This is a genomic window from Mesorhizobium sp. M7A.F.Ca.US.008.03.1.1 (assembly GCF_003997495.1).
Classification (GTDB): domain Bacteria; phylum Pseudomonadota; class Alphaproteobacteria; order Rhizobiales; family Rhizobiaceae; genus Mesorhizobium.
The window spans coordinates 57,672-110,984 of sequence record NZ_RZRU01000019.1 but is presented as its reverse complement, the minus strand read 5'-3'; the positions used below and the strand labels follow the sequence as shown (position 1 = coordinate 110,984).

Annotated in this window: 62 protein-coding genes (2 of these 62 running past the window's edge); 38 read left to right on the top strand and 24 right to left on the bottom strand. The window is 63.3% G+C overall.

Annotated elements, in window-relative coordinates; genetic code table 11:
- Nucleotides 1-324, top strand: partial view of an RNA polymerase sigma factor RpoH gene (gene rpoH, locus EOA16_RS23930; protein WP_127260441.1) — the end only. 588 nt of this gene lie to the left of the window's left edge; 324 of the gene's 912 nt are visible here — the last part of the coding sequence; its start codon lies off the left edge, out of view; the stop codon is at nucleotides 322-324.
- Between the two features lie 297 nt (nucleotides 325-621).
- Here the strand turns inward: rpoH and EOA16_RS23925 are convergent, their stop codons facing one another.
- The 4 genes from EOA16_RS23925 to EOA16_RS23910 form a co-directional block, all read right to left on the bottom strand.
- The gene (locus EOA16_RS23925; protein ID WP_127260440.1) at nucleotides 622-1,494 is read right to left on the bottom strand and encodes an MBL fold metallo-hydrolase; all 873 of its coding nucleotides are present in this window, start codon (nucleotides 1,492-1,494) and stop codon (nucleotides 622-624) included.
- A 148-nt stretch (nucleotides 1,495-1,642) separates the two neighbouring features.
- Entirely contained in the window at nucleotides 1,643-2,302 is a 660-nt protein-coding gene (locus tag EOA16_RS23920; RefSeq protein ID WP_127260439.1) for a peroxiredoxin, read from the bottom strand.
- Between the two features lie 222 nt (nucleotides 2,303-2,524).
- On the bottom strand, nucleotides 2,525-2,890 hold the full coding sequence (locus EOA16_RS23915; RefSeq protein ID WP_027037104.1) for a cell division protein ZapA: 366 nt from the start codon (nucleotides 2,888-2,890) through the stop codon (nucleotides 2,525-2,527).
- 11 nt (nucleotides 2,891-2,901) lie between these two features.
- Nucleotides 2,902-3,174, bottom strand: a complete 273-nt coding sequence (locus EOA16_RS23910; RefSeq protein ID WP_013529251.1) for a DUF4164 domain-containing protein — start codon at nucleotides 3,172-3,174, stop codon at nucleotides 2,902-2,904.
- A 263-nt stretch (nucleotides 3,175-3,437) separates the two neighbouring features.
- On the opposite strand from EOA16_RS23910, the gene tkt reads away from it, so the two are divergent.
- From tkt to EOA16_RS23875, 7 genes are all read left to right on the top strand, one after another.
- On the top strand, nucleotides 3,438-5,429 hold the full coding sequence (gene tkt, locus EOA16_RS23905) for a transketolase (RefSeq protein WP_127260438.1): 1,992 nt from the start codon (nucleotides 3,438-3,440) through the stop codon (nucleotides 5,427-5,429).
- Between the two features lie 212 nt (nucleotides 5,430-5,641).
- Nucleotides 5,642-6,652: a type I glyceraldehyde-3-phosphate dehydrogenase gene (gap, locus tag EOA16_RS23900; protein WP_127260437.1), complete on the top strand. Its 1,011-nt coding sequence runs from the start codon at nucleotides 5,642-5,644 to the stop codon at nucleotides 6,650-6,652.
- Between the two features lie 218 nt (nucleotides 6,653-6,870).
- The gene (locus EOA16_RS23895) at nucleotides 6,871-8,760 is read left to right on the top strand and encodes a potassium/proton antiporter (RefSeq protein WP_127260436.1); all 1,890 of its coding nucleotides are present in this window, start codon (nucleotides 6,871-6,873) and stop codon (nucleotides 8,758-8,760) included.
- 144 nt (nucleotides 8,761-8,904) lie between these two features.
- Nucleotides 8,905-10,101, top strand: coding sequence for a phosphoglycerate kinase (locus EOA16_RS23890; protein WP_127260435.1), 1,197 nt, complete (start codon nucleotides 8,905-8,907; stop codon nucleotides 10,099-10,101).
- Nucleotides 10,102-10,235: 134 nt separating this feature from the next.
- Complete coding sequence (locus tag EOA16_RS23885; RefSeq protein ID WP_127260434.1) at nucleotides 10,236-11,261, top strand: class I fructose-bisphosphate aldolase; 1,026 nt, start codon at nucleotides 10,236-10,238, stop codon at nucleotides 11,259-11,261.
- Nucleotides 11,262-11,427: 166 nt separating this feature from the next.
- On the top strand, nucleotides 11,428-12,168 hold the full coding sequence (locus EOA16_RS23880) for a thioredoxin family protein (protein WP_127260433.1): 741 nt from the start codon (nucleotides 11,428-11,430) through the stop codon (nucleotides 12,166-12,168).
- 62 nt (nucleotides 12,169-12,230) lie between these two features.
- Nucleotides 12,231-12,944: an SGNH/GDSL hydrolase family protein gene (locus EOA16_RS23875; protein WP_127260432.1), complete on the top strand. Its 714-nt coding sequence runs from the start codon at nucleotides 12,231-12,233 to the stop codon at nucleotides 12,942-12,944.
- Nucleotides 12,945-12,975: 31 nt separating this feature from the next.
- On the opposite strand, the gene EOA16_RS23870 is transcribed toward EOA16_RS23875, so the two are convergent.
- Both EOA16_RS23870 and EOA16_RS23865 read right to left on the bottom strand, forming a co-directional pair.
- Nucleotides 12,976-13,137, bottom strand: a complete 162-nt coding sequence (locus tag EOA16_RS23870; RefSeq protein ID WP_023810961.1) for a hypothetical protein — start codon at nucleotides 13,135-13,137, stop codon at nucleotides 12,976-12,978.
- A 116-nt stretch (nucleotides 13,138-13,253) separates the two neighbouring features.
- Nucleotides 13,254-14,201 (bottom strand): ring-cleaving dioxygenase, encoded by a 948-nt coding sequence (locus EOA16_RS23865; RefSeq protein WP_127260431.1) that lies wholly within the window; start codon nucleotides 14,199-14,201, stop codon nucleotides 13,254-13,256.
- Nucleotides 14,202-14,513: 312 nt separating this feature from the next.
- Here EOA16_RS23865 and EOA16_RS23860 point away from each other — a divergent pair, with 312 nt between their 5' ends.
- From EOA16_RS23860 to EOA16_RS23845, 4 genes are all read left to right on the top strand, one after another.
- Complete coding sequence (locus EOA16_RS23860) at nucleotides 14,514-14,681, top strand: hypothetical protein (protein WP_081738732.1); 168 nt, start codon at nucleotides 14,514-14,516, stop codon at nucleotides 14,679-14,681.
- Between the two features lie 81 nt (nucleotides 14,682-14,762).
- Nucleotides 14,763-15,353 (top strand): DJ-1/PfpI family protein, encoded by a 591-nt coding sequence (locus EOA16_RS23855; protein ID WP_127260430.1) that lies wholly within the window; start codon nucleotides 14,763-14,765, stop codon nucleotides 15,351-15,353.
- Nucleotides 15,354-15,428: 75 nt separating this feature from the next.
- The gene (locus EOA16_RS23850) at nucleotides 15,429-15,836 is read left to right on the top strand and encodes a hypothetical protein (RefSeq protein WP_127260429.1); all 408 of its coding nucleotides are present in this window, start codon (nucleotides 15,429-15,431) and stop codon (nucleotides 15,834-15,836) included.
- Between the two features lie 127 nt (nucleotides 15,837-15,963).
- Entirely contained in the window at nucleotides 15,964-16,683 is a 720-nt protein-coding gene (locus EOA16_RS23845) for a YafY family protein (RefSeq protein WP_013529238.1), read from the top strand.
- Between the two features lie 64 nt (nucleotides 16,684-16,747).
- Here EOA16_RS23845 and EOA16_RS23840 read toward each other — a convergent pair whose 3' ends face one another.
- From EOA16_RS23840 to EOA16_RS23830, 3 genes are all read right to left on the bottom strand, one after another.
- Nucleotides 16,748-17,443, bottom strand: coding sequence for a DUF1013 domain-containing protein (locus EOA16_RS23840; RefSeq protein ID WP_127260428.1), 696 nt, complete (start codon nucleotides 17,441-17,443; stop codon nucleotides 16,748-16,750).
- A gap of 525 nt (nucleotides 17,444-17,968) precedes the next feature.
- Entirely contained in the window at nucleotides 17,969-18,109 is a 141-nt protein-coding gene (locus EOA16_RS23835) for a DUF1127 domain-containing protein (protein WP_013529236.1), read from the bottom strand.
- A gap of 200 nt (nucleotides 18,110-18,309) precedes the next feature.
- Nucleotides 18,310-19,320 (bottom strand): NAD(P)H-quinone oxidoreductase, encoded by a 1,011-nt coding sequence (locus EOA16_RS23830; protein ID WP_127260427.1) that lies wholly within the window; start codon nucleotides 19,318-19,320, stop codon nucleotides 18,310-18,312.
- Between the two features lie 122 nt (nucleotides 19,321-19,442).
- Between EOA16_RS23830 and EOA16_RS23825 the strand changes: the two genes are divergently transcribed.
- The 3 genes from EOA16_RS23825 (at nucleotide 19,443) to EOA16_RS23815 (ending at nucleotide 21,271) form a co-directional block, all read left to right on the top strand.
- Entirely contained in the window at nucleotides 19,443-19,637 is a 195-nt protein-coding gene (locus EOA16_RS23825; RefSeq protein ID WP_023810953.1) for a DUF1192 domain-containing protein, read from the top strand.
- Nucleotides 19,638-19,727: 90 nt separating this feature from the next.
- Nucleotides 19,728-20,975 (top strand): MFS transporter, encoded by a 1,248-nt coding sequence (locus tag EOA16_RS23820; protein WP_127260426.1) that lies wholly within the window; start codon nucleotides 19,728-19,730, stop codon nucleotides 20,973-20,975.
- Between the two features lie 32 nt (nucleotides 20,976-21,007).
- Nucleotides 21,008-21,271 carry a metalloregulator ArsR/SmtB family transcription factor gene (locus EOA16_RS23815; protein WP_013529232.1) on the top strand — a complete coding sequence of 88 codons (264 nt, stop codon included), beginning with the start codon at nucleotides 21,008-21,010 and terminating at the stop codon, nucleotides 21,269-21,271.
- A 98-nt stretch (nucleotides 21,272-21,369) separates the two neighbouring features.
- Here the strand turns inward: EOA16_RS23815 and EOA16_RS23810 are convergent, their stop codons facing one another.
- Together EOA16_RS23810 and EOA16_RS23805 are read right to left on the bottom strand one after the other, a co-directional pair.
- Complete coding sequence (locus tag EOA16_RS23810) at nucleotides 21,370-22,026, bottom strand: glutathione S-transferase family protein (RefSeq protein WP_127260425.1); 657 nt, start codon at nucleotides 22,024-22,026, stop codon at nucleotides 21,370-21,372.
- Between the two features lie 100 nt (nucleotides 22,027-22,126).
- A complete protein-coding gene (locus EOA16_RS23805) occupies nucleotides 22,127-22,963 on the bottom strand; it encodes an alpha/beta hydrolase (protein WP_127260424.1) in 837 nt (278 codons plus the stop codon).
- 97 nt (nucleotides 22,964-23,060) lie between these two features.
- Here EOA16_RS23805 and EOA16_RS23800 point away from each other — a divergent pair, with 97 nt between their 5' ends.
- The 3 genes from EOA16_RS23800 to EOA16_RS23790 all read left to right on the top strand — a co-directional run bounded on the left by EOA16_RS23800 (nucleotide 23,061) and on the right by EOA16_RS23790 (nucleotide 24,481).
- Nucleotides 23,061-23,582, top strand: coding sequence for a helix-turn-helix domain-containing protein (locus tag EOA16_RS23800; RefSeq protein ID WP_127260423.1), 522 nt, complete (start codon nucleotides 23,061-23,063; stop codon nucleotides 23,580-23,582).
- 77 nt (nucleotides 23,583-23,659) lie between these two features.
- Nucleotides 23,660-23,893, top strand: a complete 234-nt coding sequence (locus EOA16_RS23795; protein WP_127260422.1) for a hypothetical protein — start codon at nucleotides 23,660-23,662, stop codon at nucleotides 23,891-23,893.
- A 156-nt stretch (nucleotides 23,894-24,049) separates the two neighbouring features.
- A complete protein-coding gene (locus EOA16_RS23790; RefSeq protein ID WP_127260421.1) occupies nucleotides 24,050-24,481 on the top strand; it encodes a heme-binding protein in 432 nt (143 codons plus the stop codon).
- Between the two features lie 19 nt (nucleotides 24,482-24,500).
- Here the strand turns inward: EOA16_RS23790 and EOA16_RS23785 are convergent, their stop codons facing one another.
- The 3 genes from EOA16_RS23785 to EOA16_RS23775 form a co-directional block, all read right to left on the bottom strand.
- On the bottom strand, nucleotides 24,501-24,902 hold the full coding sequence (locus EOA16_RS23785) for a hypothetical protein (protein ID WP_023810946.1): 402 nt from the start codon (nucleotides 24,900-24,902) through the stop codon (nucleotides 24,501-24,503).
- A gap of 233 nt (nucleotides 24,903-25,135) precedes the next feature.
- Complete coding sequence (gene rpmF, locus EOA16_RS23780; protein WP_008834724.1) at nucleotides 25,136-25,318, bottom strand: 50S ribosomal protein L32; 183 nt, start codon at nucleotides 25,316-25,318, stop codon at nucleotides 25,136-25,138.
- A 140-nt stretch (nucleotides 25,319-25,458) separates the two neighbouring features.
- On the bottom strand, nucleotides 25,459-26,169 hold the full coding sequence (locus tag EOA16_RS23775; protein WP_245456007.1) for a transglycosylase domain-containing protein: 711 nt from the start codon (nucleotides 26,167-26,169) through the stop codon (nucleotides 25,459-25,461).
- 272 nt (nucleotides 26,170-26,441) lie between these two features.
- On the opposite strand from EOA16_RS23775, the gene EOA16_RS23770 reads away from it, so the two are divergent.
- The 3 genes from EOA16_RS23770 to EOA16_RS23760 all read left to right on the top strand — a co-directional run bounded on the left by EOA16_RS23770 (nucleotide 26,442) and on the right by EOA16_RS23760 (nucleotide 30,779).
- Nucleotides 26,442-27,359, top strand: a complete 918-nt coding sequence (locus EOA16_RS23770) for a polyprenyl synthetase family protein (RefSeq protein ID WP_127260419.1) — start codon at nucleotides 26,442-26,444, stop codon at nucleotides 27,357-27,359.
- 160 nt (nucleotides 27,360-27,519) lie between these two features.
- The gene (locus EOA16_RS23765) at nucleotides 27,520-28,326 is read left to right on the top strand and encodes a class I SAM-dependent methyltransferase (RefSeq protein ID WP_127260418.1); all 807 of its coding nucleotides are present in this window, start codon (nucleotides 27,520-27,522) and stop codon (nucleotides 28,324-28,326) included.
- 113 nt (nucleotides 28,327-28,439) lie between these two features.
- A complete protein-coding gene (locus EOA16_RS23760; RefSeq protein WP_127260417.1) occupies nucleotides 28,440-30,779 on the top strand; it encodes a response regulator in 2,340 nt (779 codons plus the stop codon).
- Between the two features lie 16 nt (nucleotides 30,780-30,795).
- On the opposite strand, the gene EOA16_RS23755 is transcribed toward EOA16_RS23760, so the two are convergent.
- The 4 genes from EOA16_RS23755 to EOA16_RS23740 all read right to left on the bottom strand — a co-directional run bounded on the left by EOA16_RS23755 (nucleotide 30,796) and on the right by EOA16_RS23740 (nucleotide 34,321).
- Nucleotides 30,796-31,548, bottom strand: coding sequence for a Stf0 family sulfotransferase (locus EOA16_RS23755; RefSeq protein ID WP_164754364.1), 753 nt, complete (start codon nucleotides 31,546-31,548; stop codon nucleotides 30,796-30,798).
- A 147-nt stretch (nucleotides 31,549-31,695) separates the two neighbouring features.
- Complete coding sequence (locus EOA16_RS23750) at nucleotides 31,696-32,550, bottom strand: lytic transglycosylase domain-containing protein (protein ID WP_127260416.1); 855 nt, start codon at nucleotides 32,548-32,550, stop codon at nucleotides 31,696-31,698.
- Nucleotides 32,551-32,555: 5 nt separating this feature from the next.
- Nucleotides 32,556-33,809: a flavodoxin-dependent (E)-4-hydroxy-3-methylbut-2-enyl-diphosphate synthase gene (gene ispG, locus EOA16_RS23745; protein ID WP_164754368.1), complete on the bottom strand. Its 1,254-nt coding sequence runs from the start codon at nucleotides 33,807-33,809 to the stop codon at nucleotides 32,556-32,558.
- 332 nt (nucleotides 33,810-34,141) lie between these two features.
- A complete protein-coding gene (locus tag EOA16_RS23740; protein WP_013529217.1) occupies nucleotides 34,142-34,321 on the bottom strand; it encodes a YdcH family protein in 180 nt (59 codons plus the stop codon).
- Between the two features lie 238 nt (nucleotides 34,322-34,559).
- On the opposite strand from EOA16_RS23740, the gene EOA16_RS23735 reads away from it, so the two are divergent.
- From EOA16_RS23735 to EOA16_RS23695, 9 genes are all read left to right on the top strand, one after another.
- A complete protein-coding gene (locus EOA16_RS23735) occupies nucleotides 34,560-34,763 on the top strand; it encodes a DUF465 domain-containing protein (RefSeq protein ID WP_013529216.1) in 204 nt (67 codons plus the stop codon).
- Between the two features lie 396 nt (nucleotides 34,764-35,159).
- On the top strand, nucleotides 35,160-36,149 hold the full coding sequence (locus tag EOA16_RS23730; protein WP_127260414.1) for a TIM barrel protein: 990 nt from the start codon (nucleotides 35,160-35,162) through the stop codon (nucleotides 36,147-36,149).
- Nucleotides 36,150-36,208: 59 nt separating this feature from the next.
- Nucleotides 36,209-37,261: a substrate-binding domain-containing protein gene (locus tag EOA16_RS23725; RefSeq protein ID WP_127260413.1), complete on the top strand. Its 1,053-nt coding sequence runs from the start codon at nucleotides 36,209-36,211 to the stop codon at nucleotides 37,259-37,261.
- An 83-nt stretch (nucleotides 37,262-37,344) separates the two neighbouring features.
- Complete coding sequence (locus tag EOA16_RS23720; RefSeq protein ID WP_127260412.1) at nucleotides 37,345-38,859, top strand: sugar ABC transporter ATP-binding protein; 1,515 nt, start codon at nucleotides 37,345-37,347, stop codon at nucleotides 38,857-38,859.
- 9 nt (nucleotides 38,860-38,868) lie between these two features.
- Nucleotides 38,869-39,837: an ABC transporter permease gene (locus EOA16_RS23715; protein ID WP_127260411.1), complete on the top strand. Its 969-nt coding sequence runs from the start codon at nucleotides 38,869-38,871 to the stop codon at nucleotides 39,835-39,837.
- Nucleotides 39,834-40,709 carry a MurR/RpiR family transcriptional regulator gene (locus tag EOA16_RS23710; protein ID WP_127260410.1) on the top strand — a complete coding sequence of 292 codons (876 nt, stop codon included), beginning with the start codon at nucleotides 39,834-39,836 and terminating at the stop codon, nucleotides 40,707-40,709. Before EOA16_RS23715 ends, EOA16_RS23710 begins: the two co-directional genes overlap by 4 nt.
- Nucleotides 40,706-41,599 carry a ribokinase gene (locus tag EOA16_RS23705; protein WP_127260409.1) on the top strand — a complete coding sequence of 298 codons (894 nt, stop codon included), beginning with the start codon at nucleotides 40,706-40,708 and terminating at the stop codon, nucleotides 41,597-41,599. The genes EOA16_RS23710 and EOA16_RS23705 overlap by 4 nt, the downstream gene beginning before the upstream one ends.
- Nucleotides 41,600-41,700: 101 nt before the next feature.
- On the top strand, nucleotides 41,701-42,198 hold the full coding sequence (purE, locus tag EOA16_RS23700; protein ID WP_127260408.1) for a 5-(carboxyamino)imidazole ribonucleotide mutase: 498 nt from the start codon (nucleotides 41,701-41,703) through the stop codon (nucleotides 42,196-42,198).
- Nucleotides 42,195-43,280: a 5-(carboxyamino)imidazole ribonucleotide synthase gene (locus tag EOA16_RS23695; RefSeq protein ID WP_127260407.1), complete on the top strand. Its 1,086-nt coding sequence runs from the start codon at nucleotides 42,195-42,197 to the stop codon at nucleotides 43,278-43,280. Before purE ends, EOA16_RS23695 begins: the two co-directional genes overlap by 4 nt.
- Before the next feature lie 91 nt (nucleotides 43,281-43,371).
- On the opposite strand, the gene EOA16_RS23690 is transcribed toward EOA16_RS23695, so the two are convergent.
- Entirely contained in the window at nucleotides 43,372-43,794 is a 423-nt protein-coding gene (locus EOA16_RS23690; RefSeq protein ID WP_127260406.1) for a lysozyme inhibitor LprI family protein, read from the bottom strand.
- Nucleotides 43,795-44,034: 240 nt separating this feature from the next.
- Here EOA16_RS23690 and ykgO point away from each other — a divergent pair, with 240 nt between their 5' ends.
- The 3 genes from ykgO to EOA16_RS23675 all read left to right on the top strand — a co-directional run bounded on the left by ykgO (nucleotide 44,035) and on the right by EOA16_RS23675 (nucleotide 46,039).
- On the top strand, nucleotides 44,035-44,160 hold the full coding sequence (gene ykgO / locus EOA16_RS23685) for a type B 50S ribosomal protein L36 (RefSeq protein WP_006327841.1): 126 nt from the start codon (nucleotides 44,035-44,037) through the stop codon (nucleotides 44,158-44,160).
- A gap of 112 nt (nucleotides 44,161-44,272) precedes the next feature.
- On the top strand, nucleotides 44,273-44,878 hold the full coding sequence (locus tag EOA16_RS23680) for a hypothetical protein (protein ID WP_127260405.1): 606 nt from the start codon (nucleotides 44,273-44,275) through the stop codon (nucleotides 44,876-44,878).
- A 96-nt stretch (nucleotides 44,879-44,974) separates the two neighbouring features.
- Nucleotides 44,975-46,039: an alpha/beta hydrolase gene (locus EOA16_RS23675; RefSeq protein ID WP_127260404.1), complete on the top strand. Its 1,065-nt coding sequence runs from the start codon at nucleotides 44,975-44,977 to the stop codon at nucleotides 46,037-46,039.
- Between the two features lie 144 nt (nucleotides 46,040-46,183).
- Here EOA16_RS23675 and pyk read toward each other — a convergent pair whose 3' ends face one another.
- Nucleotides 46,184-47,620 (bottom strand): pyruvate kinase, encoded by a 1,437-nt coding sequence (gene pyk, locus EOA16_RS23670; RefSeq protein ID WP_127260403.1) that lies wholly within the window; start codon nucleotides 47,618-47,620, stop codon nucleotides 46,184-46,186.
- Nucleotides 47,617-48,105, bottom strand: a complete 489-nt coding sequence (locus EOA16_RS23665) for a DUF1036 domain-containing protein (protein ID WP_127260459.1) — start codon at nucleotides 48,103-48,105, stop codon at nucleotides 47,617-47,619. The genes pyk and EOA16_RS23665 overlap by 4 nt, the downstream gene beginning before the upstream one ends.
- Before the next feature lie 245 nt (nucleotides 48,106-48,350).
- Between EOA16_RS23665 and EOA16_RS23660 the strand changes: the two genes are divergently transcribed.
- The 3 genes from EOA16_RS23660 to EOA16_RS23650 all read left to right on the top strand — a co-directional run bounded on the left by EOA16_RS23660 (nucleotide 48,351) and on the right by EOA16_RS23650 (nucleotide 50,761).
- On the top strand, nucleotides 48,351-49,148 hold the full coding sequence (locus EOA16_RS23660) for an N-formylglutamate amidohydrolase (RefSeq protein ID WP_127260402.1): 798 nt from the start codon (nucleotides 48,351-48,353) through the stop codon (nucleotides 49,146-49,148).
- 11 nt (nucleotides 49,149-49,159) lie between these two features.
- Nucleotides 49,160-49,468: a DUF1244 domain-containing protein gene (locus EOA16_RS23655; RefSeq protein ID WP_127260401.1), complete on the top strand. Its 309-nt coding sequence runs from the start codon at nucleotides 49,160-49,162 to the stop codon at nucleotides 49,466-49,468.
- Nucleotides 49,469-49,585: 117 nt separating this feature from the next.
- The gene (locus tag EOA16_RS23650; protein WP_127260400.1) at nucleotides 49,586-50,761 is read left to right on the top strand and encodes an MFS transporter; all 1,176 of its coding nucleotides are present in this window, start codon (nucleotides 49,586-49,588) and stop codon (nucleotides 50,759-50,761) included.
- Here EOA16_RS23650 and EOA16_RS23645 read toward each other — a convergent pair.
- Nucleotides 50,725-51,633, bottom strand: a complete 909-nt coding sequence (locus tag EOA16_RS23645) for a LysR family transcriptional regulator (RefSeq protein WP_127260399.1) — start codon at nucleotides 51,631-51,633, stop codon at nucleotides 50,725-50,727. The two genes, EOA16_RS23650 and EOA16_RS23645, sit on opposite strands and share 37 nt — an antisense overlap.
- A 114-nt stretch (nucleotides 51,634-51,747) precedes the next feature.
- On the opposite strand from EOA16_RS23645, the gene EOA16_RS23640 reads away from it, so the two are divergent.
- Both EOA16_RS23640 and EOA16_RS23635 read left to right on the top strand, forming a co-directional pair.
- The gene (locus EOA16_RS23640) at nucleotides 51,748-51,957 is read left to right on the top strand and encodes a DUF680 domain-containing protein (RefSeq protein ID WP_127260398.1); all 210 of its coding nucleotides are present in this window, start codon (nucleotides 51,748-51,750) and stop codon (nucleotides 51,955-51,957) included.
- Between the two features lie 54 nt (nucleotides 51,958-52,011).
- A complete protein-coding gene (locus EOA16_RS23635) occupies nucleotides 52,012-52,971 on the top strand; it encodes an SDR family oxidoreductase (RefSeq protein WP_127260397.1) in 960 nt (319 codons plus the stop codon).
- A gap of 60 nt (nucleotides 52,972-53,031) precedes the next feature.
- Here the strand turns inward: EOA16_RS23635 and EOA16_RS23630 are convergent, their stop codons facing one another.
- Nucleotides 53,032-53,190: a DUF3309 family protein gene (locus EOA16_RS23630; RefSeq protein ID WP_127260396.1), complete on the bottom strand. Its 159-nt coding sequence runs from the start codon at nucleotides 53,188-53,190 to the stop codon at nucleotides 53,032-53,034.
- Nucleotides 53,191-53,282: 92 nt separating this feature from the next.
- On the bottom strand, nucleotides 53,283-53,313 hold the final stretch of the coding sequence (locus EOA16_RS23625) for an efflux RND transporter permease subunit (protein WP_127260395.1). Its footprint extends 3,149 nt past the window's final position; 31 of the gene's 3,180 nt are visible here — the last part of the coding sequence; the start codon falls outside the window, past its right edge; its stop codon occupies nucleotides 53,283-53,285.

Below are 53,313 nucleotides of genomic sequence, written 5' to 3'. Positions count from 1 at the left end.
GGCGAGTGGCAGGACTGGCTGGTCGACGACCACGAAAGCCAGGAAGACATGCTGATCGAGCAGGACGAGCTGGAAAACCGGCGCGGCATGCTGTCGGGCGCTCTTGCCGTGCTCAACGAGCGCGAGCGGCGCATCTTCGAGGCCCGTCGCCTCGCCGAGGAGCCGCTGACGCTGGAAGAGCTGTCGTCCGAGTTCGACATCAGCCGCGAGCGCGTGCGCCAGATCGAGGTGCGCGCCTTCGAGAAGGTGCAGGATGCGGTCAAGGCCGCCGCCAAGCGCCAGACCCAGGCGCTGCGTACGATTGAGGCGCAACCCGCGGCTTAAAGGCAGGGTTCGGCGATAAGATACAAGGCGGCGTCAGGAAACTGGCGCCGCCTTTTTTTTGTGACGCCGGAAACTGGCGAAACCGAAGAGACAGCCTCTTTCTCCCCGTCACTCTACGGGGAGAAATGTCCGGCAGGACAATGAGGGGCAGCGCCGAGATTGCGAGTTTGCCGGCGCAGCAATTAGCGGCGTGATCATGACAAAACGTCGCCGCCGCCCCTCATCCGGCTGCCGCCACCTTCTCCCCGTATAGTGGCGGGGAGAAAGAGACTTGAGCGCAACGCCGCGCACCTTACCTCACAGCCCGTCCAGTGGAAATTTCAGGTACCGCCGGCCATTCGCTTCGGGTTCGGGCAGCCTCCCGCCATTCATGTTGACCTGCAGCGCATGCAGGATCAGCCTCGGCATCGGCAGCGTTCTGTCGCGCGCCTCGCGCAGGGCGACGAACTCGGCCTCGCTGCGGGCGGCGGCAAGATGGGCGTTGGTCGCCTTCTGTATGGCGACCGTGCTTTCCCACAAAGGTTCACGGCCGCCGGCCTGATAGTCATGGCCGACGAACACCCGCGTCTCGTCCGGCAACGCCAGTATGTCCTGGATCGAGCGCCAGAGCCGCGCGGCACTGCCGCCGGGAAAGTCCGTCCTCGCTGTGCCGCTGTCGGGCATGAACAGCGTGTCGTGGATGAAGGCGGCATCGCCGATCACATAGGTGATCGAGGCCAGTGTGTGCCCGGGCGAGAACAGCACCTTGACCGGAAGCGTGCCGACCTTGAAGGTTTCGCCTTCACCAAACAGCCTATCCCACTGCGAACCGTCGGCGGGAAAATCCGGCCAGTTGTAGATCGCCTTCCACAAATTCTGGACGTCGACGACCCTGTCGCCGATCGCTGTCGGCGCTCCGGTCTTCTCTCTCAAATAATGCGCCGCCGAGAAATGATCGGCGTGCGGATGGGTGTCGAGGATCCATTCGACGCTCAGCCCCTGCTCGCTGACGAAGTCGAGCAGGACATCGGCATTCGTCGTTGCCGTAGCACCGGATTTCTCATCGAAATCGAGGATCGGATCGATGATGGCGCAGCGTTTCGTCGTCTGGTCGGCGACGACATACTGGATGGCCCCGGTCGGCTTGTCGTAGAAGCCGCTGACCTGCGGCCTGGCCAAAGTTACGTCCAATTCCGGCTTCCCCACCACCTTAGCCGGCAGGAATGATTTTCTCTGACGGCATCCGAAAGGAGCATGTTTCTCCACTCGGACGCCTCCGTCAAGCATCACTTGGCCCGCAAGGGCGAGAACGCCAAAAATCGTTCCGAAGCGCCTGGGATCAGGCGGATGGCTGCTTGGTCTTCCGCAGATAGGGCAAAATGGTCTCGTAGGCGCCGAAGCGCTTGATCGCGTCCTCGTTGGAGACGGCGGCGGTGATGATGACGTCCTCGCCCTGCTTCCAGTTTGCCGGCGTCGCCACCTGATGTTTGGCGGTCAGCTGCATGGAATCAACCGCACGCAGGATCTCATCGAAGTTGCGGCCCGTGGTCATCGGGTAGGTCAGCACCAGCTTGATCTTCTTGTCCGGTCCGATGACGTAGACCGAGCGCACTGTGGCATTGTCGGCCGGCGTGCGGCCTTCCGACGTTTCGCCGGCACCGCCCGGCAGCATGTCGTAGAGCTTGGCGACCTTGAGGTCCTTGTCGCCGATCAGCGGGTAGTTCACCGAGTGACCGGTCGCCGTCTTGATGTCGTCCTGCCACTTGCCGTGGCTTTCGACCGGATCGACCGAAATGCCGATGATCTTGACGTTGCGCTTCTTGAACTCGCCTTCGAGCCCGGCCATCGTGCCAAGTTCGGTCGTGCAAACCGGCGTGAAATTCTTCGGGTGGCTGAACAGGATCGCCCATCCGTCACCGATCCAGTCGTGGAATTTGATCGTCCCTTGCGTGGTCTCGGCGGTAAAATCCGGCGCAATGTCGTTGATACGAAGGCTCATGGTACATCTCCCCTGTAAACGGAACCCGTCGGCAGCGAGGAACGGCAAGCGGCAACCGATGCCGCCATCAAGCTCCTGCCCCGGCATCGTTGCATCTTAGCGCAAAAATCGTGACTGCAAGATAGTATGAAACTCTTGTCGGCGGCAGGCGAGCATTTTTATGCTGCCGAATGCGCGGCGCGCGGATGAGAGGCTGTTGGGCTGGACAGGAGAGATTCTGCCTCAGGTCTTGTTGACTGCCATTGTCACAGTCAGGTCTTCCATGCGCTGTGCCAGCGCGCCGAGCGCGTTGGTGAGCACGCTATCGCTCTTGTCGGCCTTGGTCAGAGCCTCGTCGCGGGTCTTGCGCAAGGTCAGCACTTCGCTTTCCATGCCCTTGACGCGTTTCTGCAATTCCGAGAGCTCATCCATCACCATGATGCCGGCCATCACGGTCAGCCGCTGATCGCCGATCTCGCCGAACGAGTCCTTCAGGTGCGAAACATAGCGGTCGAAGCGCTCGGCAAGGTCGATCAGATGCTCTTCCTGGCCCTCGTCGCAGGCCATGCGGTACTGCTTGCCGTCGATTGAAACCGTGACCTGTGCCATCGGGCCAGCTCCTATCTGTCCAACACGGCGCGGATGGTTTCCATGGCGGTCACCAAACGTCGCGAGACTTCCTTGTTGGCATCTTCCAGCCGTTCGGCACGCGCTTCGGAATTGTCGAGTTCCTGCGCCAGCCGCGAGCGATCGGCGTTCATCCGCTGCACCTCGGCCTCGGCTTCGGAGTAGTCGCGTTCATGCTCGAGCTTGGCCGCGACGGCGTTTTCCAGCCCCTCGATGGCTTTGCCCAGCCTCGCGATGACTTCCTTGAGTGTGGCTTCCCCGGTCATGGCCTTCGTCCTGTGCCCTGCCCATCACCGAATCATTCACGTTCAGAACGCGTTATCCCTGAAACATTAGGCACCGGGTGAAGGCAACGTCAACAAAGCTCTCGCGACTGTCCCCCGCTAACGCTAATGTAGGTCCGCCGCCGGCATCACAAGACCGGCAAATGTGCACCCGATTTGTTGACTAAAAGCCCGCGCCTGCTATGTGTCGCGCACCCTTTTCAAGGGCTCTCCCAAGCCCCCAAACCCCCATTTCTGGAGGAACCATGACGTCGCGTGAACAACATGACCGGATGGCCAATGCGATCCGCTTTCTCTCCATGGACGCCGTCGAGAAGGCAAATTCCGGCCATCCCGGCCTGCCCATGGGCTGCGCCGACATTGCCACGGTGCTGTTCACGCGCTTCCTGAAATATGATCCCAAGGCCCCGCACTGGGCCGACCGAGACCGTTTCATCCTGTCGGCCGGCCATGGCTCGATGCTGCTCTATTCGCTGCTGCATCTGACCGGCTACGAGGACATGACCCTCGACCAGATCAAGCACTTCCGTCAGTTGGGCTCGAAGACCGCCGGCCATCCCGAATACGGCCATGCCACAGGCATAGAGACGACGACCGGTCCGCTCGGCCAGGGTCTCGCCAATTCGGTCGGCTTCGCGCTCGGCGAGCGCATCATGAACGCCGCCTTCGGCAACGACCTCGTCGACCATTACACCTACGTACTGGCCGGCGACGGCTGCCTGATGGAAGGTGTTTCCCAGGAAGCCATCGCGCTTGCCGGCCACCTCAAGCTCAACAAGCTGATCGTCTTCTGGGACAACAACAACATCTCGATCGACGGCCCGGTCTCGCTGTCCGACAACACCGATCAGGTCGCCCGCTTCCAGGCCTCCGGCTGGAACGCCAGCCATATCGACGGCACCGATCCGGAAGCCATCGCCTATGCCATCGAAGCTGCCCGCCATTCCGACAAGCCGACCATGATCGCCTGCAAGACGACCATCGGCTTCGGCGCGCCGACCAAGGCCGGCACCAACAAGGCGCACGGTTCGCCGCTCGGGGCCGACGAGATCGCCGGCGCGCGCAAGTTCTTCAACTGGGATTCGCCGCCCTTCGAGATTCCGGCCGACATCCTGGACGCCTGGCGCACCGCCGGCAAGGCCGGCGCCAAGCCGCGTACCGACTGGGAAGGCCGCCTGGCCAAGGCCGACGCCAAGTTGAAAGCCGAGTTCGAACGCCGCCTCAGTGGCAAGCTGCCGTCCAATTTCGACGCCGTCATTGCCGACTACAAGAAGAAGCTTGTCGCCGACAAGCCGAAGGTCGCCACCCGCAAATCGTCCGAGATGGCGCTGGAGGTCATCAACGGCGCGGTGCCAGAGACCATCGGCGGTTCCGCCGACCTGACCGGCTCCAACAACACCAAGACCAGCCAGACCAAGAACATCACGCCAGACGACTACGGCCAGCGCTATGTCCACTACGGCATCCGCGAGCACGGCATGGCCGCCGCGCTTAACGGCCTGACGCTGCATGGCGGCCTCATCGCCTATGGCGGCACCTTCATGTGCTTTTCCGACTACGCCCGTCCGTCGATGCGGCTTGCATCGCTGATGGGCATCCGCTCGATTTTCGTCATGACCCATGATTCCATCGGTCTGGGCGAAGACGGCCCGACCCACCAGCCGGTCGAGCATCTGGCCGCATTGCGCGCGATCCCCAACCACAATGTCTTCCGCCCGGCCGACGCGGTCGAAACCGCGGAATGCTGGCAGATCGCCCTCGAGTCGGAAAAGACGCCGTCGACCTTGGCGCTGACCCGCCAGAACCTGCCGACGGTGCGCACCGAGTTCTCGGCCAAGAACCTCAGCAGCCAGGGCGCCTATGAGCTGGCCGCCGCCAGCGGCGAGGCGGCGGTAACGATTTTCGCCACCGGCTCCGAGGTCGAGATCGCGCTTGGCGCGCGCGAGCTGTTGGAAAAGCACGGCCATCCGACCCGCGTCGTCTCGGTTCCCTGCTTCGAACTGTTCGACCAGCAGAGCGACGACTACCGCAAAAAGACGATCGGCAATGCGCCGATCAAAATGGCGATCGAAGCCGGCATCCGCCAGGGCTGGGATCATCTGATCGGTTCCGACGGCATCTTCGTCGGCATGACCGGCTTCGGCGCCTCGGGCACGATCGAGCAACTCTATCCGCATTTCGGCATTACCGCCGAGGCCGCGGCCACGGCGGCGGAAGCCCGCCTGCATACCAAGTAGGGCCTGTGCATGCCGCCCAAAATTGCGTCGCGGTTTTGGGACAACGGCATGCACAAACCAAAATCAGTCCGGCGGAACCGCGCATGCGGCTTCGCCGGTCTGGCCTAACTTAATCGATTTAAATCCATGCCACTGCGGCTGGATTCTTTTTGCTTCCGCCGCTATGAAACTGCGGACCCCTCGTCCGCCCTCCAACTCCCAGGGAGAGAATTATGACCGTCAGAGTTGCCATCAACGGATTTGGCCGCATCGGCCGCAACATCCTGCGCGCTATCCATGAATCCGGCCGCAGGGACATCGACGTCGTCGCCGTCAACGACCTCGGCCCAGTCGAGACCAATGCGCACCTCTTGCGCTATGACAGCGTGCACGGCCGCTTCCCGCATGAAGTCTCGGTATCCGGCGACCAGATCACCGTCGGCAAGGAGACGTTCAAGGTCACCGCGATCAAGGATCCGACGCAGTTGCCGTGGAAGGAACTCGGCATCGACATCGCGCTCGAATGCACCGGCATCTTCACCGCTCGCGACAAGGCAGCGGCACACCTGACCGCCGGCGCCAAGCGCGTCATCGTTTCGGCCCCTGCCGAAGGCGCCGACCTCACCGTGGTCTACGGCATCAACCACGACCAGTTGACCAAGGATCATATCGTCATCTCGAATGCCTCGTGCACCACCAACTGCCTGGCGCCGCTGGCAGCCGTGCTGCACGAAACGGTCGGCATCGAAAAAGGCATGATGACGACGATCCACTCCTACACCGGCGACCAGCCGACGCTGGACACTATGCACAAGGATCTCTACCGCGCCCGCGCCGCCGCGCTGTCGCAGATCCCGACCTCGACCGGTGCCGCCAAGGCGATCGGGCTGGTGCTGCCCGACCTCAAGGGCAAGCTCGACGGCATCTCGATCCGCGTGCCGACCCCGAACGTCTCGGTCGTCGATTTCAAATTCATCGCCAAGCGGTCGACCACGGTGCAGGAGATCAACGAAGCGGTGATCGCCGCCTCCAACGGCAAGCTCAAGGGCATTCTCGGCGTCACCCATCACCCGAACGTGTCGATCGACTTCAACCACGATCCGCGCTCCTCGATCATGGCGCTCGACCAGACCAAGGTGATGGACGGCAACTTCGTATCGGTGCTGTCCTGGTACGACAATGAATGGGGTTTCTCCAACCGCATGGGCGACACATCGGTCGCCTTCGGCAAGACCATCGCCTGATCACAAAGCTCTCTTTTCGAGACTTGGAACGCCCGGCTTTGCCCGGGCGTTTTTCATGAGCGCAGCTTGCGCCTTCCCAAAGTGTGTCCCGGGCGCCAAAACATCCAAAAATCAGCGGCATAGGCCAAAAAGCCACCCTGCCGCCTTGCACTGGTCACGTCTTCGCCCCACTCTCTCGCAAAGCAGGAGACAGACGAATTTGAGGGGCTGATTTCAGGATGGAGCATGCGATCTATCTCGTCACGCTGGTCGGCACAGCGCTTGTCGTCGCCGCCGCGTTTTCGAGCCTGATCGCCTTCCGCTTCGGCGCCCCTCTTCTGCTCCTGTTTCTCTGCATTGGCCTCGCCACCGGCACCGACGGTCTCGGCATCCAGTTCGACAACGCCCGCATCGCCTATTTTGCCGGCTCACTGGCGTTGGCCGTCATCCTGTTCGATTCCGGTTTCGGCACGCCGCTCAACGCCTTGCGGCAGGCAGCCGGCCCGGCGTTGTCGCTGGCGACCTTCGGCGTAATTCTGACCACCGGCCTGTTCGGCGCCGCCGCCCACTATCTGCTCGACCTCACCTGGCTGGAATCCTTCCTGCTCGGCGCTGCCGTCGCCTCCACCGATGCGGCCGCCGTGTTCTTCCTGCTGCGCGCCGGCGAGATCAATCTGCGCGAACGCGTGCGCTCGACGCTCGAGGTGGAATCCGGCACCAATGACCCGATCGCCATCTTCCTGACCATCACGCTGGTCGAGATCATCGCCGCGCATGCCAATCCCGAGACCAACGTCCTGGTCACCAGCCTGTTCCTCGGCTTCCTCCTCAACATGGGCCTCGGCGCGGTTGTCGGCGTGCTCGGCGGCCTTGGCATCGTGCGCCTCGTCGATCGGCTCAATCTCGACCATGGCCTGCTGCCGATCTTCGTGCTGACCTTGTCGCTGATGGTGTTTGCCGCCGCCGGCGCCATTGGCGGCTCGGGCTTCCTGGCGGTCTATATCGCCGGCCTCATATCAGGCAATTCCGACATCCGCGCCGTCACCATCCTCAAGCGCTTCCAGGACGGCATGTCGTGGCTGGCCCAGATCATCATGTTCCTCATTCTCGGCCTGTTCGCGACGCCGTCGCAGTTCCCGGCGATCATGGTGCCGGCGGTGCTGCTCGGCCTGTTCCTGATGTTCGTGGCGCGGCCGGTCGCCGTCTGGCTCTGCCTGATCCCGTTCCGCATGCCGCGCCCCGAAGTCGCCTTCGTCTCCTGGGTCGGCCTGCGCGGCGCGGTGTCGATCCTGCTCGCCATCACCCCGCTGCTCGGCGGCCTGGAAAATGGCCGTGTCATCTTCAACACCGCCTTCATCATCGTTCTGGTATCGCTGGTCATCCAGGGCTGGACGGTCGGACCGCTGGCGCGCCGCCTCGGTTTGATCGTGCCGGCGCGGCTCGGACCGCTGGACAAGGTCGAGCTTGAATTGCCGGGCTCCGCCCATCACGAGCTTCTTGCCTATCGCGTCGCACCCGGCAGCCCGGTGGCGCGCGGCGAGCGCATCCCACGCTGGGCGCGGCCCTCGCTGGTGCTGCGCGACGGCCGCTCGATGCGCTTCCAGGACATGGGCCGGCTCGCCGCCGGCGACCAGGTCTACATTTTCGTCCCGGACCGCTATCCGCGCCTGCTCGACAAGCTGTTCGCCAGCCGTGCCGTGGTCGATCCCGAGGATGCCGATTTCTTCGGCGCCTTCGCCGTCGATCCCGCGCGCTCCGCCGCCGAACTGGAAGCGGCCTATACGCCGGGCCTGACCGAAGCTGAGCAAAAGCTCACCGTTGGAGCGCTGGTCACGGCGCGGCTCGGCGGCCACGCCGAATATGCCGACCGCGTCCTGCTCGGCCCGATAGAACTGATCGTCCGCGACGTCGACGACAAGGGCAAGATTATAGGCCTCGGCTTGTCGTTCGAGCCGACCGCGCCGGTGGCGCGGGTGCCGGTCTTCCTCAGCGCCGGCGAAATCGGCGACCGCGTCTCCGCCTTCATCCGCAACTGGCGCAAGCCGACCGAGACGCAGGAGGCCGAGGCGCGGGCGGACGGGAAACCGGCCCCGGAGCCAGCCGCGGAAAAGGCAGCAACCGAGAGCTAACAGACCTGCATTGAGCGCTGCCATCCATCCGCCCGCCGGCGCAAGACCGTGCCCCCTTCGAAATTTCGGTTCGAGCACGCCCTAAGCCTTGCATCGTCACCGATGCGGGGTATGGTCCCCCGGTTTTTCGCGAAAGGAACCCGCATGGCCGCCTTCAAGACACTCGACGATATCGGCAACATCAGCGGCAAGCGTGTGCTGGTGCGCGTCGACCTCAACGTGCCTGTCACTGAGGGCAAAGTCACCGACACTACCCGCATCGAACGCATCGCGCCGACCATCGCCGAACTGTCCGGTAAGGGTGCCAAGGTCATCCTGCTCGCCCATTTCGGACGGCCCAAGGATGGCCCCTCGCCCGAATTCTCGCTGGAACCCATCGCCAGGGCGACAGCCGACGTGCTCGGCCGCCCCGTCGGTTTCGCCTCGGATTGCGTCGGCGACACGGCCGGAAGCGCTGTCGCCGCCATGGACAAGGGCGACGTGCTGCTGCTCGAAAACACCCGCTTTTACAAGGCCGAGGAGAAGAATGATCCGGCCTTCACGGAAAAACTCGCCGCCAATGGCGATATCTTCGTCAACGACGCCTTCTCGGCCGCGCACCGCGCGCATTCTTCGACGGAAGGCCTGGCGCATCTGTTGCCAGCCTTTGCTGGCCGCACCATGCAGGCTGAGCTTGAGGCACTCGAGAAGGGCCTGGGAAAACCGGTCCGTCCGGTCGTGGCCATCGTCGGTGGCGCCAAGGTCTCGACCAAGATCGACCTGTTGATGAACCTGGTGAAGAAGGTCGATGCCCTCGTCATCGGTGGCGGGATGGCCAACACCTTTCTTGCCGCGCGTGGCACCAATGTCGGCAAATCGCTGTGCGAGCATGATCTCGCCGCGACCGCCAAGCAGATCATGATCGAAGCGGCCGAGGCCGGCTGCGCCATCATCCTGCCGGTCGACGGCGTCGTCGCCACGGAGTTCAAGGCGGGCGCAACCTGCGAGACCGTCGCCATCTCCGATGTGCCGGCCGACGGCATGATCCTCGATGTCGGTGCCAAAACCGTGACGACCATCGGCGAATGGATCGACCGTGCCGCGACACTGGTCTGGAACGGCCCGCTCGGCGCCTTCGAGATCGCGCCCTTCGACCATGCGACGGTGGCGGCGGCCAAGCATGCGGCGGCGCGCACCAAGGAAGGCAAGCTGGTCTCGGTTGCCGGCGGCGGCGATACGGTGGCGGCGCTCAACCATGCCGGCGTCGCCGACGACTTCACCTATGTCTCGACCGCCGGCGGCGCTTTCCTGGAATGGATGGAAGGCAAGCCGCTGCCCGGCGTCGATGTGTTGAAGCGCTGAGGCTCCGAGGCGATCAACACTCGGAGAGCGAACAAGGCGCCCGAGGCTTTCAAATCGATTCGAGCTTTCCGATGCCATTCCTTTGGCGGTAGACTTCCGTTAAGCGCGGAACAACCGTTTCAGGAGAAGCAACAATGAGCGAACGTCTCGAAGACATTGCCGCTGCGATCGTCGCCGATGGCAAGGGCCTGCTGGCCGCCGACGAAAGTTCCGGCACCATCAAGAAGCGCTTCGACGTCATCGGCGTCGAATCGACCGCCGACAGCCGCCGCGACTACCGCGAGATGATGTTCCGCACCAGGGAGGCGATGACCCGCTACATCTCCGGCGTCATCCTCTATGACGAGACGATCCGCCAGAAGGCCGCCGACGGCACGCCGCTGGTCGACATCATCAAGGCGGCCGGCGCCATCCCCGGTATCAAAGTCGACGCCGGCGCCAAGCCGCTGGCCGGTTTTCCCGGCGACACTATCACCGAGGGGCTCGATGGCCTGCGCGAGCGCCTTGCCGACTATTACAAGCTCGGCGCCCGCTTCGCCAAATGGCGCGCGGTGATCGACATCGATATCGCCAAAGGCGTGCCTTCTGCGACCTCGATCGGCTCCAACGCCCATGCGCTCGCTCGCTATGCCGCCCTTTGCCAGGAAGCCGGCATCGTGCCGATCGTCGAACCGGAAGTCCTGATGGATGGCGCCCACGACATCGACACATGCTACGAGATCAGCAAGGTGATTTTGCTCAAGCTCTATAGCGAACTCTACGCGGCGCGCGTCGTGCTGGAAGGCACCATCCTGAAACCGAACATGGTGCTGGCCGGCAGGAAATCGGGCAAGGTGAGCCGCCCTGAAGAAGTCGCGGAAAAGACTATAAAGCTGTTCCGCGAGACAGTGCCGGCAGCGGTGCCGGGTATCGCCTTCCTGTCCGGCGGCCAGGAGGACGAAGAGGCGACCGCCAACCTCAACGCCATCAACGCCATCGGCCCGCACCCGTGGAAGCTGACCTTCTCCTACGGCCGCGCGCTGCAGGCGGCGCCGCAGAAAGCCTGGAGCGGCAAGGCCTCGAACGTCGCCGCCGGCCAGGCCGCCTTCACCCATCGCGCCCACATGAACCATCTGGCAGCGCTCGGAAAATGGAAGGCGAGCCTGGAACAGGCCGCCTGATCACGTTCTTTCTTCCTCCTTCGAACCCGGGCCGATGCGCCCGGGTTTTTTTTGTTTGTGACTTGCCGGGCTTGGGGCGGAGCCTCTCCGTCCTTATTTCCTCTCGGGCGATGTCGGGTTGTGCTCATCCCGAACGTCCTTGGAATGACACTTCAGGGAGAGGTTCATGCATCGCAACAAGGTCGTTTCGCGCGAAGACTGGTTCCAGGCGCACAAGACGCATCTGGCCCGCGAGAAGGAACTGACGCGGCTTCGCGAGCGGATCGCGGCTGAGCGACGTGAACTGCCCTGGCTGAAGATCCGGAAGGACTATGTCTTCGAGACCGGGCAAGGGCCGAAGAGACTGGCCGACCTGTTTGCCGGTAACAGCCAGCTGATCGTCTATCACTTCATGTTCGGGCCGGGCTGCACCCATCATTGCGAGGGCTGCTCGTTCCTTGCCGACCATATCGACGGCGCCAATCAACATCTGCGGCATCACGACGTGTCGCTGGTCGTCGTTTCGCGCGCTCCACTGGCGGAACTTCTGCCTTACAAGCAGCGCATGGGCTGGAAGTTCGACTGGGTGTCGTCCTATGCCTCGGATTTCAACTTCGACATGCAGGTCTCCTTCACCGGCAAGCAGATCGCCGCCGGTGACACCACCTACAATTTCGAGACCCGTCCACGGACATCGAAGGAGCTTCCCGGCACCAGCGTTTTCTACCGGGACGAGAACAGCGACATCTTCCTCACCTTCATGTCGCGCGCCCGCGGCGGCGAGGCGCAGATCGGCGCCTACGACTATCTCGACATGACCCCGAAGGGCCGCAACGAGAACGGCCCCTATCACGGACTGATGGATTGGGTGCGGCTGCACGATGAATATCAGGACAAGCAAGCGAGGCAGGCGAGTTGCTGCGATTGAAGATCGTTCCCGTCGGCCAAAACATGGGCTAAGGCTGCAGCTGATCGTTTAACGGTGTTCCCATGCGCTTCCCGGCCCTGCTCACCTGGCTCGCCTTCCCGGTCTATATCTGGCAAGGCCTCGGCGTGCGACGCCGCACCACGCGCATGCTGCCGGCGCAAGGACCGGTCATGCACGAGATATCAGGCAAGACGCCTGATATCTCGCTTCTGGTGCTGGGCGATTCTTCCGCCGCTTCGGTCGGCATCGGCAATTCGGAAGATGGGCTCGCCGCGCAGCTCGCTGTGCTGATTTCACAAAATACCGGCCGCGCCGTGCGCTGGCGGGCGGCCGGCTTCAATTCGGCAACGTCGGGCCAGATACGCGACCATGTCCTGCCCAATCTGTCGGCCGATCCGTGGACGCATATCGTGCTGGCCATCGGCACCAACGACACCAAGAATTTTCACTCCGTGCCGCGCTTCAAGAAGGAGTTTGGTGGCCTGCTCTACGGCCTGCGCGCCAAATGGCCGGAAGCGCGCGTGGTGTGGTCGCCGGTGCTGGAATTCACGCGGGCGCCCGCCATGCCGCCGCTGCTCGGAAAAATCCTTGAGATCCGCGCCACCGACATGAACCGGATGGGCGAACGCCTTTGCCTGGAGCGCGGCGCGGTGCCGGCGCCGCGCCTGCCGATCACCAATCCGGAAGCCGGCTTTGCCTCGGACGGCTTTCACGCATCGGAAGCAGGCTACCGGGCCTGGGCCGAGCATCTGGTTGGCCCGGTGCTGGGCAATTGAGCACCAAGGGCAGGTGCCGTTCTGCCAGATTCTACGTCAAATGCCCGAGCACGGCCGCCAGTGAAATCGCGGCCATGGCGAGCAGTGCCAGCTTCCAGAAATCACCGCGTCGCTTGAGGCCTGGCCAGCCAAGCGGCTTGATCAGTTGAATGACCATGAAACCGACGATGACAAGGGCGAGGAATTTCGTCATGCCGCCTTTGACCAGCAACGCGCCCGGCTGTCAAAGCACGTCGCTCATTGCCTGAGAAAGAACGACGCCGCGATCCTAGGTCGGAACGCGGCGCCCGCCTGCGACTGGGAAACGATCTACTTCAGCGGCTTGAGGCCAGCCTCGATCGAGGCCCGCTTCGGCTCGAGGAATGGCGGCAGGGCCAGGCTTTCCCCCAGCGTTTCCATCGGCTCGTCGGCGGTGAACCCCGGCCCGTCGGTTGCGATCTCGAACAGGATGCCGTTCGGCTCGCGGAAGTAGAGCGAGCGGAAATAATAGCGCTCGACCTCGCCGCTCGACGGCAACCGGAACTCCGCCAGCCGCGCCGTCCATTGATGCAGCGTCTCCTGGTCCGGCGCCCTGAAGGCGACATGGTGAACCGCACCCGCGCCTTGCCTCGCCGGCGCCAGTCCCGGTTGCACCAGGACATGCAACTCCGCCGCCGGCCCGCCCTCTCCCATTTCGAAGACGTGAACCTGCCCCTCCGGCGAGACATAGTCGCGTGCCTTGCGCATGTTCATCACCTTGGTCACCACCGCCTCGGTGTTGGTGATGTCGGGAACGCTGATGACGATCGGCCCGAGCCCGCGAATCTGGTGCTCGACCGGTACCGGGCTTTGCGCCCAGGGATGGCTGCCGACCTTGCCGCCATCGCTGACCAGGCGCAGACGCTGGCCCTCGGGATCTTCGAAGTCCAACGACGCATAACCGCCGATATCGGCGATCTCTCCTGTTGCCAGGCCTTCGTCGGTCAAGTGTTGCTTCCACCAGGCAAGGCTCTCCCGGCTGCCGACCCTGAGGCTGGTCCGCACGATGCTGTGGGTGCCGCGCCGCTCGCGGCCGACCGGCCAGTCGAAGAAGGTAAGGTCGGTGCCCGGTGTCGCTTCGCCGTCGGCATAAAAGAGGTGGTAGGCCGAGGTGTCGTCCTGGTTTACGGTCTTCTTGACCAGCCGCAGACCCAGCACCTTGGTGTAGAAATGAAGATTGCCCGGCGCATTGGCGGTGATGGCGGTCAGATGGTGGATACCTGTCAGTTGCAAGCTCATCGTCGTCTCCCTGCTGTTGGGGAAGAATTTTCTCCCTTCATATCAGACCTGCGGTCACCTCGCTGAAGGCCGCGTATTCCGACAGTCCGTCGCCGGAAGCTGAACAGCGGCGCCGAAAACAACGTCGTCGCCATGAACAATCGGAAGTCGCAAACCTGCCTTGAGGCACCGTTCGATGCGGCGAAAGCGATGCCTTGCCTGCGGCGCGCGCACCGGCCGCAACTATTGTCTGACGCCCTGACATCCTCCTGACAGACTGCTGTCAGGAGGGGTATGCGATAGTGCCCCTACACAGAGAGAGGAGACCTAGCCATGAACGGTTACACCATTCTGCGCGGCATGCAGCACTATGTCGGCAAGATCCGCACGATACGCAATGAGATCCGCACCCAGCGGTTCATGAACTCGCTGCCGGCGGACATTCGCAAGGATATCGGCTGGCCGGACATGTATGCGGACCGTGGCCCTCGCGGCAATTGAAGCCAATTTTTCGACCCGGTTGGATGTGGGCGCGTCAACGCCCAGATAACAGGTCCGGTGCGTGAGGATGGGAGCGAGCTTATGCCCGAACAGAAGACGATCGGTTTCCTTTTCATCGAAGGTTTTGCCGACTGGGAGTATGGGCTGCTAGCGGCCTCGGCGGTCGAATGGTTCGGCGCCCGTGCCGTGTCGCTGACGCCTGATGGCAACCCAGTGACCGGGATCAGCGGCTTTCGGCTGACGCCCGATCGGTCGACAGGCGCCGGCGAGAATGCCGACCTCGATGCCATTGCCGTCATTGGCTCCGACCAGTGGACCGGCAAGGCACCGCCTGATGTCGGCAACCTTCTTGCCGCCATTGCATCGCGCGGCGGCGTGGTCGGCGGTATCTGCGCCGGCACGCTGGCGCTAGCCCGCGCCGGCCTGTTCGAGAAGGCCAAGCATACCAGCAATGGTCGCGACTGGATCAATGGTCATGAGGCCGGCTATGCCGGCGACAGCCTTTATCAGGATGTGCCGCATGCCTTGGCCGACGGCAAAATTGTTTCCGCGCCAAGCTCGGCGCCGGGCACCTTCGCGCTCGCCTTTCTGAAGACGCTCTACCCCGAAAGAGGCAGCGATCTCGCGCAGATGCGAACGCTGTTCGCCAAGGAGTATGCTGAAGCCTCCTGACAGTATGCTGTCAGGAGGGGCATGCAATGGTGCGAACTTCAGACACCCGTGCATCGGCAGTCGAAAGGACGATCGATGGAGAGCTGGAACGACAGACTGAGCACACCAGGCATCAATGGCGTGAAGCCGACGCCGCGCACGATGGCCGATGTCGTCGAAGGCCAGTCTATGCTGGTGCCGACAGCGCGCCAGGTCGATGATTTCATCCGCTCGATTCCCGAAGGCGTCGAGATGGATGTGCGTGCGCTGCGTACAGCACTTGCCGTCGAGCATGGCGCCGAAGTGACATGCCCGGTCACCATAGGCTATCATCTGCGCACTGTTGCCGAAGCCGCCAACGAGGACCTCCAGCGCGGCATGACGCTGAGTGACGTGGCACCGTTCTGGCGCGTGCTCGATGCGAAAACGCCGACGACGAAGAAACTGTCCTTCGGCGCGGAGTTCGTCGCCGCGCAGCGCAAGCGCGAAGGGCTGAAACCATGAGGCATGCCGCCCAAAGGTATTCTGCGGTCTTGGGATAACGGCATGCGCGAAAACACGATGCATGTTGCCCAAAGGTGGACGCCAGTTTTGGGCGACATGCATAGAGACAACGCCGAGGGACCATACGATGCGCCGCGCCGACAGGCTCTTTCAGATCGTGCAGCATCTGCGCGGTGGCCGACTGGTCACCGCCCAGAAGCTCGGCACGTGGCTCGAGGTTTCCGAGCGAACCATCTATCGCGACATTGCCGATTTGCAGTCGACCGGGGTGCCGATCGACGGCGAGGCCGGCGTTGGCTACATGATGAGGGAGGGTTTCGATCTTCCGCCGCTGATGTTCACGCGTGACGAGATCGTCGCGCTGGTTGCCGGCGCCCGTATGGTGCGCGCCTTTGGCGGTGCTGCCATGGCGCGTGCTGCCGACGAGGCGCTGGTCAAGATCGGCGCCGTCCTGCCCGATGCCGAAAAGGACCGCATCGCGCGCACCGAGATCCACACGCCGATGTGGGTGGTCAGCGACGCCGCCCGCGAGGCGATCGACCTGATCGAGCGCGCGGTCGAAAAGCGCCAGGTGCTGACCATCGACTATTCCGACGAGGCCGGCCGCGGCACCGCCCGCGATATCCGTCCGCTTGGCCTGTGGTTCTGGGGCAAGGTGTGGACGCTGGTCGCCTGGTGCGAGATGCGCGACGATTTCCGCGCCTTCCGCATCGATCGCATCGCCTCTGTGGTCATCGCCGGCCGCATCTTCAAGCCGGAGCGCGGCAAGCAGCTGGCCGACTTCTACCGCGCGGTGGAGCGCAGCGAGGACTATGGCATGGCGCCGGATCGCGCGGCGCGCAGCTGAGACCTGACGCAGCCACAAAAAAGCCCGCTCGAAGCGGGCTTTTTTCGCGGAATGTCAGACAACCTCAATCGTCATCGTCATTGTCGGTGTTCTTCGACTTCAGGGCCGAGAGCTTGGCGAACACAGCGTTGGCGTCGAGTTCGGCGTCCTCGTCCTTCGGCTTTTCGGGAGCCGGCACCAGCCGCTCGGTCAGGGCCGCAGGCAGCAGCGTGTCGCCGACCGGCTGCGCCTGTTCGCGGCCGCGCGAGGCGCGGTTGACTTCCATGTCGAGGTCGATCTGCGAGGCAAGGCCCAGCGTCACCGGGTCCATCGGCTGCAGATTGGCTGAGTTCCAGTGCTTACGCTCGCGGATCTGTTCGATCGTCGACTTGGTGGTGCCGACGAGGCGCGAGATCTGCGCGTCCTTGAGCTCGGGATGGTTGCGCACCAGCCAGAGAATGGCATTCGGCCGGTCCTGGCGCTTCGACAGCGGCGTGTAGCGCGGACCCTTGCGCTTGGATTCGGGCACCCGCACCTTGGGGTCCGAAAGCTTCAGGCGCTGGTTCGGGTCCTTCTCGGCGCGCGCGATCTCGTCGCGGGTGAGCTGTCCGGTCATGATCGGGTCCATGCCCTTGATGCCTTGCGCCGCTTCGCCGTCGGCGATTGCCTTGACCTCGAGCGGATGCAGCCCGCAGAACTGCGCGATCTGCTCGAAGGAAAGTGCGGTATTGTCGACCAGCCAGACGGCGGTCGCCTTGGGCATCAGCAGCGTATTGGCCATTTTACAAATCCTTCTCGTTCGCCCGCGTTCCCGCGCGGGCGGTGGTTTAGAGCCACCAAAATGGGAAATTCGCGGTCTGTATAACCGCTCTCGGGTCGTTTCGCAACGTTTTTGGAAGCGGCGATCGGATAGCGCTCGCGCCGTTGAGCGTAGCGGATTCAAACTGACATGGTGATCGCCGAAAAGGTTGCGCACACCCGGCGACCATCAGATCGCCAAGAGCGCGTCGAACTTTGTTGAGGTGGCTAGTGGCGATCAGAACTTGATGCCGAGATCGACCTTGGCACCCTTGGTCGGCGGCACTGCCTCCGCCGAACTGCCGGAATCGGACACACCGAGCGTGGCGTTGGGAGCGAGATGTCGGTCAACCTCAGATTGTTGTCGAGCCGCACGGGGTTGCCGCCCCAAAAGACAAAACCCGCCGGACGGGGTCCAGCGGGCTTGGAACCGCGACGGAAATCCGTCTGATGCGGCTCTGGCTTCTATGGCATGGTCCGGCATTTTTGGGCCGGACCATGCTCGAATTCAGATAGCCCTGCGGGCGATCTTCTCGATGTCGGCGCGGTTGATGCCGAGATCGCTGAGCTGACGTGCGTTGAGACGGTTCAGTTCGCGGACGGTCTCGGTGTACATACGCCAGTTACGGAAAGCGCGGATCGGGTTCATGGTAGTCCTCCAGAACGATGTTCGTTTCGATGCTGCTCAAATAGGCGTCATCGAGGAGGACTTGAATGGCTGATTTTGCATAGCAATGATGCAAATGCTGCATTGCAGCATTAAGCTTCTGTTCATCTTGTAGGCAGTGAGGCGGACGCCCGGGGCGTATCGAGACTGGTCAGGCGGGCTCACCTGAATATCGATACGTCCTAGCCGACGTCGAGCACGATCTTGCCGATATGTTCGCCGTCTTCCATCCGCTCATGCGCCCGCCAGGCCTCGCCGAGCGGGAAGATCATGTCCATCACAGGAGCAACCTTGCGCGTGCCGAGCAACGGCCACACCTGGGCTTCCAGAGCCGCCGCGATCGCCGCCTTGAACTCGACGGTGCGCGGCCTCAGCGTCGACCCGGTGTGGGTAAGCCGCTTGACCATGATCTTCGAAAAGTCCGCGCTTGCGACAGCACCGGCCTGCACGGCGATCTGGACGATTCGCCCCTCGACCGCCGCGGCTTCGTAGTTGCGCCCCACATAGTCGCCGCCGACCATGTCGAGGATGACATTGGCGCCCTTGCCGCCCGTTGCCTCCTTGACCGCGGCGACGAAATCCGCCTCGCGATAATTGATCGCGCGGTCTGCGCCGAGTTTCAGGCAGGCGTCGCATTTCTCCTTGCTGCCGGCGGTGGTGATGACATAGGCGCCGAATGCGGAGGCAAGCTGGATCGCCGTCGTGCCGATGCCGGACGAGCCGCCATGGACGAGCAGCGTCTCGCCTTTCTTGAGGCCGCCACGCTCGAACACATTGTGCCAGACGGTGAAGTAGTTTTCCGGCACCGCCGCGGCTTCGGTATGGGTGAAGCCCGCCGGCAACGGCAGCACGCTACCGGCATGGACCTTGACATATTCGGCATAGCCGCCGCCGGGCGTCAGCGCGCAGACGCGGTCGCCGATGCGCCAGCGTGATATGTCGTCGCCAAGGGCGGCCACTTCACCCGAGGCTTCCAGGCCCGGCAGGTCCGACGCGCCGGACGGCGGCGGATAAGCGCCCATGCGCTGCTGGACGTCGGGCCGGTTGACGCCGGCGGCATGCACCTTGATCAGGATCTCGCCGGGACCGGGCTGCGGCACGTCGCGCGTTTCGGGTTTCAAAACCCGGGGCCCACCCGGCTCCGAGATCGCGATGGCCGTCATTCTTGCCGGAATTTTCTGTCCGCTCGCCATGAGATTTCCCGTCTTTCCTTGCCGTTGCCCGATCGGCTGTTTGCATCGACGCCCCTGCCCTATGTATGCTGATTGCCAAATCAGGCAAATGGCCAATCTGGTCTTGGCGGAGGAGGAGCGACATGGCGATCTTCGACGACGAACCCAAGAAGAAGGCGCGCCCGCACGAGATCGGGCAGGACCTGTCATTGCTTTCCGTCAGTGACTTGACCGAACGGATCGGCATCCTGCGCGACGAGATTGCCAGGCTGGAGGCAGAGCTCAAGGCCAAGGACACCACTAAATCGGCGGCCGAAGCACTGTTCCGCCGCGGATAGACGCTCGGCCCTAGAGCCCGCCGCCGAAAAGCCCGAATGCGACTGTCTTCAGACCCAGCGTCCCCGCCAAACCTTGAGCCGGATCAACCAATGTTCGCAACCTACCGACCGATCCTCTCGCTGCTTCGCGGCACCGCTTTCCTGCTCGCGGCGTCTGGATTGCATGGGCTGCTCTTGCCCCTGCGCGGTCAACTCGAAGGCTTCTCGACCGCATCGCTCGGCTTGATGGGCACGGCCTGGGCCGGCGGCTTCGTCACCGGCTGCTTCTTCGCACCGCGCATCGTGCGCCGCGCCGGCCACGTGCGCGCCTTTGGCGCCTTTGCCGCATCCGGCGCCATCGTGGCGCTGCTGACCGGGCTGATCATCGACGAATATGTCTGGATCCTGCTGCGCGCCTTCACCGGCTTCACCATGGCCGGCGCCTTCATGGTCATCGAAAGCTGGCTGAACGAGAAGGCCACCAACGAGAACCGCGGCACCGTCTTCGGCCTCTACATGATGGTGACTTATGCCTCGATCATGGGCGGGCAGATGATCGTCGCCGGCGGCGACGTGAAGTCCGCGTCGCTGTTCATGATCACCGGCATCCTGTTTTGCCTGTCACTCATTCCGACGGCGGTCTCAAGCGCTTCGCACCCCAAACCGTTGCAGGACGTCTCGCTCGACGTCAAAGGCCTTTATGCCAATTCGCCGGTATCGGCGGTCGCTTGCGTGTTGATCGGCATCGCCAACGGCGCCTGGGGCACGCTTGGCGCCGTCTATGGCGCCCGCATCGGCATTTCCACGGCCGAGATCGCCCTGATGATGAGCCTTGTGGTCGTTGCCGGTGCCGCCATGCAGCTTCCGGCCGGACGTCTGTCCGACAAGACCGACCGGCGTTTCGTGCTGGCCGGGGCGGCTTTCGGCGGGGCTTTGTTCGCGCTCTTGATCTTCCTGTTCGAGCCACGCTCCGGCGTCTTCGTCATCGTCTTCACCGCAGCCTATGGCGCCTTCGCCTACACGCTCTATTCGATCGCCGTGGCGCATGCCAACGACCACGCGCGCTCGGAGGATTTCGTCAAGGTATCTGGCGGGCTGTTGCTGCTCTACGGCTTCGGCACGATGATCGGACCTTTGCTTGCCGCTGCCCTGATGGGCTGGATGCGCCCGGAAGGTCTGTTCCTGGCGACCGCCTTCGCGCATCTCTGCCTGGCGAGCTACACGCTGCTGCGCATCAGCCGCCGCGCGCCGGTGCCGATCGGCGATCGTGACGCCTTCAAGACGCAGCCGGCCGATCGGTCGGTGACCCCTGAAGCATTGCGGCTTGATCCCAGAAGAAAAGCAGAAGCAGACGGTTGAGATTCGAAAGGCTTTGCCTCACTAATACAGGCATGATGTTTTCCGACGCCTTCATGGCGATTGCCGATCCCAACCGGCGCCATCTTCTGGAAGAACTTCGCCGCGGCCCGAAAACCGTCACCGAACTGGCCGCCGGTTTGCCGGTGTCGCGCCCAGCTGTGTCGCAACATCTGAAAGTGCTGCTCGATGCCGGCCTGGTCCACGCCAAGCCGGAAGGCACAAGGCGCGTCTATACGGTGAGCGGCACCGGCTTCCTCAAACTCAACATCTGGCTCGATCAATTCTGGGAAGCCTGAGCTTCTCAGTGTCATTGCCAGCGGTTCGGCGCCAGCGGTTCGGCCAGTTGACCGACCGAATCGACCAGCGCCTGGGGCAGGGTCGTGCATCATCCCGATCAGCCATCATTGTAGGGAAAGAACTTGAAGTAGGGCTGCGCTTCCTCGACAACCCGGGCGAAGGAAGGCCGCTGCAGCAGGCGGTCGTGATAGCGCTTCACAGCCGGATACTTGTCGCCGAACGGCTCGACCTTGTTGGCATAGAACAGCGCGGGGGACGCTGCGCAATCGGCCATGGTGAAAGCGTCGCCCATCGCCCAGATCTTCGACTGCATGTCTTGTTCGATGATGGCGTAGGAATTGCGCAACTGGTCGCGAGCCTGCTCGACGCCGAACGGGTCGGTCTTGTCGTCGGGGCGCAACCGGTCGCCGACGATCTTCTGCATCGGCTCCTGCACGTAGAAGTCATAGAAGCGGTCGCCCTGGCGAACTGCCAGCGCCAGGTCGATGTCGGCGGGCACAAGGTCGAGCGGCCCTGGATAATGCGCGGCCAGATATTCGACGACGATGGTCGATTCCAGCACCGTGCGGTCGCGCACGTCGTCGCGCAGCGCCGGCATCTTGCCGGCCGGCGAAATCTTCAGGAAGGCCCCGCGCGATTCAGCATCGCCAAGATCGACGATGACAGACGTGAACGGCGTCGCGTTCTCATACAGCGCGATCAACGGCTTCCAGCAGAAAGAGGCCAACGGATGGAAATGAAGCGTCAGGGACATTTTTTGCTCATCTGTTTCGTGGTTCATCAAGGGCCGGTGCCGTGCTGCTCATCAAGGTCAATGCGGCAAGCATAGCCCGTCAAAGCCCGCTTTTGCCGCTTCAAACGGCGTGGGCGTGAGCGACGATGCCTGCGACAATCACATCCCAGTCTTCCGGGTGCAGCTCGTGGCCGCCGCCTTCGATCCGGATGATTTTCGCGCCGGTGACCGCCTCGGCCAGCGCCTCGCCATGTTCGACCGGAAAGATCGGATCAGCCGTGCCATGGATGACCAGCAACGGCGCCGCGATCTCGTGCAGGCGGCCCTTCCAGGCGTCGCCGCCGTTGAGCACGAAATGGTTGGTCGCGCTCAGCAAGCCGCCGGAGCGGTCGTAATCCTGCTCGACAAAGGCCCGCATCCGGGCCTCGTCGAATGGATGCGCGGTGCTGGCGATCGCCCGCGCATCCCTGACCATGAAATCGACCACCTGGCCACGGTCCGACCAATCGACTTTGGCGCCCTCGGCCGATTGTTCCATGTAGGCTTCGGTCGTCCCGGGAAGGTCGGATGTGTCGATTCCCACCGGCGAACTGCTGATCACAGTCAAAGAAATGACACGCGAGGGATGTTTCAACGCCACAAGCTGCGCGATCATGCCGCCCATCGACATGCCGACGACATGCGCCTTGCTGATGCCGTGGTCGTCGAGAACATGCATTGCATCGTCGGCCATATCATCGAACGTGTAGGGCGGTGCTCCCGGCGGATATTTGGTCGAACGGCCGGTATCGCGGTTGTCGTAGCGGATCACGAACAGGCCGGCACCGGCCAGTTTCCGGCAAAACGCCTCCGGCCACCACAGCATCGAGGCCATCGCTCCCATGATCAGCAACAGCGGCGGGTTCGCCGGATCGCCAACGGCTTCGGATATGATCTTGGGGCGTTCGGTGGTCGTCATGGCACTGTCTCCCATCACATAACTGATTGCATTTTGCAATCGGTTGCACGATAATAAAACCGATACGATAATGCAACTGGTTTTGGAGAAGAATCTTATGAGCATGGATCGCCGGTCCGGGTGCCCGATCAACCTGTCGCTGGAAGTGTTCGGCGATCGCTGGAGCCTGATCATCCTTCGCGACATGATCTTCGGCGGCAGGCGTCATTTTCGCGAGCTGCTCAACGGATCGATGGAAGGCATCGCCTCCAACATCCTCGCCGACCGGCTGAAGCGGCTGATGGAACTGGGCATGCTGACCAAGGCCGACGACCCCTCACACAAGCAGAAGGCGATCTACAGCCTGACCGAGATGGCGATCACGCTGGTGCCGATCCTGGCACATCTCGGCGCCTGGGGCCGCGTCTGGCTACCGGTCAGCGACGAATTGTCGATCCGGGCCGAACTTCTGGAAAAGGGCGGACAGCCGATGTGGGACAAATTCATGGACGAGTTGCGCCATGAACATCTCGGCATGCCGCTCGATACAATGTCTGGCCCTTCGGTCCGCGCGACCTTGCAGGCCGCCTATGAGACGTTGGTTGCCAGCAAAGCTCTCGCCGCCGACTCTGCCGCTTGACCAACTTATTTTCCCGTTTTGGGGCCGGCTCTGCTAGAAGAGGCGGAAAATCACAATTCACGGGATTGGATAAGGTCTTGGTTGAGAACTCTCGGGATGCTGCCCGCGCACGCGCCGACCTGCGCTTCAAGAAGCAGGAAGAGGCGGCATCCGTCCGCCAGAAGGCGATGGCCGAATACGTCGCCGAGAGCGATGCCCGCCAGGCCAAGACCAACAAGCTGCGGGCGCTGCGTCTCGCCAAGGAAGCCGAAGACCTCGCCAACGCGCCGGCGGAACCTGCCAAGAAGCCGGCCCGCGCCAAGAAAAAATGACCTGAAGCCGCACAGGCACCAAACCCTATCCGGATGGTGGCTGTGAAGGTCGCTTTCCATCCCACTTCTTCACGCGAAGCAATTTCAACCGAAACCGGGATGTTATCTCGCCCGCCGACGGTCGATGATCGACGCGTTTTCAGACAGGAGACTGCCATGACCGCACTGCCGCTCGAAAAAGCCAGGCAAATCATCGATGCCGCCTTTGCCAGGGGCGTCGATCTCAAGCTCAAGCCGCTCGGCGTCTCGGTGCTCGACGCCGGCGGGCATCTGGTCGCCTTCCAGCGCCAGGACGGCGCCTCGTTCCTGCGCCCGCAAATGTCGGCCGGCAAGGCCTATGGTGCGCTCGCCATCGGCATGGGCTCACGCAAGGTCGAGGCCTTCGCCAAGGAGCGCCCGCACCTCGTCGCCGGCATTTCGGACGTCTCCGGCGGACGCGTGCTGCCGGTCGTCGGCGGCGTGCTGATCCGCGACAAGGCCGGGGCCATCATCGGCGCCGTCGGAATTTCAGGCGACACGTCGGACAATGACGAAGCCGCGGCAATCGCCGGCATCGAGGCCGCCGGCTTCACCGCCGATCCGGGCTGAGCGTCGGCGCCGGCTCTAACTAATTCAAATTGATGTCCCGGCTGGCTGACCGCATCGACACAGCGAATCCGGCCAGCACGTCGAACAGGGCGATGACCATCAGCGTGAAGAAGACGGAATGGGCGGCGCCCTTCACCAGCAGGAACTCGACCAGGAAGGCCACGAACACCAGCGTCGACAGAAGATGGTCCATGATCGAGGCATTGGTCGTGCGCACCGACTTCGCCATTTCGAGGAACAGGAAGACCAGCCCGATCAGTATCATCAGGTCGCCCAGCGTCATCGAGAACACCCCGCCCGACATCATGCTGAAGGAGAAGACCTCGCTCGCCCACGGATCGTCGCCGCTGCCGAATATTCCAAGCAGTCCGAGGTTGTAGAGCACGAAAGGCACGATCAGCAGCGGAATGGCACCGAACATCTGGCGTCTCCATGTGGGGCAATCCTTTGTAGAATGCGCCACAGGCACCCAGTCAAGATTTTTCGGCGGCAGCGCTGAACACGGTCGAAGACCGTACGCAACAACCATGTCAGCCGGCTGCCTGCAACGGTTGTCGCCCATGCTTCGAGCATGCGCGCGACCCGGCCCTCAAACGCAAAAGGACCGGCCACCGGCCGGTCCTTTTGGAATTCAAACCTTTGGAAAGGCTGGTCTCAGCTTTCCTTGGGCGTCAACACCTGGCGACCGCGATACATGCCGGTCTTCAGGTCGATATGGTGCGGACGGCGCATTTCGCCGGAATTCTTGTCCTCGACATAAGTCGGGGCCTTGAGGGCGTCGGCCGAGCGGCGCATGCCGCGCTTGGACGGAGAGGTTTTGCGTTTCGGAACGGCCATGGATATGCTCCATTACATGGTCAAAAGCCCCGCCCGCCCTCGTGAAAGGGCCATGTCGGGGCCTAAATCTGAGAAAGTCGGGTGCCTATACACGCCCTGTGCCGTTTTGGCCAGCACTGGCGCGAATTTTTTTGGATCGGCTAGCGGAGACAGGCGACATAGGCACCTGAGCGGCCGGCTCGCCGCTCGATCAGATTGGCAAGCCGCCTCAGGCCAGGTCCGGGCTTGGCCGGATTGCGGGCGATCGGATTTGGCAAAGAGACCGCAAGCAGGGCGGCCTGCCGTCGCGACAGCTGTTTTGCCGAAACGCCGAAATGGTGCTGTGCCGCGGCCTCGATGCCATAGATGCCCGGCCCCCACTCGGCGATGTTGAGATAGATTTCCATAATGCGCCGTTTCGACATCACCGCATCGAAATAGACGGCCAGCGGCAGTTCGACCACCTTGCGCACCGAGCCCAGCGGCCGCGACCAGAGAAACAGGTTCTTGACCGTCTGCATGGTAATGGTCGAGGCGCCGCGCGTCGCTTCGCCGGCCAACGCGTCGTCGACGACGCCTCTCAGCTCGCCGAGATCGACACCACGATGAAAGCAGAACTGCCCGTCCTCCGACATGATGACGGAATTGGCCAGCACCGGCGACACGTCGTCGATCGACACCCAGCGGCGGTCGTAACCGGAGAACGTCGCCAGGTCCTTCAGCATCAGCGTCGAGACAGGATGCACGAAGAACGGCAGGTACAGAAACGTCAGCACGACCGGAATCAAAGCCAGCACCGCGGCCACGACGATGCCGCGCCGGACCCAGCGCTTGAGACCACGGCGGTTTACGCCCCGCGATCTCGTCGCCATGTCCAGCTTTTCGGTTTCATGATCGACGATCGGTTCCGCCAAGCCGCCCAACCCGTGCCAGAGAGCTCGTTTTGAAACGCGCTCCTGTGAGTCATGTGACGGTGTTTTCGAGAACCGGAGCGGAGCATACATTGGAGTACGCAAGCACCGGAGCGCAGAAAACGCCCTCAGATGACCGCAGGAGGTGAGTTTCCAAACGGGCTCTTACTGCTCCGGCATAATGGCGCTTGCCTTCTTGCGCAACGTCTGAGTGTCGGCTACCGGTCCCGGCCATGACGAATCACGACCAAATGGCGTTCGAAATGGCGCTCATCAGGCGGGCGGCCGCCGTCGAGGTGCTGCTGCGGCGGCTACTCGACGACCGTGCACTTTCGGGCGAGATCGCGCGGCCCGAGCGGCTGATGGCAGCCATGCGCCACGGCGTGCTGAACGGCGGCAAGCGCCTGCGGCCCTTCCTGGTCATGGAAAGTGCGGCCCTTTTCTCTGCCGATGGCGAGGCGGCACTGCGTGTCGCCGCCGCACTTGAATGCGTGCATTGCTATTCGCTGATACACGATGATCTGCCCGCCATGGACGACGATGATCTGCGCCGTGGCCAGCCGACCGTGCACAGAGCCTTCGACGAGGCGACCGCTATCCTGGCTGGCGATGCCTTGCTGACACTGGCCTTCGACATCATCGCTGGCGAGGCGACCGGCCTGCCGGCGGAGCGGCGGGCGGCCCTGGTGCTGGCGCTGGCCCGCGCCGCCGGACCCGGCGGCATGGTCGGCGGCCAGAAGCTCGACCTCGAAGCCGAACAGACGCCGCCGGACGAGGCCGGCATCATCCGGCTGCAGGCGATGAAGACCGGCGCTCTGATCCGTTTCGCCTGCGAGGCAGGTGCCCTCATCGCCGGCGCCCCGGCCGATGACCGCGAGCGGCTGGCCGAATTCGGCTCGGCGATCGGTCTTGCCTTCCAGCTTGCCGACGACCTGCTCGATTTGACCGCCGATGCCAGCCAGATGGGCAAGGCGACCCGCAAGGACGCCGCCGCCGGCAAGGCGACGCTGGTGGCCTTGCATGGTGCGAATTGGGCACGCGGCCAGCTTCACGGCCTCGTCCAACAGGCGCATACGCTGCTTAAGCCCTATGGCGACGATGCCCAGTTGCTGAAAGAAGCGGCGACGTTCGTGGCGACCCGCACCAGTTGAGGTTGGCGCCAACCCAGATATCGAGCTGACTAAAGCTCGCTCGTCCTCCGCCGGCCAATTCAGAAATAGAACTTGAGCGGAAGCCTGCCTAGGCAGAGGATCGACATCGCTTTGCCATCCGCACGGCAAGCACGCGGTGCGGATAGATTTGGAGGGTGCCATGTCGACCACCGACAAACTGTTCAGCGGTTCCATTGCCGAGGTCTACGACCGGGCGATGGTGCCGCTGATCTTCGAGCCATATGCGCGGGATCTGGCGGAGCGGGTGTCGAAGCTCGGGCCGCAATCGGTGCTCGAAGTGGCGGCGGGCACCGGCGTGGTGACACGTGCGATGGCAGCAAAGCTGCCGGCGCAAGCGCGCATCGTGGTCACCGACCTCAACCGGCCCATGCTCGACCACGCACGCACGCGGATGGCGGACGATCCTCGCATCACCTGGCAGCAGGCCGATGCCCAGGCGCTTCCCTTCGAGGACGCACAGTTCGACGCCGTGGTCTGCCAGTTTGGTGCGATGTTCTTCCCCGATCGGGTGGGCGCCTACGGGCAAGCGCGGCGGGTGATGCGGCCGGGCGGGCATTTCCTGTTCAACGTGTGGAGTGCCATCGAAGAGAACGAGTTCGCCGAGGAGGCGACGCGGGCACTCGGCCATTTCTTCCCGGCCGATCCGCCGCGCTTCATGGCGAGGACGCCGCATGGCTATCACGACGCGGACGTCATCCGCGCCGACCTGCATGCCGCCGGCTTCCGTGACATCACCATAGAGCCGCTGGATGCTGTCAGCGCCGCTTCCTCGCCATATGAGGCGGCCACGGCCTATTGCCAGGGCACACCCCTGCGGGCCGAGATCGAGGCACGCGGCGGCTCGCTGGAGGAGGCGACGCGACACGTGGCGAATGCCCTTGGGAAACGGTTCGGGGAAGGCCCGGTGAGTGGCCGCATCCGCGCCCTCGTCGTGGAAGCGGCCTAGGCGTGCTGTCCATCCGGCGGCTCGCATGGCCTGCCTACGCGCACGAACGAAATTTTAATGTAAATGAAGCGTAATCCCGGCCATTAAATGGTGCGTATGTGTTGGGGTTGCGCATGCCTGAATATTCGTCCTTCATCCGGTCGGTCCGGATCCGCTATATTTCAGGGTTGCTGATCTTCGCACTGGCTTCCGCCGGAATCGTGATTGCGCTTGATCGCGTCAATTCCTTTCGCCGCGACATCGATGCGCTGAGCAGCAACCTCGTCATCTTCACCCGCGACCTGCGCAACGCGACCAGCTTTGCCGAGACGACCGGCACCGCCTGGCGGGCGGAGACACGCGATGCCCTGACCACATCGGCGCGCGGCCATTCGGAGCGCCTGACCGGCGAGATCGAGACGCTGACTGCCCAGCTTGCGGCGATCAAGCCGCGGCTGTCGATCAAGACCGTCAACGAACTCCAGTCCGCTTCAGTTAACGGCGATCTGTTCTGGTCGCCGCGCGACATGGTGCGCAATTTCAACCTGATGTCGGTGGCGCAGAAGGTCGACGAGTGGAGCTATCGCGAAATCCGCAACCAGAACGATCTGTTCGCCCAGCCGATGCTGGTCCGCGTCCGCACCGCCATGGACGATGAGCGCCATCTGGCCGATGCCTCCAGCGACAGGCTGTTGTTGTGGGCGAGCGGCATCCTGTTCGCGGCCCTTGCCATCGTTGCCTTCTGGATCTTCCGTCCGATGGAAGTGGCGATCCGCCGCGCCTTCGCCGAATCCGCCGAATCCCTGTTCAAGGCCGAGGCCGCCGACCGAGCCAAGTCAGAATTCCTGGCCAATATGAGCCACGAAATCCGCACGCCGATGAACGGCGTGCTCGGCATGGCCGAACTGCTGGCCAAGACCGATCTGACCGCGCGCCAGAAGACCTTCACCGACGTCATCGTCAAATCCGGCAACGCGCTGCTCACCATCATCAACGACATCCTCGATTTCTCCAAGATCAATGCCGGGCAACTCACTCTGGACCCTGCTCCCTTCCGCCTTTCCGAAGCGGTCGAGGATGTGGCGACGCTGGTCTCGGCGCGCGTCGCCGAAAAGAACCTCGAACTGATCGTGCGCGTCGATCCGCGCCTGCCGGCCCATGTCGTCGGCGACGCCGGCCGGTTCCGGCAGATCATCACCAACCTGCTCGGCAACGCGGTGAAGTTCACCGAGAAGGGTCATGTGCTGATCGATGTCGGCGGAGAGATCGTCAATGACGTGGTCCAGCTCAAGGTTCGCGTCGAGGACACCGGCATCGGCATACCGGCCGAGAAGCTGCAGAACGTGTTCGAGAAATTCGCACAGGTCGACGGCTCGTCCACCCGCCGCCATGAGGGCACGGGGCTGGGCCTCGCCATCGCCGCCCGCCTCGTCGACCTGATGGCAGGCAAGATCGGCGTCGAAAGCGAGATTGGCCGCGGCTCCGTGTTCTGGTTCTCGGTGCCGCTGCCCGCGCATCAGGCAGCGGCGCGCGACGAGATCGTGCCGGTCGACGTCACCGGCGCGCGCGTGCTGGTCATCGACGACAATCCGGTCAACCGCGAAATCCTGCTCGAGCAGCTCAGGAGCTGGAGCTTCGATTGTGCCGCCGCCGAAAGCGGTGCCGTCGGCCTGGCTTTCCTCGACCGCGCCTTTCAGCTCGGGGCCGCCGTCGACTGCATCATCCTCGACTACCAGATGCCGGGCATGAACGGCGCCGACGTCGCCAGAGCCATTGCGTCCGACAGCCGGCTATCCTCCATCCCGGTGGTGTTGCTGACCTCGGTCGACCAGGTCGATTTCGGCAGGATGATCATCGACTTCGGCATATCAGCACACCTGACCAAGCCGGCGCGCTCCGCGGTGCTGCTCGGCACCGTCATCTCGGTCATCCAGAAGGCCCGTTCGCAGGTCGGCAAGGCGCGGTTCGTCCGCGAACCGATCGTGCAGGCTCCCCCGGCAGCGCCGCCCGCCTTCACCGTCATCCGCGGTCCGGCAATGCCGGTCGCGGCAGCGCCGGAATCGACAACCACGCCGAACGGACCGATCGACATCCTCATTGCCGAGGACAATGACGTGAACCAGTTGGTCTTCGGCCAGATCCTCAATGGGTTGGGCTTGAGCTACCGCATCGCCGGCAATGGCCGCACGGCGGTCGAGATGTACCGGGCGCTGCGCCCCAAGCTGATTCTGATGGACGTCTCGATGCCCGAAATGAACGGCTACGAGGCGACCCGCGCCATCCGGGCGATGGAGGTCTCGACGGGCACCCACATCCCGATCATCGGCGTCACCGCGCACGCGCTGAAGGGTGATCGCGACAAGTGCATCGAATCAGGCATGGACGACTATCTGCCGAAGCCCGTTTCGCCCGACCGCCTGGGCACCAAGATCGGCACCTGGCTCAGCGAGACGGTGGTGGCCAAGACGGCTTAGCCACCTCCTCGAAACCTCAGACGGTTGCATCCAGATGATAGCGGCGCATCCAGTCGAGGCTCGTGTCGTCGGAGAGCTTTGCAACGCCGGGGCTCACGTCCTTGGCGTCAGGCGCTCGGATCCCCAGGGCTTTGCAGATGTCTAGCAATGTCGCAGCCGGGTTCGCGGCAAGACGCTCATAGTCGACCCGCAGCGGGAATATGTCTTGCGCTGCGAACCAAATGTTCCAGGCCGCATCATAGGTCTCGAGTTCCGCGACCTCACGCCTGATCCGCTCGAAATCATATTGGGGCTCTTTCGGCGGCGCGACCCTTTCGATCTCGGTGCCGTCGGGAGCGATATGCCAAAGACCGGTCTGCTCTGCCTTGACCAGGGAGACAGCCTGCGCAAGCTTGTCCTCCCGCGAGAGGTGTATGTAGAGAATGCGGCCAAAGGCCTTTTCGAGACGGGCTCTGTCGGATGGCAGTTTTGGGAAAATCCGGTCGAGGATCGCCGAGAGCTCATCCAGATTTTCGCGCATCAAGCGAAGGCCGAAGAGGCCGGTCCCACCCTTGCCGGCAGCGATCGCCGCGTTGAGATAGGCGACATTGAAGTCGAGCTCACTCATCGTGTCGCGATCGGGCAGCTGCCACTCTTCAGCCCATTCCAGAACATCCTGCCGCCGATAGAATGAGTGCGGATCGCCAGCCGTCTTCGTGGATGCCAGAAGCTTGCACAGGAGCGTGCTTCCGGTCCTCGGTGTGCCGCAGATAATGTATCCATCGAACATGTTGTGCCCATGCAGCTTGTCAAAGGCAGGGGCTGTTGCCCCTGGTAAGATGGCCGCCGCTATAGCTGAAATCTTTGCTGGATGCGACGTCACGGCTGTCGCTTTTAAATGCCTCTCAGACAAGACATCCTGCCGGAAGCGGCCAAATTACCGGTTGCGCACCACCACGCATGCCCCACCGATGCTTTGCAATTTCTGGCAGATGACGTTGGCCTCGGCGCGGTGGTCGACACCGATCCGGACCGCGTAGATACCCCGCCGGCCGATTGGCGTGCGCACCCGGCTGACCACCGGATCATGCCCGTTGAGCAGGGCCGGGAACCGGCTCCTTACCCTGAGCCACTGGTTGATCGCGGCACTGCGGCGAAAATTACCAGCCACCTGGATGCCCCACGGCTTTACGTTGATCGAGGCCATCGCCACGGTCCGCGACATGATCACCGGCAGCTTTCGGCAAGCGACGGCAAAATCCGCCTTTGCGTCGAGCGGCTCGACCTTTCCGGCATAGGCCCGGTCCGTGAACTTGTCGGCAGGTTCGCCCATGATGTCGAAGACATAGCTTTCGGTTTCCATCGGCAGGAAACCGCCGGAGCTGAGCCAGCGCGACACCCGGCTCTCGCCGGCATTGTAGGCGGCGGCTGCCAGGCCGAGATTGCCGTAGCCGGTTTTCATTTCGGCAAGATATTTCGCCGAAGCCGGGATCGCCTGGTTGATGTCGAAAGAATTGGCGAGCCCGCGCATCTTGGCGGTGCCCGGCATGAACTGGGCAATGCCTTCGGCACCGACCGGGCTGACGGCGTTGGGATCGAAACGGCTTTCCTTCCAGATCAGCCGGGCGAAGAAATCCCTGGGCAGGCCGTTCTGGTCGGCATGCGCCTGGATCAGATTGCAGACCTTGTCGATAAGCCGCTGCTTGGCGGATTGCGGCGGATCGGCCTGAGCCAGCGTCGACCAGACCAGCCCACACAGCAGGATCAGCGTCGCCCATAGGAAACGCTGCATTTGACCTACTCTGCCGCGGCCTTGCCGCCGCGACCGAACCGCTGTTCGATATAGTCGGCGACCATTTTCTCGAAATCCGCCGCGATTGACGGTCCGCGCAGCGTCGCCGCCTTCTTGCCGTCAACGAAGACAGGCGCGGTCGGCGTCTCGCCGGTGCCGGGCAGCGAAATGCCGATGTCGGCATGCTTGGACTCGCCCGGGCCGTTGACGATGCAACCCATCACCGCGACCTTGAGGTTCTCGACGCCGGGATATTTGTCGCGCCAAACGGGCATGTTCTTCCTGAGATCCGCCTGGATGTCCTGGGCAAGTTCCTGGAACACGGTCGAGGTCGTGCGGCCGCAGCCGGGGCAAGCAGCAACGATCGGCACGAACTGCCTGAACCCCATCGTCTGCAGCAACTCCTGCGACACCTGCACCTCGCGCGTGCGGTCGCCATTCGGCTCCGGCGTCAGCGAGATCCGGATGGTGTCGCCGATGCCTTGCTGGAGCAGGATGCCCATGGCGGCCGACGAAGCGACGATGCCTTTCGAGCCCATGCCGGCTTCAGTCAGGCCGAGATGCAGCGCATGATTGGAGCGGGTGGCGAGCTCGGTATAGACGGCGATCAGGTCCTGCACGCCGCTGACTTTGGCCGACAGGATGATTTTCTCGCGGCCAAGGCCGATCTCCTCCGCCATCTCGGCTGAGAGAATGGCTGACTGCACGATCGCCTCGCGCATCACCTCCTGCGCCGTCAGCGGAAAACCCTTGTCCTGGTTGTCGTCCATCAGCCGGGTCAAAAGCTCCTGGTCGAGCGAGCCCCAGTTGACACCGATGCGCACCGGCTTGTCATGTCTGATCGCCATCTCGACGATATCGGCGAACTGCCGGTCCTTCTTGTCCTTGAAGCCGACATTGCCGGGGTTGATCCGGTATTTGGCCAGCGCCTCGGCGCATGCCGGATGGTCAGACAAAAGCTTGTGGCCGATATAGTGGAAATCGCCGACCAGCGGCACGTTGATGCCAAGCCGAAGAAGCCGCTCATGAATGCGCGGCACGGCGGCGGCACTCTCGTCGCGATCAACGGTGATGCGCACGATCTCGGAGCCGGCCCGGTGGAGGGCTGCGACCTGCGCAACCGTCTGGTCGATATCGGCCGTGTCGGTGTTGGTCATCGACTGGACGACAACAGGCGCGCCACCACCGACGACCACGCCGCCGACATCGACGCCGACCGAGGTGCGGCGGGGGAAAGGAGAGGAAAAATATCCGGTCATGCCGGCAGCCTTTTGTCTCTGGAGCATCTTGTGTCCTGCATGGGCGCACAACGACGCCCCGGGCCGATGCGCTGAGGTCCGGGCATGAGGTGGAGGAGCAAAGATGGCTTGTCAATGGCGACAGGTCGCCACTGGCCGGAATCGGCACGCCGCCAGCGACCAGACAATCGCTGATCTGGCCAAACGGGCGACGGCCGAAGCGGAAATTGAACCGGTGCTAGTCCAGCTTCCGCTGACAGACCGGTGCTGGAAAATCAAAACCCTCCACACCGGCGGCGGGGGGCCGCCGGGAAAACAGGCCGCGGATACCGGGCGGCTATGTCAGGAGGGCATCAGTGCGTGGTCGGTTTTCCTCTTAGTTTTTCAATCTCGTCCTTGAGTGCCAGCTTGCGTCGCTTGAGATTCACGATTTCGAGGTCGTCGACCGATGGATGATTCATCGCGTCATCGATTTCACGTTCGATGTCGCCGTGTTTCCGCTGCAACTCATCAAGATGGGATGCAAGAGACATGATTGGTTCTCCCTTTCATGGTTTTCCTCGATTGCAACCGTCACGGCGCGTCCACCGCAGGTTCGCTTCTGTGACGGCACGGTGACAGTGTGCCACCTTCCGGGGGCGATGTCGAATGATCCGTGGTAGCATTCCACGACACCTTGAAATGTGATATGGCCTGCACGCCGGTGGCAAAACACCGGTCCCGCCCAATCAGGCCCAGCTTTGGGCGCCGCAGACGTGCAGACGGTAGAGAATGTCCGATCAGGAACAGGCCGATATTCGCCTCGAATTTTCCCGCCTGAAGCAGGAACACGCCGATTTCGATGCGGCCATCAACGCGATGATCGCCATGGCCTGCGATCCGCTGCAGATCCAGCGCATGAAGAAGAAGAAGCTGTTCCTCAAGGACCGGCTGATGGCGCTGGAAGACAAGATCATTCCCGACATCATTGCTTGAACGATGTGATGTACTGACGCCGCTCGAGCGCCAGGCAGCGGCGACCTCCATCTCCCTGCGCGGTCGTGTGACGGTGCCTTTTGGCCGGTCAATCGTCGGGCTCTTTTTCGCTGGTGCACCAGCCGCGACGGCGCTTCTCATACCGGGCGACCTCGCACGTGGAGCGCCTCGAACTCGATGGCTTCGTCGCACGCTTCCGCAAAACGGCGGCTGAGGACGGTCCTGCCCGGGCATTGATCCCACCCGTTCTTACGGATTGTCCGACGCCGCCACCGGAAAACCTGCGCCTTCGCGCGGCTCAGCCCGGCCTCTGCACAGCTCACCACCCAGCCTTCAAAACAATAACTTTACAAATATCTATATTTGTGTGAAGTGATGACGATTGAAAGGTCGATCATGACAGCTACTCGTTTCGCCACGCGCCTGAATTCCTTTGCCTCGCGACCGCAGGCCGAATGGCCTGAGCTCATCGGCAAGCCGTCGCTGCTGCAGATGGCGGCGCGCGCAGCCAAGGTCGAGGGGCTTACCGATCTCGACCTCAACTTTCCTGACCATGTCAGTGGAAAGCCCACGGAAATCGCCCTCAAACTGGGCGATCTTGGGCTTTCCATCAATGGCTTTGCCATGCGCTACTACTCCAACCCCGCCTTCAAGCTCGGCGCCTTCACCAATCCGGATCCTGCGGTGCGCCGTGAGGCCATCGACCTGACCAAAGCCGGCATCGACGCCGTGCGTGAAGCCGGCGCCAGCCTGATGACCCTGTGGCTCGGCCAGGATGGCTTCGACTACGCTTTCCAGGCCGACTACGCGACGCTTTGGCAACACGAAATTGATGGAATTCGTGAAGTTGCGGCACATGACCCCGACTGTCAGATCAGCCTTGAATACAAACCGAACGAACCACGCTCCTACAGCCTGATGCCGGATGCGGCGACGACCTTGCTGGCGATCCGCGATGTCGGCCTGCCCAATCTGGGCGTCACCCTCGATTTCGCTCATGTGCTCTATGCCGACGAACAGCCGGCCTTCGCCGCCGCCTTGGTGGCGCGTCACAGCAAGCTGCTCGGCGTGCACCTGAACGACGGCTACGCCAAGCGCGACGACGGCCTGATGGTCGGCGCGGTGCACACGCTGCAGACCATCGAGCTGCTCAGGCAGACCCGCCGCGACGGTTACGCCGGCGCCATCTATTTCGACACGTTCCCCGACATGACCGGACTCGATCCGGTGCGCGAGTGCGAAGTCAACATCGCCACCGTCAAGCGCATGCTGCGCGTCGTCGACCGGCTGGAGCAGGACAATCGCCTGTCCGCCGCCATGGACAGCCAGGATGCGGTGACGTCGCAGGCCATCGTCCAGGAAATCATGCTCGGGCCGGATAGCTGAGGCATCCGGGCCATCACCGTTTTCAACAAGGCCAGATCTTTTAACAAGGGAGGAATACAATGAAACTTCTGCTTGCCACTGCTACCGCCGCACTGATGGCGCTGTCGATCGGCTCTGCCTTTTCGGCCGACCTCGCGCCGCTCAATTCCGACACGGAAAAGGACCGCATCGACTGGTCGCAGGTCGAGGCCAAGTTCGGCGCGTTCCCCAAGCTGCCCGAGGGCACCAAGGCCGGCGCCGTCTCCAAGACGCTGACCAATGAATACTGGCGTTCGCTTGGCGAGGGCTACAAGGCGTTCGGCGACAAAGTCGGCGTGCCCGTCGTCTATCAGGCAGCGCAGAGCGAGGGCGACCAGCTCGGCCAGCTCACCATTGCCGAAGGTTTGGTGACGCAGGGCTACAACGTGCTGCTCGTCTCGCCGCAGACGGATGCCAATCTGCAGCCGATCATGGAGCAGGCCAAGGCCGCCAACGTGCCAGTGGTCAACGTCAATGACGCCGTTATCCCGCAGGCCGAGCATTATGTCGGCAATGTCCAACGCGACAATGGCGTGCGCGTCGCCAAATGGTTCATCAAAAACCGTCCGAATGGCGGCAAGGTCGCCATCGTCGAAGGCCAGGCTGGCGTCTATGCCGCCGTGCAGCGCACCGACGGCTTCAAGTCGACCATCATCGAGGAAGGCAAGTTCGAGGTTGTCGCCAGCGTTCCCGGCAACTGGGACCGCCAGACCTCCTATGACGCGGCCACCAACATCCTGCAGCAGCACCCCGACCTGATCGGCTTCTATGCCAACAATGACGGCATGGCGCTCGGCATCGTCGAGGCAGTCAAGGCCGCCGGCCTGCAGGACAAGGTTGCGGTCTTCGGTACCGACGGCATTTCCGATGCCTATGCCTCCATACGGGCCGGCGAACTGACCGGCACGGTCGACAGCTTCCCGGTGCTGACCGGCGAAGTGGCGTTGGAAACAGCTCTGCGTCTCGTCGCGGGACAGAAGCTGCCGCGCGTCGTCGCCACGCCCCAGGCGCTGATCACCAAGGACAATGCCGATCGCTATTCCGGCGCCGGCGCGCGCAAGGCACTGCTCGAGGACGCGGCTGCGGGCCAGTAAGCCAATCGGCGGATGCCGGTCAGAGCAATTCGCTTCTGTCCGGCACCGTTGCCCGGAGATAGACCCCCCGGAGATCGAACCCAATGTCACCCCGGCTGCAATTCCAGGGCATTTCCAAGCTGTTTCCGGCCGTGCGGGCGCTTGACGGCGTGTCGTTCTCGGTCGGTGCCGGTGAAATCCACGGCCTTCTCGGCGAAAACGGCGCCGGCAAGTCGACGCTGCTGCGCATCCTTTCTGGCGTCTACAGGCCGACAGCGGGAAGCGTCCTCATCGACGGCAAGCCGGTTACACTCGCCAACCCGGTCGCCGCACGCGCTGCGGGCGTCGCCATGATCCATCAGGAATTGCAGCAGGTACCGCGTCTCAGCGTCGCCCAGAACATGTTCCTCGGCCATCCGCTGACGCGCGGCGGCATCTTCGTCGCCCGGCGCGAGCAGGAGCGCCGTGCTGCGGAGGCTCTTGCGGCCATCGATCCCTCCATCGATCCAGCCGCACCCCTTGGTACCCTGAAGGTGGCGCAGCGGCAGATTGTCGAGATCGCCCGCGCGCTGCTCGATCGCGCCCGCATCGTCGCCATGGACGAGCCGACATCGAGCCTGACGCCGAGCGAATTCGAACGGCTGGCGCAAGTCATCACCGGCCTCGCCCGCGACGGCGTCGCTGTCGTCTATGTCTCGCACAAGCTGGACGAGGTGTTCGGCATCTGCCGGCGCGCCACCATCATGCGCGATGGCGTCGTCGTCGATTCCGTCGATCTGAACGACCTGTCGGAGAAAGCGGTCGTGGCGATGATGGTCGGCCGCGAACTGGCGCAGGAACACCATAATTCCCATGCCACGAACAAGGTGACGCTGAGCGCGCGTGGCCTCTCCTCGGCGACGAAGGTGCGCAACGTGTCGTTCGATCTGCATCGCGGCGAGGTGCTGGGCATTGCCGGCCTGGTCGGTTCCGGCCGCACTGAACTGCTGCGGCTCTTGGCCGGCGCCGATCGCGCCACGGCCGGGACGATTGCAATCGATGGCAAAGCGGCGCGGTTCTCCAGCCCGCGTGACGCCATTGCCGCCGGCATTGGCCTGGTGCCGGAGGAGCGCAAACGCGAAGGCATCGTGCCGCTGCGCTCGATCAGCAGCAACATGGCGCTGGCCTCCATGGGCGTGTTCGCGCCGCGCGGCGTCATCGATCACGCCAGGCTGAAACGAGTGGCCGTCGACAAGATGGGGCGTGTCAACCTGCGGCCGTTTCTGCTCGACCGGCCGATCCGCCTGTTCAGCGGCGGCAACCAGCAGAAGGCGATCATCGGCCGCTGGCTGGCCGCGGGAACACGCATCCTCTTGTTCGACGAGCCGACGCGCGGCATCGATGTCGGCGCCAAGGCGGAAATATATCATCTGATCGAGGAACTCGCCGCCGAGGGTCATGCCGTGATCGTCGTCTCCTCCGAGCTTCCCGAGGTGATCCGGCTCGCCGACCGCGTGCTGGTGATGCGCGACGGCTCGATCGCGGCCGAACTCCACAGGGACGATATCAGCGAACAGGCGATCGCGGCGCACGCCATCCCGCAAACGCAAACGCCGGCCGCGCAATCGGCAAGGCAGTAGGTGACGGATATGTCGGATACCACTCTGGTGCGGCCACGGGCCGAATTCCTGCGCGGGATTTCCATGCGCGACGCCGGCACGCTGATCGGTCTCGTCGTGATCCTGGCCGTGTTCGGCGCGATGGTGCCCGGCTTCTTTGCCGAGCGCAACCTGATCAACATCCTGCAGCAGTCGAGCATCAATGCCTGTCTGGCGCTGGGCATGACGCTGGTCATCATCTCCGGCGGCATCGACCTGTCGGTCGGGCCGACGGCAGCACTCTCGGCCGTCATCTCGGCCTCGATGATGGTCGCCGGCGTGCCGTTTCCGCTGGCCATCGCCGCCGGCTTCGCCATCGGCCTTGCCTGCGGCCTCGTCAACGGCGTGCTCGTCGCCTATGTCGGCCTGCAGCCCTTCATCGTCACGCTGGGAACGCTCAGCACCTATCGGGCGCTGGCGCTGATCTACACCGGCGGCAATCCGGTCCTCGGCCTTCCGCCAGGCTTTCGCGCCATCTTCAACGGCTCGCTGTTCGGGCTGCCGCTGGCGGTCGTCATAGTCGCCGGCGTGGCTGTCGTCGCCTGGGTCGTTTTGAAGAAGACGCCCTTCGGCGAATATCTGCTTGCCGTCGGCGGCAACGAGGAGGCGGCCTACATCGCCGGCGTTCCGATCGCCCGCACCAAGATCGCCGCCTACATGATCTCCGGCCTGCTGGCAGCACTGGCCGCGCAGATCCTGATCGGCCGGCTCGGCGCCGCCGAGCCCATCCTCGGCAATCTCTGGGAGCTCGACGCCATCGCGGCTGCCGCCATCGGCGGCGCCTCGCTGATGGGCGGCAAGGGCAGCGTCGTCGGCACCATCCTGGGCGCCGTCATCCTCGGCGCCATGCGCAACGGTTTGACGCTGATGAACGTCCAGTCCTTCTATCAGCTTCTGGCAACTGGTCTTATAATCCTCGCCGCGATGCTTATCGATCGCGTGACGAGGGGGCGTGGATGACCTTGAGCGGGCTGGACCTGAAAGCGGTAGGACCGCGCATCCGCATGATGATGCCGCATCTCACTCCCTTGGAGGCGAAGGTGGTGGAAACCGTCTTCGGCCGGCGCGGCTTCGACGAGAGCATTCCGCTGAAGCAGATCGCCGAGGAATCCGGCGTGTCCGAGGCGATGGTGGTCAAAATCGCCAAGAAGCTCGGCTTCTCCGGCTATCGCGACTTTCGCACCGCCGTCTATGAGTACAGCCGCCTGCCGACCGCCGAGATGCACCAGGAACTGTCATCCGACGACAGTTCGGCCGAGATCGTGCAAAAAGTGTTCCGCACCTCCATCCAGGCGCTGGAGGAGACGCTGGCGATCCTCGACATCGAGGATTTCGACCGCGCCGCCGAACTCCTCTTCCGGGCCAAGAACCGGGATTTCTATGGCGTCGGCGGCTCGGCGCAGATCGCGCGCGACGTTTCGCACAAGTTTCTGCGCATCGGCATCCGCGCGTCGGTTTATGACGATTCGCACATGATGCTGATGTCGGCCTCGCTGCTTGGCTCAAACGACATCGCCGTCGGCTTCTCGCATTCGGGCAACACGTCGGCCGTTATCGACGCCATCCAGCTGGCCCGCAAGAACGGTGCCCGCACGCTGGCCATCACGAATTACGACAATTCGCCGCTGGCGACGGTCGCCGACATCGTGCTGTGCTCGACCGCGCAGGGTTCACCGCTGATGGGCGAGAACGCGGCAGCGCGCATTGCCCAGCTCAACATCCTCGACGCGCTGTTCGTGGCGGTGGCGCAGCGCGACTACCAGGCGGCGGAGCGCAATCTCGGCCGCACCATGTCGGCGGTGACATCGAAACGAAAAGACCGGGGCTCATGACGACAACGCCGCTGGTCACCGTCTTCGGCAGCCTGCATTACGACATCATGGTCGACGCACCCGACCGCCCGCGCAAGGGCGAGACGGTGACCGGCCATGCCTGGCAGCCGAAATGCGGCGGCAAGGGCGGCAACCAGGCTGTCTCGGCGGCGCGGGCCGGCGTGCGCGCGGCGATGATCGGCGCCGTCGGCGACGATGATTTCGGGCGGGCGTTGCTGGCCAATCTCGATCGCGCCGGGATCGACCGCCGCTTCGTGCGGGTGGCCGCTGGCGCCGGCTCGGGCATGAGCGTGGCGATCTTCGACGCAGGCGGCGACTATGGCGCGGTGATCGTCTCGAGCAGCAATCTGACGCTGGGCGATGCTGACATTGCCTCGGCTTCCGATGTGATGGCACAAACGGCGGTGCTCTTGTTGCAGAACGAAGTGCCGGAAGCAGCCAACATTGCCGCAGCACGCGCGGTCAAAGCACAGGGCGGCCGCGTCGTGCTCAACGCGGCCCCGGCGCGCAAACTCTCCGACAGGTTGATCGCGCTGGTCGACATATTGGTGGTCAACGCCATCGAGGCGGAGTTCCTGGCCGGCATGGCCGTGGTCGAGACGCTCAACGGGGCCGCGCAAGCGGCGCGGCGGCTGGCCGATCTCTATCCGGCGGCGATCGTCACGGCAGGAGGTGAGGGCGTCGCCTGTTGCGACCGGACCGGCGAAGCCTTCGTGCTGCCGGCCATCCCGGTCAAGGTCGCCAGCACGCATGGCGCCGGCGATGAATTCGTCGGTGCGCTGGCCGCGGGGCTTGCGCGTGGAGAGGGCATGAAGGCCGCCGTCACCACCGCCAACGCGGCCTCGGCCTTGCTGGTCTCGACACCCGAGGCCGAGCGCGACAGCATCTGATGGCCTGATTCCGTCTTGCCAAACCGCAGTCGCGGCCGCCTATCCTTGCGGCTTGGCGCGAATTCCGCTAAGGCGCGCCTTTGTCGCCGGGGAACACAGACTTGGACGATCAACGCGCCGATGTCGCCATCATCATGGGCAGCCAGTCCGACTGGGCGACGATGCGCCATGCAGCCGAAACGCTGGAGGCACTGGGCATTCCGCACAAGCGGCTGATCATCTCCGCGCATCGCACACCGGACCGGCTCTATGATTTCGCCAAGGGCGCCAAGGCGGCCGGCTACAAGGTGATCATCGCCGGCGCCGGCGGTGCCGCGCATCTGCCCGGCATGACGGCGGCGATGACGCCGCTGCCGGTGTTCGGCGTGCCGGTGGAATCGAAGGCGCTGTCCGGGCAGGATTCGCTGCTGTCCATTGTCCAGATGCCGGCCGGCATTCCCGTGGGCACGCTGGCCATCGGCAAGGCCGGCGCCGCCAACGCAGCCCTTCTGGCCGCCGCCGTGCTGGCCCTGAACGATAACGAACTTGCCGTCCGCCTCGATGGCTGGCGCGCCGCGCAGACCGCCAAGGTCGCGGCCGAACCGACGGATACGCCGTGAGCCTGCCCGCCGGATCGACGATCGGCATCATTGGCGGCGGCCAGCTCGGTCGCATGCTGGCGATGGCCGCCGCCCGCCTCGGCTACCGCACCGTGGTGCTGGAGCCGCAAGCGGATTGCCCGGCGGCACAGGTCGCCAACCGGCAGATAACAGCCGCCTATGACGAGCCGGCCGCCCTTGCCGAACTGGCAGTGGTCAGTTCGGTCATCACCTACGAATTCGAGAACGTTCCGGTCGGGGCCGCCAGCGCGCTGGCCGCCAAGGTTCCGGTCTATCCACCGGCACGGGCGTTGGAAGTGGCTCAAGACCGGGTGAGCGAAAAAACATTCCTCAATGGCATCAGCATTGCCACCGCGGATTTCCATGCCGTCGACAATGATGACGAGCTGACGGCGGCGCTGAAAGCATTCGACGGCAGCGGCATCCTGAAGACGCGCCGCATGGGCTATGACGGCAAGGGCCAACGCGTCTTCCGCAACATGGAAACCGGAGGGTTTGCAGGTACCTGCGAGGCGATGGGCAATGTGCCGCTGATCCTGGAATCCTTCGTGCCGTTCGAGCGCGAGATTTCGGTGATTGCCGCGCGCGGGCTGGACGGCGCGGTCGTCGCCTACGATCCGGCCGAGAATGTGCATCGCAACGGCATTCTCCACACATCGACCTTGCCGGCCGGCATAAGGCCCGAAACAGCGCAAGCCGCCCGAACGGCCGCATCGAAGATCCTGTCGGCGCTGAATTATGTCGGTGTCATCGGCGTCGAGTTCTTCGTGCTTGCCGACGGCTCGCTGCTGGCCAACGAGATCGCGCCGCGCGTGCACAATTCCGGCCATTGGACGGAAGCCGCCTGTATCGTTTCGCAGTTCGAGCAGCATATCCGCGCCATCGCAGGCCTGCCGCTCGGCGGCCCGGACCGCCACTCCGACTGCGTGATGGAGAACCTGATCGGCGACGATGTGCTGCGCGTTCCGGCCCTGCTCACTGAGCCCGATCTGATGCTGCATCTCTACGGCAAGGCCGAAGCACGTCCCGGCCGCAAGATGGGCCATTTCACCCGGATTAAAGCAATTCCAGGAAAAGTGTGAAGCGGTTTTCCCGGGTAAGCCGCATAGCGCTTTCCCTGGGGAATTGCGTCAGACAACAAAGAGATAGAGCCGTCGCGCCTCATAAGGTTGCCTACTGCACGTCATCGCTCTCGTCCTCGCCTGGATTGGCACAACCCACATCGCCTTCCTCGCAATTGGCTGCGGCAGCAAGCTGCTTGACGCGATCATTGGTCAATCTGGTCAGGCATTGCGAAACTTCCATCGAATGGATCGATCCACCTTCGCTGGCGGCGGTGGAATGCGCGCACTCGGCATCGCGAAAGGTGATCCAGGCGCGTTGCGCCACTTGTAACAATCTCTTGCCGTCGGCATCATCCGAGCTGGTGAGGTCCTGATAGGCCTTGTTGAGCCTGGCGTCGGCCGCCTGATAGTCTTCGCCGGCACAGATGTTCATCATCTGCTGGCTGTCGTCGGAGCGGTCGCATTCCTGCGCGCGAGCAACCGAAGCTGCCGCCAGGAGGGCAAGGCAGGCGGACAGGAACATTCGGCGCATGGTTTTCTCCAAATCACTTCACGGCGACCGCATCATCCCAGCCGGCCCAGGGCCGCGCAATGCCGCAAGGCCGACATGGCTGATAATTGATGACAGGGATGATTCACAGCCGCTATGGAGCACGCTTGCGGTTGACAGGGACAAGGCTCCTCGTTTATGAGCCACCCACAGTTCAAAGGCGCGTCTTCTGGCGCGCCTTAAAATTTCGACCCAACCGGGTCCACACCGACAGGCAAGACCATGAAGATCAAGAATTCGCTCAAGGCGCTGAAGGCGCGTCACCGCGACAACCAGTTGGTTCGCCGCAAGGGCCGCGTCTACATCATCAACAAGACCGCCCCGCGCTACAAGGCACGCCAGGGCTGAGTTTTCGGGCAGGAGGCTGTTGCCTCCGCCCATTTGATGCTTGTTGCCGCCTGCCGGCATTTTCACGCCAAATTCAGTTTGACGTTCCGCCGCCCGGGACTAGAGTCCGGCGATGCGGATTCTTTTTGCATTTTTGACATCTCTGCTTGTTTCCGGCGTCATTTATGACCCGGCATGGGCGGATGATGCTGTCGCGCCGCCGACCACTCAGGACGCGCCGCCCGCCGCAACGACGAAACAAGCCCGCCTCGACCAGTTGTTCAGCGATCTGAAACGCGAGCGCAACGAAAAGGCTGCCGAGCGCATCGCCGGCAGCATCTGGAGCGAGTGGTCGCAATCCGGCAGCGCCTCGATCGACCTGATGATGCAATGGTCGCAAAAAGCCGTCGAGGGCCAGAAGTTCGACGTCGCGCTCGATTTCCTCGACCAGGTGGTGACTTTGCAGCCGACTTACGCCGAAGGCTGGAACCGGCGTGCCACCGTCCATTTCATGATGAAGAACTACGGCAAGTCGATGTCCGACATCGACCATACGCTGCAGCTCGAGCCGCGCCATTTCGGTGCGCTGTCCGGACTGGCGCAGATCATGGCGCTGACCGGCCACAAGCAATCGGCGCTCGAGGCCTGGCAGAAGGTGCTGGCCATCTATCCGATGATGCGCAGCGCTCAGGACCAGGTCGGCACGATTTCGGAAGAGCTTGCCGGTGAAGGCATTTGATTACTCCAGGGGAGTAAGGCGGTAGGGGCAGATTGTACCTGCGGAACACTCCCCTCCTCCCCTACAACTTATCCCCTCCACCTCCGTATCTCCCCCATGAACCTGATCTACGCCGCCCTTGCCTTCCTGATGGCGCTTGTTTTCGGCTTTGTCGGCGTCACCCGCGTCGGCTCATGGCTGATCGAGCGCCGCAATCCGCCGATCGGCGAGTTCGCCGACATCGACGGCGCCCGCATCCACTATGTCCATGTTCCGGCACCCGCCAATGCCGAGCTGCCGCCGATCGTCTTCATCCACGGCGCCAGCGCCAACCTCAAGGACCAGATGCTGCCGCTGCGTCCCTTGCTCGAAGGCCGCGCCGAAATGCTGTTCTTCGACCGGCCAGGCCACGGCTGGTCGGGTCGCGGCGCCAACAACGAGAACCCGTTGGCGCAGGCCAACACCATTGCCGCGCTGATGGACCATCTCGGCATCAGGAAGGCTGTCATCGTCGGCCATTCCTTCGGCGGCGTGGTGACATCGGCCTTTGGCCGCGAGCATCCAGACAAGACACTTGGACTGGTCTTCCTCGCACCGGCGACCCACCCATGGCCGGGCGGCGCAACCGCCTGGTACTACGATCTGACCACCATGCCGGTGCTCGGCCGGCTGTTTTCCGAGACGCTGACCTATCCGGCCGGTACACTGCAGATGGCCGACGCCACCACCTGCGTTTTCTCGCCCAACAAGGTGCCGGACAATTATATCAGAATGGCCTCTATCCCGCTGGTGCTGCGACCAACAGCCTTTCGTGCCAACGCCACCGATGTCGCCGGGCTCTATCGCTATGCCCTCGGCGCCGCACCGCGCTACAACGAGATCAAGGCGCCAACCGTGGTCATTTCAGGCGATCGCGACAAGGTGGTCTACGCACATATCCATTCGGTCGGCCTAGCGCGCGACATTGCCGGCGCCGAACTCGTCTGGGTGCACAATCTCGGTCACAAGCCAGACTGGATCGCGCCCGACCTGACCGTCGGCGCCATCGAGAAGGTCGCCGGCAAGAGTATAGACCTGCAGGCGATGGCAACGGCAGTGGAGGCGCGCATCGCCGGCGACGCCTACGGCGCCGGCAGATGCGCCGATATCAAGCTGCCGCAGGCCGAACTCGCGCCGACCTAGAGTTTCACCGTTTCACGGAAACGGCGAGCTGCTCTAACTCTTTGTTTAGACGCAATTCTAGACGGAAAACCGCTTCACACTTTTCCTAGAACTGCTCTAAAGCGGGTCGCCTGAATCCGTTCAGAGGCGACACGCTTTTGGAATCTAGCGGCTGACTTGTGTGTCCGAGCCGATATAGGCGATGCGCAGCATGTTGGTCGAACCCGGTGTCCGCAGCGGTACGCCCGCAGTGATGATGACGCGGTCGCCCGGCTTGCCGAAGCCTTCGTCGAAGGCGATGCGGCAGGCGCGATTGACCATGTCGTCGAGGTCGACGGCGTCGGGTGAGACGACGCAATGCGTGCCCCACAAAAGCGACAGCCGCCGCGCCGTGTTGAGGATCGGCGACAGCGCGATGATCGGCACTTGCGGCCGCTCGCGGGCGGCGCGCAGGCCTGTGGTGCCTGATGCGGTGTAGGTGATGATCGCCGACAGCTTCAGCGTTTCGGCGATCTCGCGCGCGGCCAGCGAAATGGCGTCGGCACCGGTCGCTTCCGGCTCGGAGCGCTGCGCGTTGATGATGCCGGCATAGGTCGGATCGGTTTCGACCTTGGTGGCGATACGGTTCATCATTGCCACGGCCTCGACGGGATAGGCACCCGCCGCCGATTCCGCCGACAGCATGATGGCATCGGCACCTTCGAAGACGGCGATCGAAACATCCGAGACCTCGGCGCGGGTCGGCACCGGTGCCGTGATCATCGATTCCAGCATCTGCGTTGCAACCACCACCGGCTTGCCGGCGCGGCGTGCGGCGCGCGTGATCTGCTTCTGGATGCCGGGCACCGCCTCGAGCGGCATCTCGACGCCGAGATCGCCGCGGGCGACCATCAGCGCGTCGGACAGTTCGATGATTTCGGCCAGCCGGGCGACAGCCTGCGGCTTCTCGATCTTGGCCATGATCAGCGCCCGGCCGCGGGCGATCTTGCGCGCTTCGGCCAGATCCTCCGGCCGTTGCACGAAAGACAGCGCCACCCAGTCGACGCCTGTGGCCAGCACGGCATCGAGATCCTTGCGGTCCTTCTCGGTCAGCGCGCCGACCGGCAGGTCGGTGTCGGGCAGGCTGACGCCTTTCTTGTCGGAAATCGTGGTGCCGGCGACGACGGTGCAGACGATCGACTTGCCGTCGCTCTTCACCGCCTTCAACTCGAGCTTGCCATCGTCGATCAGCAGGCGATGGCCGGCTTCGACCGAGCTCAGGATTTCCGGGTGCGGCAGATAGACCCTGGTCGAGGTGCCGGGCTCGGGATTGTCGTCGAGGGTGAAGGTCTGGCCTTGCGTCAGCACTTCCTTGCCGTTGGCGAACTTGCCGACGCGGAGCTTTGGCCCTTGCAGATCGGCGAGGATGCCGATCGGCCGGCCAACGGCTTCCTCGACAGCGCGGATGCGTCCGACCAGCGTGCGCATCAGTTCATGGTCGGTATGGCTCATGTTGATGCGGAACACATCGGCGCCCGCTTCGAACAGTTTCTTCAGCATCTCCTCCGAGGAGGAGGCCGGACCGATGGTGGCTAGGATCTTGACCTTGCGGCTACGTCTCATTGACTGTTTGTTCCCGGGGCGGCTGGAGCGCCTCCCGTTGTGGACTCATCGGTCAGCTGGACCATCCAGCTTGCCTGTTCGCCCGTGTCATATTCCTGGAATCCGGCGCGCTGGAAGCCCCGGGCGACGCAGTCGGTTACGCCTGCGATCTTGAACTCTTTTTCAGCCACGCACATGTTGATCGGGCCGTCCCAGCGTCCACCGCGTTCGGCGTCTTCTGCATAAAGATAGTAAAACCTTGATGACAGCGGCCCTTCGATCAGCGTCTTGCAGCTCGATCCCTCGATGTGCCACCAGCCTTCGGTGATCCACCCGGCCTTGGCGCGATAGCCGATGCCGACGCCGACCAGGTTCTGCGTGGCGTTGCAGACGCGGAAATCGGCGCGCGCCGGCGAAGCCACGACCATCGCCGACAGGCCGATCGCAAGAGTGAGGAGCGGCATGGCAAAGGCAGAGCGCATGCGCTGCCCGCCGGCGGAACTCATCCGAAAACCCCTCAAAAACCACATCAGCATCTCTCTGCGCCCCTTTTCGGAAAAGTCCGGGCGCATGTCAACGCACCGTTTTGTCCAATTCCAATCGATTTAGAAAGGCTCCGGCGCACAACTCGCCGACTTGTGCCAGATTTCCCGGGAAACCTTGGCCAAACAACGGCATTGCGCAAGCGTCGTCTTCGTGGAATGACGATAGCACCCTCCCCGGAAGCCAGCGAACAGACCATTCCCCGCCAATGACCCGATCCACAGTTTTCGCGCCTTTCGACATCATCGAGGGCGACCGCAGGCGAGGCATCGTGCTGTTGGGCGATCACGCCCGTCGCGACCTGCCCGACGACTACGGCAGCCTCGGCCTGCCCTCAGCCGAGTTCGACCGCCACATCGCCTATGACATCGGCGTCGAGGCGGTGACGCGCGAACTGGCTGCCCTGCTCGGCGTGCCGGCGGTGCTCGCCAATTTTTCGCGGTTGCTGATCGATCCCAATCGCGGCGAAGACGACCCGACGCTCATTCGCCAGCTTTATGACGGCACCGTCGTACCTGGGAACTACCCCATCGCTGCCGAGGAGCGCGAGAGGCGGCTCGACAGGTTCTACCGGCCCTATCACGACGCCGTCGGCGCCATGATCGCCTCGGTCGCACAGGCTTCCGCCCAGGCGCCCTTCATCTTCTCGGTGCATTCCTTCACTCCTGCCATGCAAGGAATCCAGCGTCCTTGGCACGTCGGCATCCTGTGGGACCTCGACGACCGCGTGGCGCGGCCGCTGATCGACATGCTGGCGGAGGACAAGAACCTCGTCGTCGGCGACAACGAACCTTATGACGGCGCACTGCGCGGCGACACCATGTACAAGCACGCCATCATTAACGGCTTCGCCCATGCGCTGATCGAGATCCGACAGGATCTGATATCGGACCAGAAGGGCGCGCTCGCCTGGGCCGAACGGCTGGCGCCGATCGTTGACGCCATCGACCGCCGTCCCGATATACATGTGGTGAAGATGTTCGGCTCGCGCACCGGGCCGCTATGACGGAGGTTTCGATGACCGAACTCAGCAACGAGCAGCAACGCGATTTCGAGGCGGCCGCCTTCCGCCGGCTGGTCGAACATCTGCGCGAGCGCAACGATGTGCAGAACATCGACCTCATGAACCTCGCCGGCTTCTGCCGCAACTGCCTGTCGAACTGGTATCGGGAGGCAGCCAATGCCGAGGGCGTCGATCTCACCAAGGATCAGTCGCGCGAGATCGTCTACGGCATGCCTTATGCGCAATGGCAGGCGCTCAACCAGACCGAGGCCTCCGACGCCAAGAAGGCCGAATTCGAGGCAAGGCGCCCCAAGGACCATTAAGGCCGCCCCAGCGATCGCTCGAGGCTATGGCTCAAAAATGGCTCCCGAAAGAGCCTTGACTGAAAATTGAATCGATCTAATTTGCCGCGCGAAGCCATTTTCAGCGGGATTCGCCTCATGAACGCGTCAACTGCCAAGCTGACTGCCATTCGCGGACGATGGGCGCTCGCGGCCATTTTCCTCGCCAACGGCTTCCTGACGGGCAGCTGGGCGCCGCAGATTCCGGTGTTCCTGACCCGGCTGGAGATTTCGAAGTTCACGCTCGGCCTGCTGATTCTCTTATTCGGGGTCGGCGCCGTCGTCGCGATGACCTGGTGCGGCCATTTGATCTCGAGACATGGTTCGCGCACCGTGCTGCGCTGGTTCGCCCTGTGCGGCAGCCTCGGTCTCATGGTCGTGGCGCTGGCGCCCAACGTACCGCTGGCGGCCGCGGCCATGATCATCTTCGGCGGCTCGATCGGTGGCATGGACGTTGCCATGAATGCCAATGCCGTGGTGGTCGAACGGCGGCTCTCCCGCGCCGTCATGTCGTCCTCGCACGGCTTCTGGAGTCTCGGCGGTTTCGCCGGCGGCGGCCTCGGCGGCTTTGCCATCCAGCACTACGGCCACCTCGCCCACGCGGCGGCGGTAACGGCGTTTGCCTTCGCGGTGATCGCGGTGGCCGTTCGCCATCTCCTCACCGAAGACAGCCCGCAGGCGGCCGAGCACCACAAATTCGCACTGCCGGCAAACCCGCTGGTTTATCTGGTCGGACTGATGGCGCTGCTGGCGATGATCTCCGAAGGAGCGGTGCTCGACTGGGCCGCCCTGTATCTGCGCCAGGAGCTCGGCGCCGATCTCGCCGTTGCCGGCCTCGCCTACGCCGGATTTTCGGGCGTCATGGCGGTCACGCGGTTCTTCGGCGACGGCATACGCAATCGCTTCGGCGCGGTGACGACGCTGCGCGTGTCGGCCCTCGTAGCCGCGGTCGGCATGCTGGTGGCTGGCCTGGCGCCCTCGCCCTGGCTCGCCATTGCAGCCTTTGCCTTTTGCGGCTTCGGCATCGCCAATATGGTGCCGATCATCTTTTCGGCCGGCGGCAACCAGGAAGGCATGTCTTCTGGCACCGGCATGAGCGTGGTCACCACTATCGGATACTGCGGCATACTGGTGGCGCCGTCGGCGATCGGCTTCGTTGCCGAGCATTCCAGCTTCGGCCCGATCTTCATCACCATGTCGGGACTGCTGATCATCGTGTTGCTGATGGCCGGGCTCGCTCACCGCGCCGAATTCGCGCCGGCACCCGCCGAATAGCGTTTCAGCTCCTCATGGAGGAAATCCACTACACGGCGGATGCGCACGCTGGTACGCACGTCGCGATGCATCGCCAGCCACACCGGCAGAACTGGCAGCGGTAGGTCAGGCAGCACCTTCTCCATCAAAGGATCCCTGTCGGCCAGCGGCTCCTGGCCGAGGCCAATGCCGTTTCCGGCCCGCACCGCTTCCCACAAAACGATCTGGTTGTCGGCCCTGAAGCGGAAGCTGCCCCGGGTGACGGGGATGCCATGCTGGGTAAAGCCCCTGATGATCTCGTCGCCGCGGTCGAAGCCGACCAGATCGTGGCCGACAAGATCGGCGGGCTTCAGCGGACGGCCGCGCCTGTCGAGATAGGATTTGGCGGCGCAGGCGCAGAGCTCGATATCGCAGACCTTGCGTGCCATCAGCTCGTTCTGCGCCGGCTTGACCATGCGGATGGCGATATCGGCATCTCGACGCAGCAGGTTCTCGACCTGGTTGGAAGCAACGATCTCGACCTCGATGCCGGGCTCCTCGATCCCCAGCCGCATCGTCATCTCAGGCAGGACATAGGCCGCCACGACCTCGCTGGCAGCGATGCGCACCGTGCCTTCGATGGCCTCGACAGAGCCCAGCGCCAGGAGTGAGAAGGCGCTTGCCTGCTCGCTGACCGCCTTGCCGCGTTCGAACAGCGTGCTGCCGGCCTCCGTCAGTTCGTAGCCGTGCCGTCCTCGACGGAACAGCGTGACGCCCAGCGCCTGTTCCAACTCGCCGATGTGACGGCCAAGCGTCGGCTGGCTGGCCGAAAGCTTTCGCGCGGCGGCCGACAGGCTGCCGGTTTCCGCCACGGTGACAAAGCTCTTGATCAGGTTCCAGTCGATTTCCGCCATTCATTTATGAATATCAGAACGCCATCCGCAGTCAATTTCCATTCGCATTCGGAGCGACCATATTCCGGCTGCAGACACCAACACGGACTGCAACCACCAACCAGGAGAACTCAGATGACCAAGATCGCTCTCACCACCGCCGCCATCCTCATTTCCGTCAGCGCCGCTTTTGCCTGCAGCGACAAGTTTGGTTCGAACGACGCCAGCCAGCCGGCTGTCACCAGCACCGACAACACGACCACCGCTGCGATCCACAACCCGGATGCGGCCATCCGGCAGCCGGTCACGCAAGGCAGCAACCGCGACCTCTTCGGCAGCCGCTGATCCCGATCGCGCTTGCCTACCGACCACGCAAATCCCAACCCAGGAGTGCTTCCAATGACCAAGATCGCAATTCTCGGTGCCAGTGGCCGGCTCGGCCGCGTGGTCGCCAAGGCCTTCATCGACGCGGGCTACGAGGTCCGCGCCGTCACCCGCAACGGCAAACTGCCAACTGAACTTGAAGGCGCTACGGCCGTTGCCGGTGACGCGCTCGACAGGGAAGCGCTGATCCACGCCACGGAAGGTGTCGACATCATCTTCAACGGCCTCAACCCGATCTACACGGAATGGGTCAAGTGCCTGCCGATCGCCGAGAATGTCATGGCCGCTTGCCATGCCAACAACGCCCTGCATCTCTTTCCCGGGACCGTATACAATTACGGATCGCCGATGCCGGAGGTGATCACGGAAGACACGCCGTTCCGCCCGACGACCGAGAAGGGGCGCATCCGCGTCGCCATGGAGGACCTGTTTCACCGCGAGGCCGAAGCGCGCCGCGTCCGCACCATCATTTTGCGGGCCGGCGACTTCTTCGGCGGCACCGGCAGCGGCTCGTGGTTCGACCTGGTCGTCGCCGCCAAGATCAACAAGGGTATCTATACGGCGCCCGGCCCGGTCGACCTCGTGCATGAATGGGCCTACCTGCCGGATCTGGCCAGGGCTTTCGTCGGACTGGCGCAGAACCTGGACAAGCTCGGCGCCTATGAAGCCTTCAACTTTCGAGGCCATCCCGTCACCGACCTGGAGATCAAGGCAGCCGCGGAGAAGGCGCTTGGACGCCCGCTCAAGATGACCTCAATGGCCTGGTGGGTGCTGCGCGCCGGTAGCCCGTTCGTGGCGATGTGGCGTGAGATCGTGTCGATGTCCTATCTGCGCTTCGAACCGCACCAACTGGCGTCGGCAAGGCTGGAAGGCTTCATCGGTGCGATCCCGCACACGCCGCTGGATCAGGCCATCACTGAAGCTCTCCGGGATATCGGCATTGCCACCGTGACCGGCGTTGCGAAAGCTGCCTGACTTCCGCGATGACGGGGGTACCCCCTACGCACACTGAAAAATCTCCGCCGAGAGCGCGCCTCAGATCCGTCCCATCAACAGCAACACCATGAGCACCACCAGCACCACGCCGACAATACCCGACGGCCCATAACCCCAGGAGCGCGAATGCGGCCACGCCGGCACCGCGCCGATGAGGATAAGGATCAGGACGATGATGATGATGGTGGTGATCGGCATGAGAACCCCGCAGTTCGACGTTTCGTCCGAGAACAATGCAAAAGGCCGCCCGGTTGTTCCGGGCGGCCTTTTGCGGTCAAATCGGCATTGGTCTATTCGGCGGCTTTCGGAAAGGCGACATCC

Excerpts from the sequence above, each read along its gene's own strand:
- EOA16_RS23920 (WP_127260439.1), bottom strand. The coding sequence starts at position 2,302 with ATGAGCCTTCGTATCAACGACATTGCGCCGGATTTTACCGCCGAGACC.
- EOA16_RS23915 (WP_027037104.1), bottom strand. The coding sequence starts at position 2,890 with ATGGCACAGGTCACGGTTTCAATCGACGGCAAGCAGTACCGCATGGCC.
- EOA16_RS23910 (WP_013529251.1), bottom strand. The coding sequence starts at position 3,174 with ATGACCGGGGAAGCCACACTCAAGGAAGTCATCGCGAGGCTGGGCAAA.
- tkt (WP_127260438.1), top strand. The coding sequence starts at position 3,438 with ATGACGTCGCGTGAACAACATGACCGGATGGCCAATGCGATCCGCTTT.
- gap (WP_127260437.1), top strand. The coding sequence starts at position 5,642 with ATGACCGTCAGAGTTGCCATCAACGGATTTGGCCGCATCGGCCGCAAC.
- EOA16_RS23895 (WP_127260436.1), top strand. The coding sequence starts at position 6,871 with ATGGAGCATGCGATCTATCTCGTCACGCTGGTCGGCACAGCGCTTGTC.
- EOA16_RS23890 (WP_127260435.1), top strand. The coding sequence starts at position 8,905 with ATGGCCGCCTTCAAGACACTCGACGATATCGGCAACATCAGCGGCAAG.
- EOA16_RS23885 (WP_127260434.1), top strand. The coding sequence starts at position 10,236 with ATGAGCGAACGTCTCGAAGACATTGCCGCTGCGATCGTCGCCGATGGC.
- EOA16_RS23880 (WP_127260433.1), top strand. The coding sequence starts at position 11,428 with ATGCATCGCAACAAGGTCGTTTCGCGCGAAGACTGGTTCCAGGCGCAC.
- EOA16_RS23875 (WP_127260432.1), top strand. The coding sequence starts at position 12,231 with ATGCGCTTCCCGGCCCTGCTCACCTGGCTCGCCTTCCCGGTCTATATC.
- EOA16_RS23870 (WP_023810961.1), bottom strand. The coding sequence starts at position 13,137 with ATGACGAAATTCCTCGCCCTTGTCATCGTCGGTTTCATGGTCATTCAA.
- EOA16_RS23865 (WP_127260431.1), bottom strand. The coding sequence starts at position 14,201 with ATGAGCTTGCAACTGACAGGTATCCACCATCTGACCGCCATCACCGCC.
- EOA16_RS23860 (WP_081738732.1), top strand. The coding sequence starts at position 14,514 with ATGAACGGTTACACCATTCTGCGCGGCATGCAGCACTATGTCGGCAAG.
- EOA16_RS23855 (WP_127260430.1), top strand. The coding sequence starts at position 14,763 with ATGCCCGAACAGAAGACGATCGGTTTCCTTTTCATCGAAGGTTTTGCC.
- EOA16_RS23850 (WP_127260429.1), top strand. The coding sequence starts at position 15,429 with ATGGAGAGCTGGAACGACAGACTGAGCACACCAGGCATCAATGGCGTG.
- EOA16_RS23845 (WP_013529238.1), top strand. The coding sequence starts at position 15,964 with ATGCGCCGCGCCGACAGGCTCTTTCAGATCGTGCAGCATCTGCGCGGT.
- EOA16_RS23840 (WP_127260428.1), bottom strand. The coding sequence starts at position 17,443 with ATGGCCAATACGCTGCTGATGCCCAAGGCGACCGCCGTCTGGCTGGTC.
- EOA16_RS23835 (WP_013529236.1), bottom strand. The coding sequence starts at position 18,109 with ATGAACCCGATCCGCGCTTTCCGTAACTGGCGTATGTACACCGAGACC.
- EOA16_RS23830 (WP_127260427.1), bottom strand. The coding sequence starts at position 19,320 with ATGGCGAGCGGACAGAAAATTCCGGCAAGAATGACGGCCATCGCGATC.
- EOA16_RS23825 (WP_023810953.1), top strand. The coding sequence starts at position 19,443 with ATGGCGATCTTCGACGACGAACCCAAGAAGAAGGCGCGCCCGCACGAG.
- EOA16_RS23820 (WP_127260426.1), top strand. The coding sequence starts at position 19,728 with ATGTTCGCAACCTACCGACCGATCCTCTCGCTGCTTCGCGGCACCGCT.
- EOA16_RS23815 (WP_013529232.1), top strand. The coding sequence starts at position 21,008 with ATGATGTTTTCCGACGCCTTCATGGCGATTGCCGATCCCAACCGGCGC.
- EOA16_RS23810 (WP_127260425.1), bottom strand. The coding sequence starts at position 22,026 with ATGTCCCTGACGCTTCATTTCCATCCGTTGGCCTCTTTCTGCTGGAAG.
- EOA16_RS23805 (WP_127260424.1), bottom strand. The coding sequence starts at position 22,963 with ATGACGACCACCGAACGCCCCAAGATCATATCCGAAGCCGTTGGCGAT.
- EOA16_RS23800 (WP_127260423.1), top strand. The coding sequence starts at position 23,061 with ATGAGCATGGATCGCCGGTCCGGGTGCCCGATCAACCTGTCGCTGGAA.
- EOA16_RS23790 (WP_127260421.1), top strand. The coding sequence starts at position 24,050 with ATGACCGCACTGCCGCTCGAAAAAGCCAGGCAAATCATCGATGCCGCC.
- EOA16_RS23785 (WP_023810946.1), bottom strand. The coding sequence starts at position 24,902 with ATGTTCGGTGCCATTCCGCTGCTGATCGTGCCTTTCGTGCTCTACAAC.
- rpmF (WP_008834724.1), bottom strand. The coding sequence starts at position 25,318 with ATGGCCGTTCCGAAACGCAAAACCTCTCCGTCCAAGCGCGGCATGCGC.
- EOA16_RS23775 (WP_245456007.1), bottom strand. The coding sequence starts at position 26,169 with ATGGCGACGAGATCGCGGGGCGTAAACCGCCGTGGTCTCAAGCGCTGG.
- EOA16_RS23770 (WP_127260419.1), top strand. The coding sequence starts at position 26,442 with ATGACGAATCACGACCAAATGGCGTTCGAAATGGCGCTCATCAGGCGG.
- EOA16_RS23765 (WP_127260418.1), top strand. The coding sequence starts at position 27,520 with ATGTCGACCACCGACAAACTGTTCAGCGGTTCCATTGCCGAGGTCTAC.
- EOA16_RS23760 (WP_127260417.1), top strand. The coding sequence starts at position 28,440 with ATGCCTGAATATTCGTCCTTCATCCGGTCGGTCCGGATCCGCTATATT.
- EOA16_RS23755 (WP_164754364.1), bottom strand. The coding sequence starts at position 31,548 with ATGTTCGATGGATACATTATCTGCGGCACACCGAGGACCGGAAGCACG.
- EOA16_RS23750 (WP_127260416.1), bottom strand. The coding sequence starts at position 32,550 with ATGCAGCGTTTCCTATGGGCGACGCTGATCCTGCTGTGTGGGCTGGTC.
- ispG (WP_164754368.1), bottom strand. The coding sequence starts at position 33,809 with ATGACCGGATATTTTTCCTCTCCTTTCCCCCGCCGCACCTCGGTCGGC.
- EOA16_RS23740 (WP_013529217.1), bottom strand. The coding sequence starts at position 34,321 with ATGTCTCTTGCATCCCATCTTGATGAGTTGCAGCGGAAACACGGCGAC.
- EOA16_RS23735 (WP_013529216.1), top strand. The coding sequence starts at position 34,560 with ATGTCCGATCAGGAACAGGCCGATATTCGCCTCGAATTTTCCCGCCTG.
- EOA16_RS23730 (WP_127260414.1), top strand. The coding sequence starts at position 35,160 with ATGACAGCTACTCGTTTCGCCACGCGCCTGAATTCCTTTGCCTCGCGA.
- EOA16_RS23725 (WP_127260413.1), top strand. The coding sequence starts at position 36,209 with ATGAAACTTCTGCTTGCCACTGCTACCGCCGCACTGATGGCGCTGTCG.
- EOA16_RS23720 (WP_127260412.1), top strand. The coding sequence starts at position 37,345 with ATGTCACCCCGGCTGCAATTCCAGGGCATTTCCAAGCTGTTTCCGGCC.
- EOA16_RS23715 (WP_127260411.1), top strand. The coding sequence starts at position 38,869 with ATGTCGGATACCACTCTGGTGCGGCCACGGGCCGAATTCCTGCGCGGG.
- EOA16_RS23710 (WP_127260410.1), top strand. The coding sequence starts at position 39,834 with ATGACCTTGAGCGGGCTGGACCTGAAAGCGGTAGGACCGCGCATCCGC.
- EOA16_RS23705 (WP_127260409.1), top strand. The coding sequence starts at position 40,706 with ATGACGACAACGCCGCTGGTCACCGTCTTCGGCAGCCTGCATTACGAC.
- EOA16_RS23690 (WP_127260406.1), bottom strand. The coding sequence starts at position 43,794 with ATGCGCCGAATGTTCCTGTCCGCCTGCCTTGCCCTCCTGGCGGCAGCT.
- ykgO (WP_006327841.1), top strand. The coding sequence starts at position 44,035 with ATGAAGATCAAGAATTCGCTCAAGGCGCTGAAGGCGCGTCACCGCGAC.
- EOA16_RS23680 (WP_127260405.1), top strand. The coding sequence starts at position 44,273 with ATGCGGATTCTTTTTGCATTTTTGACATCTCTGCTTGTTTCCGGCGTC.
- EOA16_RS23675 (WP_127260404.1), top strand. The coding sequence starts at position 44,975 with ATGAACCTGATCTACGCCGCCCTTGCCTTCCTGATGGCGCTTGTTTTC.
- pyk (WP_127260403.1), bottom strand. The coding sequence starts at position 47,620 with ATGAGACGTAGCCGCAAGGTCAAGATCCTAGCCACCATCGGTCCGGCC.
- EOA16_RS23665 (WP_127260459.1), bottom strand. The coding sequence starts at position 48,105 with ATGAGTTCCGCCGGCGGGCAGCGCATGCGCTCTGCCTTTGCCATGCCG.
- EOA16_RS23660 (WP_127260402.1), top strand. The coding sequence starts at position 48,351 with ATGACCCGATCCACAGTTTTCGCGCCTTTCGACATCATCGAGGGCGAC.
- EOA16_RS23655 (WP_127260401.1), top strand. The coding sequence starts at position 49,160 with ATGACCGAACTCAGCAACGAGCAGCAACGCGATTTCGAGGCGGCCGCC.
- EOA16_RS23650 (WP_127260400.1), top strand. The coding sequence starts at position 49,586 with ATGAACGCGTCAACTGCCAAGCTGACTGCCATTCGCGGACGATGGGCG.
- EOA16_RS23645 (WP_127260399.1), bottom strand. The coding sequence starts at position 51,633 with ATGGCGGAAATCGACTGGAACCTGATCAAGAGCTTTGTCACCGTGGCG.
- EOA16_RS23640 (WP_127260398.1), top strand. The coding sequence starts at position 51,748 with ATGACCAAGATCGCTCTCACCACCGCCGCCATCCTCATTTCCGTCAGC.
- EOA16_RS23635 (WP_127260397.1), top strand. The coding sequence starts at position 52,012 with ATGACCAAGATCGCAATTCTCGGTGCCAGTGGCCGGCTCGGCCGCGTG.
- EOA16_RS23630 (WP_127260396.1), bottom strand. The coding sequence starts at position 53,190 with ATGCCGATCACCACCATCATCATCATCGTCCTGATCCTTATCCTCATC.